This is a genomic window from Phascolarctobacterium sp. Marseille-Q4147, from assembly GCF_017968825.1.
In the GTDB taxonomy this organism is placed as follows: Bacteria; Bacillota; Negativicutes; order Acidaminococcales; family Acidaminococcaceae; genus Phascolarctobacterium_A.
This window is the reverse complement of the sequence record NZ_CP072874.1, coordinates 1,268,774-1,322,500: the sequence shown is the minus strand read 5'-3', so window position 1 is coordinate 1,322,500 and position 53,727 is coordinate 1,268,774. Positions and strand designations below refer to the sequence as shown.

Genomic DNA, 53,727 nt, shown 5'->3' with positions numbered 1-53,727 from the left:
ATATAAGCCTCGAAACGATCGGTGATTTCGGGGTTTTCGGGGTTGCTCTTTGCCAGCGGGGAAATTTCTTTCGGGTGACCGGTAATAAAGGTAGGCTGAATCAGCTTATCTTCAACATATTCTTCGAAGCAGGCGTTGATAATTTTGCCAATGCCAAAGGAAGGCTCAATAGCCACATTCAGCTCTTTAGCGATAGCGCGTGCTTCTTCCAGATCGGTTACATCGGTGAAATCCTTGCCGGAATATTCTTTTACGGCCTCAATCATGCTCATACGCTTCCAGGGAGAAGCCAGCTCGATAGTAGTGCCTTCATAGTTGATAGTGGTAGTGCCCAGAACCTTCTCAGCAGTCTTAACAACAACCTCTTCGGTCAGGTCCATCATATCGCGGTAATCGGCAAAAGCCTGATAAATCTCAACGCTGGTGAATTCCGGGTTATGACGGTTATCGATACCCTCGTTACGGAATACGCGGCCCATTTCATATACGCGGTCCATACCGCCTACGATAAGGCGTTTAAGGTACAGTTCAGGCGCAATACGCATATAAACCTGCATATCCAGAGCGTTATGATAGCTGATAAACGGACGTGCGGCAGCACCACCTGCGATGGTGTTGAGAATAGGAGTTTCTACCTCCAGGAAATCATGGCTGTCGAGAACCTCGCGTACACTTCTGATAATCTGGCTGCGTTTTACAAAGGTATCACGCACTTCCGGATTAACAATCAGGTCAACATAGCGTTGACGGTAACGGGTTTCAACGTCCTTCAGACCGTGCCATTTTTCCGGCAGCGGACGCAGGGATTTGGACAGCATTTCTACGGAATGAGCTTTAATAGACAGCTCGCCCATATGGGTACGGAAAGCAGTACCGGTAATGCCTACGGTATCGCCGATATCCATCAGCTTAATCAGCGCATAATTTTCTTCGCCGATAACGTCTTTACGTACATATACCTGGATACGGCCGGTCTTGTCCTGCATATCCATGAAGCAGGTTTTGCCGTGGCCGCGGATAGCCATAATACGGCCTGCCATTTTAACTTCGGTTTCTTTTTCGGACAGCTCATCGAACTGCGCAGCGATATCTGCTGCACGATGAGTGTACAGGAAGCGATAGCCGAAAGGCTTCCAGCCATGCTCCTCAATTTTATGCATCTTGTCAATGCGGACCTGCATTTGCTCGTTGATTTCGTTTTCGGTAAGCACTGCAGCTTCTTCTGTATTAGGTTTGTTTTTTACCTCTGCCATTATCGCCCTTGCTCCTTTTTATTTAATTTCTACGATTTCGTAGGACAATTCACCTACAGGGGTTTTAGTAATAACAATGTCATGAACCTTACGGCCCAGAATTGCTGCACCTACAGGGGATTCGTTGGAAATACGGTTTTCGAACGGATCTGCTTCGGTAGTACCAACAATGGTATAGGTTTCTTCATCGCCGGTTTCTACGTCCTTCAGCAGTACGGTAGAACCAAGAGATACAATGCCTGCTGCTTTGCTGGCACTGTCATCGATGATAGTAGCAGTTTTAATCATCTGCTCCAGCTCCAGAATACGGCCTTCGTTTTTACCTTGGTCTTCCTTGGCCTGATCGTACTCGGAGTTCTCGCTCAAGTCGCCCTGTGCTCTCGCTTCTTTCAGGCGTTCAACGATTTCTTCGCGGATTTCGCCCTTACGTTGAGCTAATTCTTCTTGTAATTTTTTTAAGCCTTCAGCTGTTAAAATAGTTTCCTTGCTTGCCATTTTCCTGCTCCTTTATCATTATTTATATAAAAATTTACTTACACACATATATTGATTATATATGTTGCCGGATTTACTTGTCAATATCAGCAGCCATGCACTGCCAGGGCATGCTGAGCGTTATGCTTGACTTCCTCAATATGCTGGGTAGAAACAGCACGTTCAAAATTGCGGAAGCCCGCCATCTTGAAGTTATGCTTATCTGCCAGCTGTGAAATAAGATTGATCTTATTGATATCCAGGGATCTGCCTAAGGAGAAGTTTTCATAACGTCCATCCAGTGCCAGAATCATGGTTTCTGCCATGCACGCATAGGACGTGTGCGGCGGGAAGCCGAAGTTGAAATGAAAATCTACGTCACCTGGCACGTTAATAACGCCGCCTTCGATTACCAGCACATCGTTACGCTTCAGTGATACATCACGCGATACGTTACGCGGACGCGCAACATCGCATACTACGGCACCGGGTTTCAAATCGCCGGGTTCAATCAAAAAGTCGAGCGCACTGGTTACGGTAATAACAATGTCAGCCTCCTGCAGGGATGTGCGGATATCCTGGCTTACGGCAACCTCGCAATGATTTTGCTCAATAAGCTCCTGCGCCAGCTCCTCCAGCGGTCCCATATGACGGGCAACAAGCGTAATATGCTTAACCTCTTTTGCCAAAAGACGTACGGAAGCAGCACCGATAGAGCCGGTGGCACCGACTACGACAGCACGGCATTCCTTCAGGTCCTTGCCCATCATTCTGGCAGCCTGCTTGGTGCCCTGAATAGCGGTAGCAACGGTATAGCTGTTGCCGCTGGTAACTGCTATATCCAGATTTTTTGCTACGGTAATGCCTGCATCACCGACGATGGAAGTGAAAGCTCCCAGGCCGACAATCTTGGCTCCCAGCTCCTGAGCAACCTTGCCGGACTCGATGATTCTGTCCATAACAAATTCCTCAGGCAGCTCCACCATCTGCTTAGCAGTCAGCGGACAGCCGATAAACCAGCCTTCGGCTTCGGCATAAGGACTCTTGATGCCGGTAATATGAGAAACCTTGAAAGGCTTCTTCATTTTCAGACAGGCTTCGATTATCGGGTCGGGAATATACCTCATCAATGGTGATAAGTGTTCCATATCCTGCAGGGATAATGGATGTAGAATAAAAGCAAATTTTTCCATAAAAACAAACTACTCCTTCGTACCAAAGTACTCAACAGAAGATTCTATATGATAATGCTCTAAAAGCTTCAGATATTCATCCGCCGTGAGCGGTTCTTTACCGCCGTGCAATGCAACCAGCATGGCCTCCATAACATTGGTGCCGAAGCTGCGTCCTTGAATACAGGGAGTTGTCGTAATCAGCATTTTGATTCCCGCCTCCTGCAGCATCACTCTATCAGCAGCAGTAACTGTATTAGTAATAATCGTTTTTCCCGGCAGCTTATCCGGCATAAACTTTTTTATATAATGAAAATCACCGGCAATGATATCATTCTCCAGAAAATATTCCGGATGACGCACTACCCGCACTTCCTGATCCTTGCCCATGGGGTAAAACCAGCTTACCGGCAGCTTGGTAACAAGCGGTGCCAACAGCGCTGCCCACCATGCAAGCGCCTTCAGCGAATATAACGGCTTATTGACATTCAGGCCGAAAATAAGGTCACCGAAGGTAACCTCAGCACCTGCCTCCAGCAATGCCTCCGCCATACCAAAGCGGTCCACGCCGCAGACCATCAGCACCTTGCTGCCCTTTATCGGCACCTTGCCGCCGGCCGCAAGTGATTTAATCAGCTTACGCTCCAGCGAATTTTTCAGGCCGCTGCCATCCAAAACCGGTGTTTTTTTTACATTAGCAATCAGATGAGCCGATTCACGGAAAGTATAACGCTTTTTGCCTGCATAAACATATAAATCCGTACCGCCCAGACCGATGGCATCAGCTTTGCCGTCCCAGCGTTCCAGGAGCTGACGTGCTCTGTCAAAATCGCCGTCGGTTCCCCGGCGTTCGATGCTGATTTTGCGTCCTCCCAGTTCCAATATGGCGCCGGCATCACGTTTAGATGACCCCAGACTGATACTTACTACATGTTTTGCGTTGTTAGCTGCTTCCATGTTTTTAACTCCCTAAATGCTTCTTTTACAAATTATTATTTTAACATATTTGCGCGTCTTAGACAATGCCAGATGCAAAATGTTTTTCTGTTTCATAATAGCGATGCGCGCATTCGCTGTATTCTGCCAGCAGCTCCGTAAACTGCTCCTGCGTATCAACCTTATGGAAGCGTCCTCTGAATTCCGCTGCATGCGGCATGCCTTTAAGATAAGCAGAAATATGACGGCGCATCTCTTTTACCGCTACCACTTCGTTCTTGTAAGCAATGAGCATTTCCAGATGCTCCGCCGCCTGCGCCAGACGCTCCTTCAAAGAAGGCGGCTGCGGCAGCGGCTCGCCGCGCAATGCTGCCGCCAGTGCGGTAAACAGCCACGGGTTGCCGTCAGCACCGCGTCCGATCATCAGTCCGTCGCAGCCTGTCTGCTCCAGCATCCGCAATCCGTCCGCTACCGTAAAGATATCACCGTTGCCGAATACAGGCACCTTTACGGCCTGCTTTACGTCGGCAATAATGCTCCAGTCGGCCTTGCCCTCGTAAAACTGCTGGCGTGTACGTCCGTGTACGGCAACAGCGCTCACGCCTGCTGCCTCCACGGCACGCGCAATCTCCACCGCGTTGCGGTTGGCATCATCCCAACCCGCGCGGAACTTTACCGTCACCGGAATCTTTACGGCCTTCACCATCGCCGCCAGAATATCATGCGCCAGCTGCGGATTCTTCATCAGCGCCGAGCCTTCACCGTTATTGACAATCTTCGGCACCGGGCAGCCCATATTGAAATCAATCATATCAGCACCGCTGGCCTCTACCATGCGTGCAGCCTCCGCCAGCTCCGCAGGCACGCTGCCGAAAAGCTGGATGGCCGTCGGACGCTCGCCGTCATCAATGCGCAGCATTTCGGTAGTCTTGACGTTTTTGTACAGCAGGCCCTTGGCACTAACCATCTCCGACACGGTCATGCCGCAGCCCAGACGGCGGCAAATCAGGCGGAACGGCAAATCCGTAATGCCTGCCATCGGCGCCAACGCCAACGGTGCAGACAGCTCTATATTACCAATATTCATAAATATAACTCCTATCGAAAAAAGCTGCCGCGCAGCAAAACGCTACTCACGACAGCTTCAAACTTTTTTCTCACGAGCGACGGAATAAATCCCGGCTCTTATTTAGCGTTTTTTTCGTACAGAATGCGTAAACCATCCAAAGTCAGGAAAGGCTCTACAACATCAATACAATCAGATTCCGCAGCCATAGTATTGGCAAAGCCACCGGTAGCAATAACATAAGCATCGCCGCCGAGCTCCTTCTTCATATGGTTGACAATGCCCTCCATCTGACCTACGAAGCCGTAAATAGCACCTGCCTGCATAGAACTTACAGTATTACGGCAGATAACGGATTTAGGCTTAACGAGTTCGATACGCGGCAGCTTCGCTGCACGTTGGAAAAGCGCTTCTGTAGAAATGCCGATGCCGGGCGCAATAGCACCGCCCAGGTATTCACCTGTCGGCAACAGAGCACAGAAGGTGTTGGCAGTACCGAAATCAATGATAATCATCGGCTTGCCCAAATGACTGAATTTATGGAAGGCTGCCACAGCGTTAACAATACGGTCTGCACCAACCTCCTTGGGATTATCATATTTAATGAAAATGCCGTTTTTAACGCCAGGTCCTACAACCATCGGTTTAATGCCGAAATAGCGCTCACACATGTGGCACAAGGGAATCAGCACCGGAGGCACAACACTGGAAATAATGACGGAAGAAATTTTATCCATTTCCACATCACTATAAGCAAACATGCTGCGCAGCATAATACCAAATTCATCTGCAGTTTTAGAACGGTCTGTAGAAAAGCGCCAGTGTACCTTTAAAGTCTTATCCTCGAAAACACCGGCTACGATGTTTGTATTTCCTACATCCACAACAAGTAACATTCTAAGATCCTCCTCGGAAATCTGCGTTCCATTCGCAAAATACGGCATAAAAGCCTTTTTTATTTTACCACAAAGCGGAAATATTGCAAGAAGAAATTGTAGCTATTTAACGCTCAACTTTTTACGCGTACTCATTCCCCTTAGCCTTCGCCGGACGGATAGAAACATCACCGGCTACAACCTTTTCCTTGCTGCCGTCCTCGCGGCGTACAATCAGCAAGCCTTCTTCATCAATATCCTCGGCCGTACCGAAATAAGTCATATCCGGAGCAATGACCTTTACTTCCTGACCTAAGGTGCAGGAATAACGGCGCCATTCGTCAAATATGGGGCCAAAGCCTTCCTGTACCGCAGTTTCATACAGGTCCTCCATATTTTTGAGGATATCGCACAAAAGCTCTACTCTGGTAAAGGGCTCCGTTGCGGCATCAGCCACGGAAACAGCAAGGTCGCGTACTTCTTCCGGATAATCTTCGGGAGAAGCGTTGGTGTTGATACCGGTGCCGATAACAACATAATTGATATGACCGAATTCGGCATTCATCTCCGTCAGGATGCCTACAAGCTTGCGTCCCAGCAGAAGAACGTCGTTAGGCCATTTGATAGCGGCATGAACACCGGCAATCTTGTTGATAGCCTTTACTACGGCAACTGCTGCCAAAAGCGTACATTTGGAGGCCTCCTGCGGAAGGAACGGCGGCTTCAGCACCACGGAAAACCAGATGCCCTTCGCATAGGGGGAAATCCAACCGCGGGATAAACGGCCTTTGCCTGCGCCCTGCTCCTCTGCTACTACCAGCAGACCGTTTTCACAGCCTTCATTGGCCAATGCTTTAGCAAGATTGTTGCTGGAATCAACACTGTCGCGATAGCAGATATTGCGTCCCAGCCATTTTGTCTGCAGGCGGGACAAAATTTCCTGCGGGAACAGACGGTCAGGAACCTCGCGCAGAATATAACCGCGCTTAGGCACAGACTCAATCTCGTAGCCCTCGTTCTTCAATGCCTGGATATGCTTCCAGATAGCAGTGCGCGAAACCTCCAGCTCCTTGGAAATCTCTTCACCGGAAACCGGTGTCCCCTTACTGTTTCGCAACAGCTCCAAAATACGTTTACGCATATATATCATCCTCTCCGATTCTCTTAATACTCTTTGTTTTACGTCTAAAGCCTGTCTGTGCAGACATTCCGATATGCAAAGAGTAACACCAGGTTAACCAAAAGTCAAGTCTAAAGTGAACGATGCCTTCGATAAAAGTAAAAAACCGCCACACCTAAGTGCAGCGGCTCATAAATCAACCTTTATTTGATATACTGGTCCTCTAGCTTATCAAGCGTACCATCCATATCCTTTTCTTCCATAAAGAAGTTTACGTAGTTCAGCCAATCCTGGTCACCTTTAGCCATCAAGATACCAAAGTGATTTTTCGTGAACGGATCATCTAACAGCGGTGCTGCCAGACGGGCATCATCACGCACATAGCGACGTGCTTCCATAGTTTCGGTAATCATAACATCAGCCTTGCCTTCGGCAATCAGCGCAGGAATTTCTGCATTTTGCTGGTGTACCAAAAGTGTGCAATTAGGCAGATTGCTCAGAGCAAATTTTTCATTAGTGCCGCCGGGATTAACCATAACGCGAACGCTCTTCTTATTCAAATCCGCTTCGGATGTAAATTTCTTTGCATCAGCCTTGCGACAAAGAATCGTCTTACCGAATGTCAGATACCCATGAGACATATTCATTTTTTGCTCACGGGCAAAGGTTCTTGTAACACCGCACATAGCAATGTCAAACTTTCCAGCCATAGTGTCAGCCTGCAGTGTTTTCCATGTAGTCGGTACATATTGCACCTTAACTCCCAAGGACTGTGCCAACAGCTCCGCTACCTCAACGTCAAAGCCTTCATACTTGCCGGTTTCTTTATTAAGATAGCTCATAGGCTTATAATCACCGGTACTGCCGACCAGCAAAACTCCACGAGCCTGAACATCTTCAATTTTTCCTGCCTCTGCGCTCGGAGTCAAAGCACCAATACCACAAATTGTCGTTGCCAACAGCGCACCTACACATAATTTCTTCAAATTTACCATACTACCATCCTTCTTTCTTATCTGCTATGCAGCAGATATTTTGGATGTATTATACAATATTTATCGCCGGTTAGCTAGAATTTTATCACTTTTCCACAGAAACAAATTCAATTAAAGGAAAAGTGTTAAGATATTTACACAAGCAAGCCTCTAATACCATTTGCTCTGCACACGCACCCAGGCACCTGCTCCGCCCTTGCTGCGCACCTGCAGCCACGTGCCTTCATCAACCGGCTGCAGCAAGGTCTTGTCAACCTCCAGCTTAGCAGTTGCTCCCTTTACCGTCTGCACCTCAATAACGCAGGGAGTATTGGCCTTATCCATGCGTGCTTCCGCCAGCTTATAAACATCGCCCTCACGCAGCTGATATTTAGTGCGGTTTTTATCCTCTACTATCTTAGTCTGCACTGCTTTAACCGCAGTAGGCACCGCAAGCTCCAGCTTATCCGTCACATCCAGCTCCTCGCCCTTGGCGAAGCCGCCCGCCAACTGCGCAGTCACAGAAGGCTGACTGTAAAAGCTGTCGCCCTCCTTCACGCTGTAGCTTCTGTCCTTCAGACCAAAAATATTCATACCGATTGCAAAGCCTGCCAGCAGGCAGAGCAATGCCGCAATCCTCATTACCAGCTTATTACTCATCATGCCCACCTCACATCAGCTTCGCATCCGAAAGCGCATTGTATTTCACAAAGCCCGGCTTGCCGTTGAACTCAACCTTTTTCCACTGGCCTACATAAGGAAAGCGCAGCAGATTGGTAGAAAAATCAAGGTCATATTCCTTGTCATCAACTAAAACACGTCCCTTGGTTTCACCGCTGCCTCTGTCCGCCTGCAGCACAAGTACCTGCGTACCGGCAGGAATAATATGCCGCCTTCCGAAAAACTTGCGGAACTGCAGTTGCTGCTCCGTAACAGCATAGCGTTCATCCTTATCCTGACTGGAAACTGTATCAATATAATCCAGCTTAACACCGACAGACAGATAATCAATAACCTTGCCATGCAGCCCTGACGGGTCGCTGTACATAGCAGCCTTATCCTGCAGCACAACGCACTGCAGCCTGCCTGTTTCCACCTTGGCATAATGCAGCTCACTCGTAAGCTTCGCCGCATTGTAATGCGGTGAGGTTTTATTGCTGCTCCAGGCATAGCCTGCTCCGGCGATAAAGCCTATCAGCAACGCCGCCACACACACAGCAGCAGTTTTTCTGTTTATACTCTGCAATTTATCAAATGCCATCAGCACACACTCCCTTAGATAATAATTTCAGAAGCTTATACTATGCTTACATTTTCTCATACTTGCAGAGCTTTCGCAAGCAAAACAAAAAAAGCCCAAGAGCCATGCTCTTAGACCTGAGATTTAAATGGTGCGGTAGAGAGGATTTGAACCTCCACGGGGTCTCCCCCACTAGCTCCTGAGGCTAGCGCGTCTGCCGTTCCGCCACTACCGCATGCTTTATGCTTTTCGTTGCCGTCATAAGCAACATAGATATAATAACACAAACGGCAAGTCATGTCAACACTATTTTTAAATTTTTTCTGCAAAAATTTAAATTAAATCTGGAGGCAGCATTCGAATGCAAGACGCATGCCTTTGAACCATACCCTTTAGCGCCAGAAGCAGATTTTCCCGCCGAATAACTGCTTGATACTTAAGCAAACCTAAAAAAGCTGACTTCTGCATATTGCAGCTGCATTCTTATAATATAGCAAAACAGAAAAACAAAAAAGGACTCATGCGTTAACATAAGTCCTCATTAATTCAATGTTGGTGCGGTCGGTGGGATTTGAACCCACACGGGATTTCTCCCACCACCCCCTCAAAGTGGCGTGTCTGCCGTTCCACCACGACCGCGTCTTTGGGATAAAGTTCATAAATAAAAATGGTGCGGTAGAGAGGATTTGAACCTCCACGGGGTCTCCCCCACTAGCTCCTGAGGCTAGCGCGTCTGCCGTTCCGCCACTACCGCATGCTTTATTCACTTCGTTGCTGTCATAAGCAACATAGATATAATAGCATATTCTGACGCACTCGTCAAGTAATCTTGCGAAAAAAATTTTATAAAATCTTCCTTCGCTATTACTTTATCTTATCCTTATAAAGCAGATAATACTTATCCCTGTCCTGCAGTACCTTGGCAACATATTCGCGGGTATCGGGATAAGGGATAGATTTTATATCATTGAAATTGTAATCCCAGCCGTTTTCCTGCATCCATTCATGCGTCTGTCCGCGCCCTGCATTGTAGGCCACCATCAGCAGTACCAGGTTATGCTGAAATTCGTGCTCCAGCTCGCCTACGTACCAACAGCCCATGCGGATATTTTTTCTCGTCTGGTACAAATCACTGTCCTGATAGTTCTCCAGGCCCATCTGCTCAGCAATCCAACGTCCTGTTTCCGGCATAATCTGCATCAGGCCTACAGCTCCGACTTTGGAAACAGCATCATGCTTAAAGTTGCTTTCATTTTTGATAATGGCAGCGACCAGAAAAGGATCTACATTATTTTTCTTACTGTAGGTCACAATATCCTGCTGATAATCCCACATATAAACGAAGCGCATCTGCACAGTATCGCTGCTCCAGACCTTCCAACCGCCGAAGCCTATGACAAACAGCACGCCAAGAAGCAGCAGCCATCTGTACAGCCTTCCGTGTGTCTTAGTCCGTCTGCTGCGGGCTTTGCGCTTACTCTTCACCGACGCCACCCAAAAGCAGCTTCAGCTGCGAACGCACAGCCTGCATGGTTTCCGCCTGACTGCCGCTGTTGTCCAATACTACATCGGCATATTTTTTCTTTTCTGCCAAGGACATCTGCGCTTCAATGCGCGCATTCACCTCGTCCGCAGTCATGCCGCTGCGCAGCATTGCTCTTTCAACCTGCTGCTGACGGCTGACGGATACCAGCCACACGCTGTCCACATTCTTGTGCCAGCCACATTCAATCAGCAGAGGCACATCCAGCACTGCTGCCTTATGTCCCTGTTTACTGCTTGCAGCCAGAAAGCTTTCTGCCTGCTGCCAGACTATTTTATGGATAATAGCCTCTACTGCCTTCAGCGCTTCTTTGTCATGAAAAATGCGCTCGGCAACCTTGGCTCTGTCAAGCGTTCCTTCCTCGCTCAGATATTCCTTGCCCAATACGGCAATCACCTGCGCCAGGCCTTCGCTGCCTGCAGCTACTGCCAGACGTGCTTCGGCATCCGCATCAAAAACAGGCAGTCCCAAACTGCGCAGCTCTGCCGAAACTGTACTTTTACCGGAAGCAATGCCTCCCGTCAAACCTATTGTTATCATTATTCTCCACTCCTACCTTTGGCAATGCTCACAATAAACCGTGCCTCTGCCGCCTACCTTGGTTGTCTGCAGCAGCGCACCGCATTTTTTACAGGGCTTGCCGCCTCGGCCGTATACCAGCAAATGATTCTGGTTATCGCCCTTATTTCCTTCGCCGTCCTTATAATCACGGAAGGTTGTGCCACGATTTTTGATGCCCTGCGCGATTACCGCATTGACTGCCTCACACAAGCTGCCTACCTCAGCAGCGCTCAGGCTGCAGGCTTTGCGCATGGGCAGAATGCCGGACAGAGCCAGACATTCATCGGCATAGATATTGCCAAGACCGGCAATAATCTGCTGGTCCAGAATAAAGCTTTTGATAGCCTTCTTGCTTTTTTGCGCCAACGGCAGCAGATATTCGGCAGTAAAGCCTTCACTCAGCGGCTCCGGTCCCAGAGTTTCGTAGCCTTCAATATATGTATCGTTATCGGTTACCAGATACAGTGTACCGAAGGTACGGATATCCGTAAACCACATTGTTACGTCATCAGAAAGCGTAAACTTTATTTTAGCGTACGCCGGTGCAGGTGCGGCTGACGGCTGCGCCAACAGTGCGCCTGTCATGCGCAGATGCACTATCAGCTGCTGATTAGGTGCAGTCTGCAGCACCAGATATTTGCCGCGTCGGCCCACGCTGCTGATGGTTTTGCCCACCAGTCCTTTGATAAAGGCATCAGGCTGAGGATATTTTATCAATCGCTCCAGATATACTTCTACTGCTAAAATTTTCTTTCCTTCTATATGAGGCGCAAGTGTTTTGCGCACCTGCTCCACCTCAGGCATTTCCGGCATAGGTCTTCCCCTCTTTCCGTAAAGTATCCGTTATTTTGTTTCCGCCCAGTCGCGACCGCAATTAACGTCGGCCAGCAGCGGAATATCCAGTGACGCAGCACCTTCCATGGCTGTGCGCACAAGCTGTGCTACCTGCTCCTTCTCATCCTCAGTAACTTCCAGCACCAGCTCATCGTGTACCTGCAGCAAAATTCTGCTCTTGCACTGCGCCTTATCCAGCTCGCGCTGCACGGCAATCATAGCCTTCTTCATGATATCTGCGGCAGTTCCCTGAATCGGGGTGTTGATAGCTGTACGCTCCGCAAAGCTGCGAAGATTGAAATTACTGCTGCGGATTTCCGGCAGATAACGTCTGCGTCCCATCAGTGTGCTGACATAGCCTTGCTCACGTGCCTTGGCTACAATATCTTCCATATATTTTTTTACGCCTGTATAGCGTTCAAAATAGCTGTCAATATAACCTGCTGCCTCTTTGCGGCCGACATCCAGCTGTTTGGCCAGGCCAAAATCGCTGATGCCGTAAACAATGCCGAAGTTAACAGCCTTCGCACGGCTGCGCATTTCGGGCGTTACTTCTTCAAGCGGCACACCGAAAACCTCGGCAGCGGTGCGCGCATGGATATCCTGACCATGACGGAAGGCCTCCAAAAGCAGCTCATCCTGAGCAATGCAGGCCAGAATACGCAGTTCAACCTGCGAATAGTCACAGCTCATCAGCAAATCATATCCTGCTCCCGGAACAAAAATACGGCGAATCTGTCTGCCCTCCTCCGTGCGTGCAGGAATATTCTGCAGGTTGGGATCAGTGCTGGACAAACGGCCTGTTACCGTTACCGTCTGCTGAAAGTGCGTATGAATGCGTCCCGTTTTAGGATTAATCAACGGCTGCAGACCTTCCAGATAGGTGGACTGCAGCTTCGCCAGCTTGCGGTGCTCCAGAATGGTGGCAATCAGAGGATGCTTGCCCTCCAGTGCTTCCAGTACCTTGGCATCGGTAGAATAGCCTGTTTTCGTCTTTTTGATTACCGGCAGCTGCAAGCGTTCAAATAAAATCACGCCCAACTGCTTGGGAGATTTCAGGTTAAATTCTTCGCCCGCCTGTTCCTGTGCCAAAGCCTCCAGCTTGGCAATACGGTGCCCCATATCCTCGTTCAGCTGCAGCAAAAGCTCCTTATCCGGTGTAATACCGGCAAACTCCATCTGCGCCAGCACCGGTGCCAAAGGCAGCTCAAATTCTTCATACAGCTTGAGCTGCTGCTGTTCAGCCAACAGGCCACGCAGCTTAGATGCAAGCTGTTGCAGATTTTCGCAAGGCGTTGCCAGCACTCCCGGCAGATTGCGGCGGCTCAAATCCTCCAGACTGTAGGAGCTGTGGCCGGGGTCGGCAACATAGCCTGCCAAAGCAACATCATCCGCTATTCCATGCACCTTCACCTTGCGGCACAGGCAGCATTTATAAAGCTCCTTGCTGTCTATTGTTATCTTTTTGCTGTCCGCGTCTGCCAGCCAGCTGTCGAATTTATCCCAACAACCGCTTTGCGCGTCCAGCACATAAATTTTATCATCAACCAAAATTTCGGCACTGCTGAAATACAGCTCCGGCAGCTGTCCTGCTACCTGCGCATGCACAGCAACAGGCTGCTTTGCTTTGGCCAAGGCTGCAAACAGCTCCTCTGCCAGCTGCGGCGTATTTACCGCAAGCTGCGGCAGGCCTTCCTGTTCGACAGCTTCACCGAAAAGGTCAAAGCTGTCCTGCGCACCGCCAAGTACCGCGGCAAAGCGCTCGTACATATTGCGAAACTCCAAATCCTGCATCAGGGTGCGTGCTTCCTCCTTCATCGGCTGCAGCTCGTAGGTCTGCACAGCGGTATCAACCGGTGCTTCCGTGCAGATTGTTGCCAGCTGCTTCGACAGTAATGCAGATTCCTTATTGTCCGTCAGCTTCGTCTTTAACGATTTGCCGGAAACCTTCTCGATATTCTCCAGCACCGTTTCAACATTACCGTATTCCTTAATCAGCTTCATTGCTGTTTTAGGACCTACGCCCGGCACGCCGGGAATATTATCCGAGGTATCACCCATCAGGCCCTTCAGCTCAATCAGTTGCTTAGGCTGCAGGCCCTCGTAATTGGCAGCAAATTCCGCCTCATCAAAAATCTGGATATCACTGATACCGCGCTTGGTATAAAAAACCTTGGTGCGCTTATCAATAAGCTGCAGCTCGTCGCGGTCACCGGTAACAATGATAACCTCAACCTCCGGCGGTGCCTGCACAGCAAAGGTACCGATAATATCATCGGCCTCATAATCATCCAGCTCTAGCGTGCGTATTCCCATGCATTCCAAAACCTTCATCGCCAAAGGAAACTGCTCGCTCAGCTCGCTCGGAGTAGGCTTACGCTGCGCCTTATACTCCGCATACAGCTTACTGCGAAAGGTTTTGCGCGATTTATCAAAGGCAACCGCCATATAACGCGGCTTCACCTCATCCAAAAGCTTCAGCAGCATATTGCACAGTCCGTACACTGCTCCCGTATGGATACCCTGACGCGTAGTCAGCGGCGGCAAAGCAAAAAACGCTCTATGTATTAAGCTGCTGCCATCTATTACTAAAAATTTATCTGCCATAACTGCTCCTCCTCTATGCCGCTCACATAGAATAAACATTAATGTAATTATTATATCATAGCAAGGCAAGAAAATATGTAACTAAAATGTAAGAAAGGGCAAAGTTTATACCGGCCTTCAGCATATGGCGTTGCATTATAAAAAAGCCCGACAGTATCACTGTATCACTTGGCGATACTATCGGGTTCTGTTGAGTTATCGTGAAATACTAAAAGGAGCGAAGAAAAGCAGAAAGAGATGCTGTTAAGCTATATTTAGCAAATTTTATACTTAGCATATCTGCCACTTTGAGAAAGCTCAATTTCCCCATTAGCTGTCATTCGTTTAATTAAGTTATATGCTAACGTATCAGATAATCCTAATAATTCCATTACATCTCGTTTGGTGAAAATACCATTCTGCGTTCTAGCTAATTTTATAACAAGTTCTTCGTGTCTAACATCATCTATGCCTGACTGTCTAACATACTGCATATTAGAATTATTGTTATAATAATATCTTTTACACAACATAAAGCTACGCGTTTTACCTTTACCAACTGCTTCAATAGTTCCTCTTTCTACCAATTGTTCTAAAGATACAGTCAGCTTATTCTTCGGCAATTTAGTTAATTCCGCAATTTGATCTAAACTGCTCCGTCTATATTCTCGCAAACAAGATAAAATCATTAAAGCATAAATTGATAAACCTTTTTTATCACGTTTTTTTCTGATGTAATCAATTTAGCAAACGCAATGTCAGCTTTAGCCCTTCTTAAATATAACCTTACATTTCGGCTTGTTGATTCAGAATAATCAGGCAAAGGTCTGCCATAAACTATCGAACCTTCAAAAATTCTATCAATACCTCTGCCTGTTTTCTCTGCAAGACCTATACGTTTCAATGCGTCAGTTAAAGCAGGATTCCTACCATGTGGTTCAACTATAAGCAAATTGTTTATATTTACACCTTCAATAAAGCCTCCCGGATTTGTAATAGACATTCCTTCGTCATCAATTAGAACTCTTACATTTCCCAACATAGAATAATCTCTATGACAAAAAGCATTTATTAAGCCCTCACGAATAGCAGCATAACTAAACTCTGGTACAGGAATTCTAAACAAATCATATTCAAACTCATTCTCCGAATTCCAAGGCTTAATATAACTTTGAAAAAGTTCCAAAACTTCTAATATAGGTTTTGATGTTTCTTCATTAACTTTAACATTAGTTCCCTCTAAAACCTGAAAAGTTGCTTTAGCAGTCGGCACTAACCTACCCAAAGAATCTGATTTACCCAACAACAATAAACCTGTCATTGTTGGTATCAACTTATCACCATCTTTAGAAATCAACCTTAAAGCAAATTCTAATTCTTCATCAGTTAACTCTAATAATGTCTTTTCTCCACCTGGATTGGACCTTATGATTTCTTTTAGCCTGTTCAATTGTAAAGGATCAAAATCATCTAATGTTGCCCCAGCTATTGGCTGTGCTGATACGTCTAACAAGCTTAACTCTGATAACCTGCTTGTTATTTCATATGCGTACATAGGTACTGCTTCTGGGCTACCATCAAGCTTTAATCTTCGCTTCAATATTTTTCCTGAAGATGTAGAAACGACTGCCCTACTCATAGGAATAGCTATTTTCATTACGTTATGTTGATTTTCAATAACTATTTCTGCCCTAACAGAAACTGATGGAATAGTATTATTAGCTATTAAAGCAACCAAACCAATAGCATCCATATGACTTTTATGTAATCCCGTAACAATACCATTATCTTCAACACCTAAATACAAGATGCCTCCATTAGTATTCGCCATAGCAGAAACAGCTTCAATTATATCTTTATCAGGATAACGTTTAACGTCACTTTTAAATTCAATTTCCAAAGTCTCCTTTTTCGGTAACATAATTGCACCTTCTTTCTAACTCGTTTTTAACGCATTAAAATTGTTCTCTATCTAATTTTAACTCGTTTAACTCGTTTTGTCCAGTTCACATCACGCAAGACAATCAAATAGATATATTTTTATAGCTAAATATTTGATAATTATTGCAATCACATAAAAAAGTCAATCAATACCATTAGACAACGATATCAGATGAATTCGTTTCAACTCGTTTCTAACTCATTTTAACTCGTTTTATTGAGTTAAATTTGGCAATCATAAACGAGAACCGTAAAAGCAGACTTATCCTAAGCAAAAACAGCACGACAGTATCACTTGGTGATACTATCGGGTTCTGTTGAGTTTTTGTGAAAACCGAGAAAAGCAAAGAGAAACAGGTAATACCGTATTGCGGCGCTAGTGTGCCTGGTGAAATCTTAGTACTGCTCAATCTAATTCAGTTCTAACTCGATTTTAATTCAATTTTAACTCGTTTTATCGAGTTAAAATTACTTTTAATTCGTTTAATTAATTTTTGCCGAATTAGAATTTTAGTAACGTCCCCCTCCTTTCACAATATAGCAGTATTATTCTGCTTTCTTGTTCCCATTATGGCAAAAAAGCAATAGACAGTGAATAAAAAGCGCAGAACTGTCCGCATGCCGTGTTCTGCGCTGAGCTGCTGCTTAAAAATATATTTTTTCTGCCGGATAATAGTCGTGCAATATTCTCCTTAAAAGCGAAAAATCATCCGACTTAAACTTCACCAGAGAATACTTAGTTTGAATATAATCTATAAAATCCTGTAAATTATTACATTTAATATAATGCTCTTGGGAATCATCCCTGATATATTTGCCGATTACATCATTTATAAGCTTAATCGTTTCCGGAGCAACGTCTGCCTCCGGCACGAGATATAATTGCGAAATAATATTATTGAAGCTGTAGGCCATAGGTTTATGCCAACGGCTTTGCGACAGCATAAACAGACGGGCAAAGGCGATAAGATTACGCAAGCTTTGGTTGGCACGATGTACATTGCCTTCCTGTTTACCTTCCTGCTCAAACGCAGTCAGCTTCGGCGGAACTGCCATATCCCAGCATTGGAGCAGCTTGAGTCCTCTTTTTTCCGGAAAAACCGGATAATAGACAACTCTCTTTTCCAAATCGCACACTTTGAGCATAATAATATCATCCTTCAAAAAGCGATCGCTGCCATCAGCATTATAAACAAAACTCCATGGCGGCAGTTCCTCATAAGCCTCTACCAGAACGCGGTGTTTATTATTCATTCCTATAGCTGATGACAAGTTCTCGCAAAACTCCTTTTGAAAAGCAATGATTTCCTTAGTGCTTGCTTCTCTGCACTTATACATTGCATCATCCCTTCCTTAATCAAATTAATTGTTTACCTGACTTCTCTCATGCCCTTCAAGGCTGTTCTCCTTTCCCAGATTATAGAAACACTATATTTTGCTTACATGTCTACTATAATTTTAATATTCTCTATATTTAGATTCTTTTCTTTATTCGCAAAATTTGTCGCTATTTTTTACGGCTATTTGGTGAGCTTCACGAATCACAAATAGCCGTAGTAAAGATTCCGTTCCCAGAGCTGTTTTATTAACTAATCTTTATATGCGTAATTATACTATACCGCATTATTTTTGTCTAGTATTTTTTGAAAGTTAATCCGATTTTTATTTTACTTTTAATTATCTTTTATATTACTCTCTGATTTCTTCTTATTGGTACTGTTTATCAATTCTTTGCTTTTTTATTCATTATCGGAGCGCTCATTTATTCCGGCACAAAGCAAAGTCAAACCACCCAAGGTCCAAAACAATAATCCCATCTGAGTATTAAAATAAACATGGTCCGTCAGCCCGCCAATAATAATACCTACTGTTGCCAGCACATAACCGCGTCCCATAGCCTTCAGCCACAAGCTGCGTCCATGATATGCCAATCTCCAGCCTGCAGGCAGAAAAATTCCGAACCAGATAACAAGGAAGGCCAGCAGACCATGCGCACCCAGCTCTGCCCAGATATTCAAGAAGATATTATGGCAGTGGTACATGATAACGTTCTTGTCTGCCAGATAGAAATTATAGGTAGGATAAACAAAGCGATAGCCGTACCAGCCTACGCCCAAAGGAAATTCCTCAATAATCCACTTGGTACTCTTCAAATAAGCCATGCGCAGAGCAATAGAGGTGTCACCGCCGTAACCGCCGCGGATAGATTCCAGCCGCTGCAGCACCGCCTGACCGCCAAGCGCCAGAGCCGCCGCACCGCCGCCAAGGACAGGAATAAAAGCCTTACGGCAGAACAGCACGCAGAATGCCAGCAGCATCACAGCGCAGGCTACCCAGTTACCGCGTGAATATGTATAAAGCAGGCAGACTGCTGCCAAAAGTCCCGTAACAAGAAACGCCAGACGCCATTTTTTATACGCCTTCGTCTGATTGAAAAAGGCTGTACTGTACGCAACAACCAGCACAAGATAGCCTGCCAGAATATTGGGGTTAACCAGCGTAGAAAAAACGCGCACCTTCAAATCAGGGAACTGCGCCGGGTCCACCCAGATGCCCTCAGCCGTAACGCCGAAAATCTTCTGCGCAATACCGATGGCGCTCACCAGCAGCGACACGCCTAAAAAAGCACCGATGAGCTGCAAAGGACGCGGCAAAATGCCGAAGCGCTGCCACACAAGCGCAAGCCTCTGCTTAGCGTCAGCATTTTTCCAGGCCTCGCTTTGCGTCAGCGGCTCAGCCTCGCAGGCAGTCAAAGTTGCCTTGTCTTGACTGCTGCGGCCGTAACGCAATAGCACAAAAAACAGCGCCGCATACTGGCCTACAACATACACCAAATTCCAGAAGGACAAAAATCTGTCCAAAGAAAAATATACCGAAACAACCGCAATCAGCAAAAGAAGATAAAACGCTCCCTGCTGCCACGGCTTCAGCACGTTTTCCTGCTGCGGGCGCCCCTTAACATGCGCTACAATCACAGCGCCGATAAAGGTCATCGCCACGCAAAAGGAGGTGAATTCCTGCTCCAGCGGAATAACTGCCACAGTAAACAGCAGCATATACCATATTTTATTTTCAAGATAATTTGCCAGTTTTGTCATGATACACCCTAACAAAAGATTCTATTTCTTAACCGAGCCATTAACATATCGCAACGCAATATTTAATTGCGACGCAGATACGCCCCCTTCCGCCTCGCTACGCTCGGCACCTTCCCCGAGGGGCAGGCAAGAAGGTTAGCAAACAGCCTTAACAAGCAATTAATATATCGTGTAAGGAATAGCAATTTTAGCAAATGAGTGTCCGGAACCATAGAAGCAAGGGTACGTAACTTTCTCTTACCGTCTGACAAATTTTACCGAAGCTTCGTCCTGGTTCCACACGAAATTTGCGTTGTGCCCTAAGGCACGGAAAAATTGCTTCTGACTGGAACGATATTTAATTGCGACGCAGATACTCGTTACCGAAGTCAATAAACCTCAATATCGCTTTCAGTTCATCGCACGCTTATCCGCCAGCAGCATCTTCTTAAACTCGCCTACCAGATACAGGCTGCCGCAAACGCACACAACACCGTCAGTGCCTGCTCCGCAGATAGCAGCATCATACGCCGTAGCAAGATCAGCCTCCGCCACAGCATTGCTGCCCACCAGCTTCGCCAAATCCGCAGCCTCCGCAGCACGCGCACCCTCATCGGCACGCACGGTGTAAACAACATCATCCTGCTTAATCAGCGTTTTGATAACACCGCTCATATCCTTGTCACCCATCATGCCAAAGACAAACTGCACCTGCTTGCCGGGATAGTATTTATCCAAAGCATTACGCAGAGCCTTGGCACCGTCAGGATTGTGCGCACCGTCCAGAATAATATCCGGATTCTTATGAATACGCTCCAAACGTCCCGGCCAAACGGTATTCGCTACACCCACATGCAGCGCCAGCTCGTTAATGCGGTCATCCTGCTTGCTGACAAGCTTGGCAGCAACAATCGCTACGCTGGTATTCTTAATCTGATGCTCGCCCGGCAGCTTGATTTCATAATCGGAATGATAAAAATCACCTGCATGCAGCGTAAAGGTCTGCCCCTCCATCGAGCTTTTTACCTCCGTGCCGTGAAAAGCCTTGCCGTAAAGATAAACAGGCGCTTCCTTAAACATAGCCAGACTTACAATAGGACCAAGAGCTTCATTGCCCTCGGCAGCGGTAACCAGAGGCACCTTCTCCTTGATAATACCGGCCTTCTGCATAGCAATGCGCTCCAGCGTTTTGCCGCAGCGGTCGGTATGGTCCAGCGCAACATTGGTAATAACGCTGACTACCGGCGTAATTACGTTGGTGGAATCCCACAGGCCTCCCATGCCTACCTCAATAACAGCATAATCAACCTTCTGCAGATAAAAATATAAAAACGCTGCAGCCGTCAAAATCTCAAACTGCGTCGGCTGCTCGCATACGCCCTTTTTGACAACACTGTCCGCAGCAACCTTTACCGCAGTAATCGCTGTAGCAAAATCCTCGTCGCTGATATCCTTGCCGTTGAGGTTAATGCGTTCGTTGTACTTCACCAGATGCGGGGAAGTAAACTTGCCCACCTTTAAGTTTGCTGCCAGCAGAATATTCGTAATCATGCTGGTAACAGAGCCTTTGCCGTTAGTGCCGGTTACATGCACTGTTTTAATCTTTTGCTCCGGGTTTCCCAGCTCACGCAAAAGTCCTTCAATACGCTCCATACCGAGCTTAATGCCAAATTTGCCCAGGCTGTCCAAATATGCCAGGCTTTCTGTATAATTCATTGTGCTTACGCCTCCATTAATAATTAGCTAACAGTTTATTATAACATAGTTTTACGTGCCGCGTCTTGCTAAAAGCGCAAAAATAGCCGCTGCGTAACAAGAACGAGCGACTATTTTCATAAGCGTAATATCACCATATTTTATATGCTTAGAGCCTGCCTACTGCTGCAAAGGATCGTCCCCGTATTCGTTCGGCCCCTCCGTTCCCTTGAAGAACAGCAGATAAAGGCAGAAGAAAAGGTTAACCAGCGGCACAATCAAAAGCAGCATCCACCAGCCGCATTTATCCAAATCATGCAAGCGGCGTACGCCCATCATAATATTAGCTGCAAGCTGGAATATGCCGAGCACAAAGGCGGCAATTGAAAAGAGAAGATCAAGAGCGCCAAAAGTTTCGGTTGCAAAGGACAAAATTCCCTGCACTACAAAAAGCACAATTGACAGGAAAATACTTCTGTAAATATAAGACTTGCGGTTCAAGCGTCCCTCAGACGTAAAGAACAGTTCCTTGAAAACAGCTTCCTTATCCGCACTGCTGTCCTTAAACAGCAAATCCAGGCCTTCGCCAAGGTTCAAAAACTTCTTGCCTGCTCTCGGCGGTGTATTATAATTGGCAGAACCGTTATCATCCTTGCTGCCAAAACGTTCATCCGCAAACTTTTGCTGATTATCGGCAGCAAAATTATTATAGGAATTTGCCTGACTATCGGTATTATGATTTACCTGCGCAGCATCAGCCTTAGCTCCCGACGCAAAATTATCATGGCTGTCGCCAATGCTTTTTTTATAGCTTGTATCGGCACTTGAAGCAGCGCCGGCTGCACCGGCAGCTCCGGCAGCCGCGGCAATTCCGCCTGCTCCCTCCTGCGGCTTTTGCTCCTGCTCCAGCTTTTGTCCGCAATTCTCGCAAAATTTGGCACCGGGTTTAATTTCACTTCCGCAATTAGTACAGAATTTAGCCATTTTCATCGCCCCCTTTTTCTTTTATTGTAACCCAAGAAGCACTGCAATTCAAGAGAGTAAAAAGCGTACAGCGCCAAACTTCCACAGCTTGTTCGTTGTACACTTTCCTTTATATATGTTAAAATATTTTTATGGTGCTTCCATAACGGTAGGCGGTTGCCCTCTGACGCGATAAATTCAGTTTCACTGAAAATCCCGCAAGAGGGAGGTGTTACTGATGGATATACTCGAAGTTATTGCTTTGCTGAGCTTATGCATTGCTTGCATTAAATTAGGTATGGAAATCAACAAGAACGCAAAAAAATAACCGCCCAGCCTCGCAAACTGACGGTTATTTTTCATAACTAAAAGTTTTAAGGGCAACCGTCTATCGGAAGCACCATTTCTATATTTATGATAGCACAGATACAAGCTTTTGGCAAGTTTAGGCAGCCCTGCCAAAGCTGCGTAAATACTCCTTCAACAAAAAAATGAGCCTATTTTGGGGTGTTAGTTACAATTTCATGAGGATATTTTAGGGTGCTGACAACAATTTCATGAGCCTATTTTGAGGTGTTCACTACAATTTCATGAGGATATTTTAAAATCCGCCAACTCTATACCATACACAAACAAAAAATCGTACAGCCCCAAAGCCTTGTGTGGCAAGGGGTTGTACGGTTTCATCTTTTAAAACAGCTCCGGATACATTCCATGAGCAAATTTTTTAATGCCTTCGCCTGTTTTGATGGCACTGTTATACGTATAATTCAAGGATATACCATATACCTTGCCTTCACGGACAACCTTAAGTGATTGCAGTCCCGGATGCTGACGGAAAAAATCCGCAGCCTGCTCAGGATCACCGCCACTCTTTACAACAAAAAGCACGTCAGGATTTTCTTCGATAATAGTTTCCAAGCCTATCGTTCCCGAAGAAAAGCTTGGGACATCTGCACCTAATTTAACGCAAATATCGCCTGCCAGCTTGGTCGAATCATAAGCTACTATATTCTTGCCCAGCATTTCGATAATCATTACCTTAGGCTTTGGCATATTCTGCGTTTTTTCTTTGACCACAGCGATATCCTGCTGCATATCGGCAACAATTTTCTTTGCTTCCTTCTCCTTGTCAAAAATTGTGCCCAAGCCCAAAATAAAATCACATTCCTGCTCTAAGGTCTCCTTTTTATTATGCGAGGTAGGAGAATTGGCATTGGTGGAAACATAGGTATGAATACCACGCTTATTCCAGAAATCCGTGCTTTTGAGCGCCTTATCCGCATAAAGCACCTGTCCGGAAATAATCAGGTCAGGCTGCATAGATAAAACGTTCTCCATATTCAGGACAACATTGCGCAGAAACTTGATTTTGTTATATCCTTCAGCATACTGCGGTTCAGGTGTATAAAAGGGATTACCGTAACGCACCGGGCAGATAACGTTCTGCTCCACGCCCAAGGCTACCAGGGTTTCATTAATCTGCTCGCCGACAGCGATGACTCTTTGCGGTACCTTGTCATAGTAAGAAACATTTTCCCCCAAGGCATTATAATTCTGCACTCTGACATTTTTTACAGCTCTTACGCCATAGGCTGATTGAGCATGCGCAACAGGACGGTTAGCGTTAAACGCCTGTGTCTGCGTAAAATATATGAATGCACAAATACCAAGTACTATAGCCAAAGAAACCAAGGTAAAGCGTTTATTCATAAGTAAACTTCCTCGGGTGCCTGGTAGCATCGGAATGTGTTCCCCAAACGATTTCTATACCATGGTTATGGAAAATATCAACCAGCCTCAAGGCTTCCGGACAATACTCGTTATCATCGGTACGCGTCTTGCAGCAAATACCAACATGAATAACATCAGGCTTGATGCTTAAAATTCTTTCAATCTTTTCCTCTAAGCCGCTGCTATCGCCCAAGGTGATTTTACGGCAGCCATTGCAGGTCATAAACGCCACCAGTTGGATTTCCTCATCACCATAACGTGCGAACTGGCAAGAGCGCTCATTAAACGCCTGGAAGCAGGCCGCTCCGGTACAATTTTCTTCTGAACGCAGGCAATGTAATATAACAATTTTTTTCACTTTATTCCCTCCAATGCTTCGGCAGATAAACAATATTCATGCGTCCTGATTCTGCATCGTAAGCTACTTTACTATGTACATTATACATATCATAAATGAATTCTTCTGTCAATAATTCCTGCGGTGTTCCCACGCCTACTACCAGACCATTTCTGATGGCTATCAGTCTGTCGCAATACATGGCAGCGATATTCAAATCATGAATGGCTGCCACTACGGTAGCATTTAAACTTTTTACGATATCCATTATTTCCAGCTGATATTTAATATCCAGATGATTCGTCGGCTCATCCAAAACCAGGCATTCCGTCTGCTGCGCCAAAGCTCTTGCCAGAATAACACGCTGCTGCTCACCGCCGCTCAGCGTAGAGAACATGCGCTTTTCAAAGCTTTCCATTCCCACTCTTGCCAAAGCGCTTCTGGCAATTTTAAAATCCTCCAGATTATCACGCTCCAGCATTTTTTTATGCGGTGAACGCCCCATAAGCACAACATCCAGAACGGAAAAATCAAAGCTGTAAAAATTATGCTGGGCAACAACAGCCAGCTTTAAGGCAGATTCGCGATAAGAAAGCTCGTCCAAATGCTGCCCGTCAAAATAAATATCACCGCTGGTAGGCTTCTGCACACGATAAACGCACTTCAGGAAAGTACTCTTGCCACTGCCGTTCGGCCCTATAATACCAAGAAATTCTTTGTTATGTAAAGAAAAATCAATTCCCTTCAGAATCTCCTTGTTTCCTACAAACATTTTGACTGCTTCAGCTAATATTTCCACAATCAGTTACCTCCAAAGCCATAGGTGCGCTTCACCATCAGATAAACAAAGCAGGGAGCGCCAATCATCGCTACAAGAATGCCAATCGGCAGTTCTGCTCCGGGAATCAGGATACGGCAAAGCGTGTCAGCTACAACTAAAAAAATCGCGCCGGCTAAAGCAGTCACCAGGATAAGCTTTTTATGATCTGTACCCACCAGCATTCTGATAACATGAGGAACTATCAAACCAACAAAGCCGACAGTGCCGGCAGCATAGACAACGAAGCCGACAATAATCGAACTGATCAAAAGATAAAACTGCCTGTAGACATGTAAATCAGTACCCAAGGTCAGCGCCGATTCATCACCCAACAGCATCAGATTTAAAATGCGGCTTTGGCTCCAGAAGAACAGTACAGCAACAACTACTATCGGCACAATAACTATCAGGTTATCCCACTTGGCTCCGGAAAAACTGCCCATCATCCAATAGGCGATGGTCTGCATGCCCTCCTTGTTGTTGGCAAAGTAAACAATGAAGCTGGAAAAAGCACTGCACACAGCGCTGAGCGCCATACCTGCCAGCAAAAGCTTTACTGAATTACTGCGTCCGCCCAGGTTCGAAATAAATAAAACCAGCAGCGAAATAGCAAACGCCCCGGCAAAAGCTGCCAGGCCAATAAAGTTTTCCCCCATAAATGCTCCTATCCCCAAAAGGATGGCTGCCGTCGCGCCCAAGGAAGCACCGGAGGAAATACCTAAAATATAAGGGTCCGCCAAAGGGTTCTTAACAATGGCCTGCATAATGACACCGCTGCTTGCCAGTCCTGCACCAACTGCTGCAGCCAAGACGATTCGCGGCAGGCGCAGCTGCCAGACAATATCATGCACAGAGCCTTTGAGCGCACCATCAAGCGAAGTACCGCTCTGCAGCTGATTGACTATTGCTGCATAAATCTGTTCCATAGGTATTTTTACCGTACCGACAGCAAGTGCCAAAAACATAACCGCTATTAATACCAGCAGCAAAAAAACACTTACGTATATGCCTTCTATTTGTTTGAAAAAGTTAAGCATCTTATAATTCCTTAATCTTATGAAGAGATACCAAAGTACGCTCATTAAAATTAATGAGCGTACCTGGTAATTTTTTTTGATGATGTATGAGATGTTTGAGTATATGAACTGAATTTAATTAGATATCAAATTCAGCGGAGAGCATAAAGGTTCTCGGACCACCAGAGTGCAGTGTATTGCCGCTAGGTGCCCAATACTTTTTATTAGTAACATTATAGCACATTGCTCGTAAGGTTACAGGAGTGCTGTTAAGAGAAGTTTTATAATTTACACCTGCATCCAGGGTGAAGTAGCTGGGAACGCTGTATTTTTCATCGCGTACATAGGAGGAACCAACATAGTTACCACGCATTAATACGGAGAAATCATCGTTAGCCTTATATTCTACGCCCAGGTTTGCGCTCCATTCAGGCACGCCGTTCGGACGCTTGCCATTAGTAGCTGCGCTGGTAGTTTTTTGTTTAGCATTCAAGTGCATAAAGCCGCCAATCAGGTTCCATTTTTCTGCCAAAGTGCCGGTTGCTGTGTATTCAAAACCTTTGTGTCTACGTTCACCATCAGCAAGCTTATATTTAAGACCGCCTTTGTAAACATCTACAGCATTAGCTTGCTTGATATCAAAATAACTGATTTTATGGAAGAAATCACCGGTTTTAAACTTCACACCAATTTCGTTTTGCTTTGTTTTATAAGGATCTAAAGTAGTTCCTTGATTTGCATAGCCTTTACCAGTAGGAACCATACCGCCTTCAACAAACTCTTCGGTATGATTTGCATAAACAGCTACACGCGGATCAAAGGTGTAGTTGATACCAAAGCTTGGGGATACGTCATAGTAATCGCCGCTTTTTGCTTTATGCGAGCCATCTTTTTTGTAGCTATCCTTAGCGATAGATTTACCGTTCAGGCCAACCAGGATATTCAGTTTCTCATTACCCATGGTAATAGAATCCATCACAGACCAGCCGCTGATGCGTGCATGTGTTCCATAGTAGGCATCAACTTGCGCAAAGGTCGGCGGAGCAAAGCTGCCGGTATTAGGATGATAAATATTACCTGTCCAGCCGGTTTCTGTTGTATAGTCAGGACCGCCATAATAGTGCCACATTCTGTCTACAGCTGCTACCCATTCATGCTTCAAATCACCGGTTTTAAAATCACCCTTCAAGCCGATTTGTGCATAATCACGTTTTTCCAGCAGAGAGTAGTTGTCAGAGGTTGCGCTAAAATCGCCTGCTTCATTCAACAAAGTCTTGCTAAAGCCAACGTAATAATACCAATCCTGTTTAAAATGACCTGCGTTCAGGAAAGCCTTTAAATGGTCATTGATTTTCTGTTCATGGTTCAAGGTCATAACAAGGTTAGTGTTTTTATCACGACGCCAGGTTGGATTTGTATTGATTTTTCCGTCAGGAGCGCTCGGTAAAGCATTGCCAATAAAATTACTGCTAACAGATAAACCATAAGGTCTGCCTTCACTGTCAGTATCGGTATAGCCAAACATAAAGTTAGTCTTGCTGTTTTCTGTTTCCTGATCCAGGTTGATATAAATATTTTTCTGCTTCAGGTTCCAGTTTTCAATAGAACGCTCGCCATTGGTATTGCTGGCATTAATACGCACGCCATAGCTTTTATCCTCGCCTAAGCGAGTGCCAAAATCTACATATTCCTCATGCGCACCTTTAGAATGATATTTAATGCCAACCTTACGAGTATCTTCATCCATTAAAGCCTTTTTGCTGTTAATGCTGATGGTACCGCCGGAACGGTTAGCCATACCGGAGCCGTTAATACCGGTTGCAGGTCCTTCGATAACATCAACAGATTCAATGTAATTGCTGGATTGACGAGTCATAGCCTGCATACCGGGAATGCCATTGATAACAAAGCCGCGGCCATCATCAGCAAATCCTCTGATAGAAACGCAGTCTACCGCTGCATCATAAGTTTTTACAACAGAAGGAACAAGGCTCAGAGTTTTGCTCAAGCCTTCGGTAGAGGACAAGAAAGAGCCAACAGCCTTTTCAGAAATGGTGGTTGTGCTGATAGGACTCTTCATAGCGTCCTGCTCACCCAAAATACCAACATTAGAGGTTGCACGGACAAATTCACCGGCAATGTAACGTTGACCGTGTACAACAATCTCGGCAAGATTGAATGACATTAAATCATCATCGTTTTTTTCTGCAGCAAAAGCATTACCGACAAAGCCTACACTTGTCAATGCCGTGCAGATGGCAGCAGCCAAAGCAACCTGTCTTTTCTTCATAAAATATACTCACTCCTAATATAAAATGTATATTTCACATAAGGTGTCCATGTTTCCCTTACGCAACATATCAGCTTCACATATGGCAAACTTCAGTGCTCTTGGTATTAATTGCAAACACATTATGCGTGTGATATAATTAATTCGTTAAGTGATTTTTTTAGCATATTAGTACCAAGTACTGTTACATTATATCTTGATGCTACGTATTTAGCAAATACAGATATTCTATACGCATATTGATGATTTTAATATACACTACAGGAGGCCGGCTATGCTTTTGCGTCAAATGAAATATTTTCTGGCAGCAGTATATTGTAAAAGCTTCAATGAGGCAGCAAAGCAATGCTTTATCTCACAGCCTTCCTTCTCTCTACAGATTAAACAGCTTGAAAAAGAGCTTGGTGTAAAGCTTATTAACCGCAATAATTGTAATTTCAGTCTTACACCGGCAGGCGAAAAGTTTTACGAGCCTTGTAAACGCATAGTCGGAGATGTGCAAAATTTAATGCAAAACATGCAGCATTTTGCGGAAACCGACCAGGTACCGAGCTATATCATCGGCTGTAAAACAGGTTATAATGTCTGTCGCCTGCTCAACGTTATCAATATGCTCAACAAGAACAGTCAAACATATCATCTGGAATTATTGTACGGTGACCATGAACAGCTCCTGACAATGCTTGCAAACAAAGAAATAGATATGCTTATCACGGAAGATCGTGAAGCTGATAATAACTTTCTTGCGGGAGAGCTTTTAGAAATCGCAGATTTATGCATTTGCGTACCGAAACATTCTTTCCCACCTGAAATCAAAGCCCTTCATATCAGTGATTTATCAGAGCAGACATGTGTCATTATCGCCAACAGAGATTATGTTATGCAGGAGCAGGAATATTATGCAAAATGCTTAGGCTTCCATGGCACCTTTTTCACCGCCAGAGATATTCCCACTGCACTTACCAAAGTAATTGACGACAAGGTAAAATCCTTTCTGCCGGTAACGAGTAATAATGACGCCCCATTCTATTTCAGTAATTTCACCAGAACCTTGCCATTATTAGCAGATAATGAGCCAGTAGAAATTTACTATAACATTTTTTGGCAAAAGAATAATCCCAACCGTAAGATAGCTGCTATCGCTCAGCATATAACAAGCCTCATGCAAGACCATTAAAAAGCTTACAACGCACTATTCGTCGTAAGCTTTTTTATTTTCATAATATTTGATTCGCCAGTTCAATACCGTACACATGCAAAAAACCGTACAGTCCCAAAGCCTTATGTGGCAAGGAGTTGTACGGGTTTTCAGGGAGTGCTGCCTGCAGACAAAAAGCTTACAGCGCCAAACCTTCACAGCTTGTTCGTTGTAAGCTTTCTTTATATGTGTTAAAATATTCTTATGGTGCTTCCATAACGGTAGGCGGTTGACCCTCTGACGCGATAAATTCAGTTTCACTGAAAATCCCGCAAGAGGGAGGTGTTACTGATGGATATACTCGAAGTTATTGCTTTGCTAAGCTTATGCATTGCTTGCATTAAATTAGGTATGGAAATCAACAAGAACGCAAAAAAATAACCGCCCTGTCCTGAGAAAACAAGCGGTTACTTTTTGTAGCTAAAACTTTTCAATGGTTAACCGTCTATCGGAAGCACCTTTTCTATACTTATAATAACACAAATAAGCGCTTTTGACAAGCTAACCTAGCTTATTTCACAAATTCCGCACGGCTTTCGCCGTGCTTTTTTATTGTTCGCTTACCGCTTTTTACCAAAGTCTTTAAGTTCTCTCCGGATGATAACCGGGCAATGCCGATGTTTTCAGCCCTAAACCATACTTGCGCAACGGTTCAATGTTGCTTGCCACAGCACGCTTATAGGTTTCATTTCTCTCACTGTCACTGGCCATATCCAGCCAGCCCGCTTCAACATTATGGCCATAACGCTCCAGAGCAGTTATGCGGTGCTGAATTTCATCACCCAGCTCCTCATAACGGCACATATCAGGCTCTACCCAGCCAATGCCAGTCTCCTTGGCATGAGTACGCCATTTATCCATATTTTCATATTCCGCTACGAGGCGCGCGTTCGTCATCACATAAATGTTGGTACGGTTATCAAACCAATCCGGGCGCTCTTCAAACGCATCAGGAGGCAGCGGGTCCAGCTCGCCATAAAAAGCAGTCGGCACGGAACCATCAACCTTAGTTCGGGTAATTTTAACGCCCTGCTTTGCCGCAGCTGCATCTGCACGCTCTTCTTTAGTCATGCCTTGTTCGTTCTTCTTTTTAGCAGCACTGCTATCCGTCTTTTTGCTACCGGAATGCATTGCACTGTCCACAGCCTTATTGGCAATCTTGTTGGCAATATTACCCAAGTTAAAACCAGCCTCTGCCTGCAGCGTAAAGCTCAGCAGCATTGCTACACTCGCACCTAAAGCTAATACCTTTTTCATGTCCACGCCTCCCTATATTTATTAACTTTATTATAACACACCCTTTCTGCAAAAAAAGAGAGCTGCCGCAAATTTTACGGTAGCTCTCCCAAACTGTCTAAAATGTAACAAAAATCACTTCAGTCAGTCTTATAAGGTCTTCAAGTATTCCAGACGCTCGTTAATCGCAGCCTTTTTACCATTCAGCTCTTCAGCCTTAGCCTTCTCTTTTTCGATAACAGCCTCAGGTGCTTTTGCCAGGAAGCCGGCGTTGCCCAGCTTGCCTTCTACGCGGCTCAGCTCCTTGTCGATAGCAGCCAGCTCCTTGTTCAGGCGGGCATTTTCCTTCTCGACATCAATCAGGCCTGCCAGCGGCAGATAAACCTCGATACCAGCTACAACTGCAGCCATAGCATTCTCCGGTTTAGCAGCATTGTCAGCCAGCACAGTCAGCTCGCTGATTGCGCCCATCAGGTGGATGTAGTCAGCGTTAGCCTCGATGCCGTCCTTCAGGTCGGCAGCAGCCAGCATGGTTGCCGGAACCTTCTTTCCGGGCGGTACGTTAACCTCTGCACGCATATTACGGATAGCCTTGATGCTTTCCATGATTGCGCCCATCAGACGTTCAGCCTCGTCGTCCATCAAAGCTTCGTCAGCCTCAGGCCACTTGGAAATCATAATGCTTTCTGTTTCATGCGGCAGGCATTGGTAAATTTCCTCGGTGATGAACGGCATGTACGGATGCAGCAGCTGCATAGCGCTGGTCAGTACGGTTGCCAGAACATGCTGTGCGGTTGCACGCTCTTCAGCGTTTTCTTTATTATACAGACGCGGTTTAGCCAGCTCGATATACCAGTCGCAGACCTCGCCCCAGATGAAGTCGTAAATCATGCGGCCAGCTTCGCCCAGCTCGAACTTCTCCAGCATTTCGGTAACGCTCTTAGCGGTGTGCTGCAGACGGGACAGAATCCATTTATCTGCCAAGGTATACGGAGCCAGCTTAGCGTTGGCATCGTAGCCTTCCATGTTCATCAGAGCGAAACGGGAAGCGTTCCAGATCTTGTTGGCAAAGTTACGGGTTGCCTCTACACGCTCCCAGTAGAAACGCATATCGTTACCCGGAGTGTTGCCAGTAATCAGCATAAAGCGCAATGTATCGGCGCCGTATTGGTCAATAACCTCCAGCGGGTCGATGCCGTTGCCCAGGGATTTGGACATCTTGCGGCCCTGGCTGTCGCGAACCAGACCATGGATGAATACCTTGTCGAACGGAATCTCATGCATGAATTCCATACCCATAATCAGCATACGTGCAACCCAGAAGAAGATGATATCGTAACCGGTTACGAGTACGCTTGTCGGATAAAATTGCTTTAAGAGCGGAGTTTTATCCGGCCAGCCCATAGTAGAGAACGGCCACAGAGCGGAGCTGAACCAGGTGTCCAGTGCGTCCTCGTCCTGGTGGATATGTGCGCTGCCGCATTTCGGGCAAACAGTCAAATCAGTACGGCTGGCGCTCATTTCGCCGCAGTCATCGCAGTACCATACAGGAATGCGGTGGCCCCACCAAATCTGACGGGAAATACACCAGTCACGGATGTTATCCATCCAGCCGGTATAGGTTTTGGTGAAGCGTTCCGGTACGAACTGAGTACGACCGTCTTCAACGCAATCAACAGCAGCCTTAACCAAGGGCTCCATCTTAACGAACCATTGGGTGGAAACCTGAGATTCAACAGCATGGCCGCAGCGTTGGCAGTGACCAACAGCATGGGAATGCTCTTCAACCTTAACCAGATAACCGTCAGCCTTCAAATCGGCAACAATCGCCTTACGGCATTCCTCACGAGTCATGCCTTCGTACTTGCCTGCTTCTTTAGTCATAATGCCGTCCATGCCGATAACAACGATGCTCGGCAGGTTGTGGCGGATACCCATCTCATAGTCGTTAGGATCATGGGACGGAGTAATTTTTACAGCGCCGGTACCGAATTTGGTATCAACATAGCTGTCGGCGATAATAGGAATAATTCTGTCGGTAGTCGGCAGACGCAGGGTTTTGCCAACCAAATCGCCATAACGCGGATCTTCCGGGTTAACTGCTACAGCAGTATCGCCGGGCAGAGTTTCCGGACGGGTGGTAGCAATCATCAGGCTGCGGCCTTCTTCTTCAACTACCGGGTAGTTGATGTACCAGAGATGGCCCGGGTCATCCTTATGCTCAACCTCAATATCGCTCAGTGCGGTGTTGCAGTTTACGCACCAGTTGGTGATACGGGTGCCTTTGTAAATCAGGCCCTTTTCAAACAGAGTGCAGAAAACCTCGCGAACAGCCTTGGAGCAGCCCTCATCCATAGTGAAGCGCTTACGCTCCCAGTCGCAGGAAACGCCCAGATGCTTCAGCTGGTTGATGATGCGGTCACCATATTGCTCCTTCCATTCCCAAACGCGTTTCAGGAACTCTTCGCGGCCCAGGTCATAACGAGTCTTACCTTCCTCTTTTTTGATAACCTCTTCAACCTTAATTTGGGTTGCCAGGCCTGCATGGTCATAGCCGGGCATCCACAGTGTGTTGTGGCCCATCATGCGGTGCCAGCGGATCAGGATATCCTGCAGGGTATTATCCAGTGCATGGCCCATATGCAGCTGACCGGTGATATTCGGTGGGGGGATAACAATACTGAAGGCTTCCTTGCCCTCTTCTACTTCGGCATGAAAATAACGATGCTCTTCCCAGAATTTATACCATTTCTTCTCTACGGAAGCAGGATCATAAACCTTAGGGATATTATGCTCTTCACACATAAAAAAATTCCTCCTTAAAATAAACAAGCCCTGTCCTTTACGGACAGGGCGAATAATCGTGGTACCACCTATCTTCCTTATGCTTTTTGCACAAGGCACTCAATGCACGTAACGTGTGCGCACGTTTTTGCCTACTGCAATGTTCAGCAAAACAGCTCCCGAGCTACACTCACCTCACCGCCACACAGCTTGCACCAACCGCCGCTTCTCTTTAGTGGCTTTACGGAGATAAACCTCTCGTTCCTCGCCTGTAGATATTTTGTTATACTCTATATCTTAGCAAGGAAGAGGTGGGATTGTCAAGAGGAGAAATAAAGCAATTATTCTCACTCCCATGTTTTTTCAGCAAGTATATTGGCTATTTCTTCTGTTGAAGGCAATTCATCAATTCCCAGCAATTTGTTTAAATCAAACACTTTAACAAATCGTGCTCCACCATACGAAGTCTTTTTATATTCCGTCTGGAAAAATTGCTCAACAAAAAAGTATTTATGCGGACATCTAAGCAAATTGTAACCATACTTTTTACCATCCTCTATAGCTTCAAGTATCGTCTGCTTACGTTCATCTGTTATTTCACCCTGTTCAGCACGATACAGTAATACATTATCTGCAAATTCAGTTACAATAACAGCATTCACCTCACCTATAGCTCTTACTGCCTTATCCGTATATAAACCTATATATGGATAGTTTTGCGGACTGTGTGCTAACGTATCATAATAAACATTGGCTTTTTTGTTAAATTGGAATGTAGTCCCAGCACCATACATCTTCATATAAGTACTTCTAGCCGAATCTTCTTTTTCAATTACATTTTTCGTAGCAGGAAGTTCGACATTTTCGCTTTCAATTATATCTTTATCAGCAGAAAGGTTCTTATTTTCACTTTCAATTGCATTTTCTATAACGGAAAGAGTTTCACTATTACTTACCACATTACCTGCAAGAGCTTTTTGCAGCATCTGAAGATATTTTTCATCGCTAATACTCCAACAGCTAGGGTGATACAATGAAATAACCTTGATTTGCTTATCTAATCGAATATAATTTTCTAACAGCCAACGTACTCCATCTCCACAACACACTATTAATTCAGGAGAAATTAATTCTATCTCTTGGCTGATAAATTCAGCATACCGTTTTACATATTCCTCTAAAGTTTTCCATACGCAACCAACAAACCCTCCACGCTTATTCAAATTTATAACTGCGACAGAACGCAAAGCGGCATGGTCTTTATTTATCGTCTTAAAATCATCATTAAAAATAGCATTAGCCAGCATAGAAAGACGCTTAGAGAATATCGTTTCCGGCACTTCACCATAAGCTACCCTGCGATGCCAAAACATAACAGTTTCAGCATTTTTAACAGCTGCTTTATCATCATCATGTTCACCATACCAATAAGCTTCTTTAGCAATAAACAAAACTCTTGGCGAACTTTTAGCAAAACTTTCTTCGTTAATTATCCCATCAGGCAAAAAAGCATAAGCAGGTACATTACCAGCAATATAATCAGTATTAACTTCACACTCATGTGCTAATTTCCACAGAGGCAATAATTCTCCAACACTAGAGCAAGCATTAATATGCTTCTTTTGAAATGGAAATTCAAAATTATTAGTGTTACTTGTGTTAGACATACACTTAACCTCCAAAACTTACATTATGTCAATAATTCTCATTATCGCTGTCAGTGTCCTGTTTAAAATCTTCAGCATAATTATCAAAATGATAGCCATCTTCAAAAGCAGCTAAATCCGCACGATTATTAGTAATTTCTTTAGCTGCATTATAATCTGTCATCATTGATTCCACTTCGTTATAAGCTTTATAATACGCATCATTAACTAAGCTATAATCTTTTTGTTTTTTAGCTACACGCTTACTCTCATTATTATTTTCACTTAATATTCTATTAAATTCTAAAGTACGAGTTTCTTTATTATTAGGATTATAGCGATCTTTCTTCCAAGCAGACACAGCATAAGCATCTGTTTTGGCAATAGGACTAGAGCTAGGAAGCTCAGTTGCTCTAGTATTATCACAAACAGAAGAATTATCTTGCTCAGGCTTCCCTTTCTTAGCGGAATCGAATGCAATCAACGCAACAAATATAATTGGCGCTAAAAAAAGAAAAATTAAACATGGGCCTATTCCTGACATGAGCTACACCTCCAACAAGAATATTTTTAATTCATCTTAATTTGCATTATACTACACACGTTATGGCAAAAACGGCACAGCTACCACAAGCTCTTTCTCTCTAGCCATCTCCCAAATCAAAGGCATATTATTACTTTCCCCTATAATATCCATTATCACTCCATGCTGACCACAAGTCATACATTTCTACATAATGTTCTTTGATAAATCCTTGTATTTTACGTACATCCAAATCATTTAACGTACCTTGCTTCATCAGTTCTGTATCGCCGTTACCTTTTACAAAAAACTTTGCTGAACCCGCTTCTGAAAGTCTTTTATCACTAGCATGTACATGCATACATTCAATAATGCACTTACTTGTAAAATAAAGATAATATCCGCAAACTTTAAAATCAAAGTACTTTGGCATAATCCTTCTCCATATACTTCACATTAGCCTGATAAAGCTTGTTGACTTTATACGCTTCGATATCATCCATATTAGTTTCTACAAGCTCATTATTATAGAAATAAGCAGCATGATCAGGCTTATGCAAATTTATAACAGTTACACCCTCGCCCCTATCAATAAACGCATATCCTTGAACGATAACCTCAGCAGCATCTGCTAATTTTTGAACATCAGCCATAACGCACCTCCACTTTTTTTATCGGCGCTAAAAATTTCTTAGCATTAAAATATAAGTTATCCAGCATGGGAAGCAAATCAATATAGTCTTCAACCACACCTAACTTTTCGTGCAAACAATCAACAACAATGTATCCATATGGAGCATCCCATTCTTTAACTTTTAAATATTTCACTAACCTATCTGATGTTTTAAAACGAAAATCATAACCACCATAAGAAAAAGTCGTAAATCCATCTTTGTTGCTCAAATAAGCTGTATCTTTGTTCTCCATATTTTCACCACCTCATAAATTGCTGATCAGCTCTACTCAAATTATATCACACGAATAACTTTTTGATAACTATTTACCACTTCAAAAAGCCGCCACGCTCACGCGCAGCGGCTCACAGCAGTTCACTTACAACACTGCCACATATACTGCTTTTCATCTGCAGCTTGTGAAGATAAGCATTTCATTCTTAGCAAAGACCATAACACCATTTCAAAGTGCAGCTCAATCAAAGGATTTTCTCACAACATATGTAGTTTTGCCATCAGGAATATCAGGATTCTGCTCGAAAATAGAGCATAGTACAGACGTTAATTTATCGGTAGCAGCCTCTGACTGCATATTGATGGTGTAAACCTGATGCTGATAAACTTCCTTACCTTTGGAATTTTTAAATTTTACCTTATTGTTATGCTTGGGTCCAAGGGCATACAGATAAATAGCATGATATTTTTCATTAGGATTATTTATCTTGGAATCATTGACGAATTTACCATTGTAAGACGGGTGGAATTCAAGCGTCGATGCAAAATCATCAATGTACTTAAGCATTTCCGGCGTAATTTTAGGTGTTTTCGTCACATCCTTAATGTAACTGGGATATCTGTAATATTTTCCGTCCTGAGGTTTTACTACAACATTCTCCACCTTCTTATCGGGCTCAGGCGCAGGCTTTTTATCCTTGGCATCATCACCGCAGCCTGCCGCCAAAAGCAGCGCTACCAGCAGACCTGCTGTAGCCAGATACTTCAATTGCTTTTTCATAAACTTCGCCTCCTTTTTTACATCTGCTTAAGCTTTTTGCTTTTCTCTACGCTTATTATATGATTGGGAGCGAAAAAGCGCCCTACCCCAAAAGCCGTTTTAGGGTAGGACGCTCAAAATTTTTATTAATTTATGCTAAAGCAGGTCAATCAAATCTTTTTTTCACAACATATGTAGTTTTGCCATCAGGAATATCCGGATTCTGTTCGAAAATAGAGCATCTTACAGACTTTAATTTATCGGTAGCGGCATCTATCGTCATATTGATGCTGTAAACCTCCTGCTGATAAACTTCATTACCTTTGGAATTTTTAAACTTGATCTTATTGTTATGATTTGGACCAAGAGCAGACATATTGATATAGTGAATTTTTTCTTCCGGATTCTTTATCAGGGAGTTATTGGTGAATTTGCCCTTGGAATCCGGGTGGAATTTAAGCGTCGAGGCAAAATCATCAATGTACTTAACTATTTCCGGTGTCATCTTCGGTGTTTTTGTCACATCCTTAATGTAATCGGGATATCTGTAATATTTTCCGTCCTGAGGTTTTACTACAACATTCTCCACCTTTTTCTCTGGCTCAGGCGCAGGCTTCTTGTCCTTGGCATCATCCCCGCAGCCTGTTGCCAAAAGCAGCGCTGCAATCAAGCCTGCCGTTGCCAAATACTTAAAATGCTTTTTCATAATGTACGCCTCCTTTATCCAGCAGAATATTTTTTTCTCTACGCTCATTATATGCCTGAGAGCGAAAAAGCGCCCCACCCCAAATGCTATTTTAGGGTAGGACGCTTAAAATTTTTATCGATTTATGCTAAAGCAACTTATTTAAAAACCTTCTTCATAATTGTTCTGCTCTTGCCGTCCGGAATGGCCTCATTCTGCTCATAAACAGAATACTCAACATATACAACTTTATTGGTATCTGCCTTTACAGACATACGGATATGATAAACCTCCTGCTGATATACTTCCTTCCCCTTAGAATTTTTAAATTTGTTATTGCGATTATGATTGCTGCCATTGGCATGCAGCCAGATACGATGATATTCTTCATTTGGTCTGTTAATGCGTGAATCATTAAGGAATTTACCTTTTTCAGACGGCGCCAATTTTACGGTCGAAGCAAAATCATCTACATATTTAATCATCTCAGGCGTCATTTCCGGCGTTTTGGTTACATCATCAAGATAGGACGGATATCTGTAATATTTTCCCTCTGGCGGTTTAACTACCGGTGCTTGGGCTTTTTTATCTACCTTCTGCTCTGTCTTGATGTCCGGCTTATCAACTTTCTTCTTGTCCTTGGCATCATCGCCGCAGCCTGCCGCCAACAGCAGCGCTGCAATCAAGCCTGCCGTTGCCAAATACTTAAAATGCTTTTTCATAATCTACTCCCCCTTTTTTACATCTGCTTAAGCTTTTTGCTTTTCTCTACGCTTATTATATGCCAGGGAGCGAAAAAGCGCCCCACCCCAAAAGCCGTTTTAGGGTAGGACGCTCAAAATTTTTCGTTTTTTTTAGCTAAAAAAGTTATTTTTCAGTGGAAATTGCTTCTTCCGGCAAAAGCTCAGGCAGTTTTGCCCTTCAGCTTGAGCACTGCTGCCAACAGCAGGCTTACTACAAAGCAGGCGCTGAAGAAGTACAGGGTAAAGCTGTAGCTGTGCGTGCGCTCGTAAATTACGGATAAAAGCAGCGGTCCTGCAATGCCTGCCAAGCCCCACGCCGTCAGAATACGTCCGTGAATCGCACTCAGCTGCTTCGTGCCGAACAAATCGCTCAAATACGCCGGCATGCAGGAGAAGCCGCCGCCGTAGCAGGTGATGATAATGAACACCAGCAGTTGGAACATAAAGCTTTCATTTACGCCACCCAAAAGGTAGAAGGCCACAATCTCAATCACGAAAAATGCCAGATAGGTATTCGCACGGCCAATATAGTCGGAAATAGTGGACCACACAATACGGCCGCCGCCGTTCAGCAGGCCGATGATACCAACCATAGACGCCGCCGCAATCGGAGACATACCGATAACCTCCTGTGCCATAGGCGAAGCTACAGCCAAAAGACCGATACCGCAGGTGATGTTCGTAAAGAAAATCCACCACAAAGCATAGAACTGCCAGGTGTGCATAGCCTCCTTCACAGTGTACTGCACATGCTCAGGCATCTGCGCTTTAAACTGGCCCTTGCCTGCTGCAGTTTCCTGCTTTGGCGGCTCCAGATAAAGTGCGGAAGCAGTCATAACTACTGCGTAAATGCAGGCCAGAATCACAAAGTTTTCTACCAGGCCGTATTTAGCAATCAAAATCTGCATCAAAGGACCTGCAACGAGGCTGGCAAAGCCAAAGCCCATAATCGCCAGGCCGGTTGCGAGACCGCGATTATTGGGGAACCACTTTACCAGTGTAGACACCGGCGTAATATAGCCTGTTCCCAGACCGATACCGCCGATAACGCCGTAAAAAAGATATAACAGCAGCAGGCTGTGCTGCGTCAATGCATAGGCCGTACCCAGCAGACCGCTTACGAAAAAGCACATGGATATCAGACCGCTGCGGCGCGGACCGTATTTTTCTACATACGTTCCCAAAAAGCCGGCGGAAGTACCCAGGAACAAAATCGCCAGTGAGAAGGTCCAGGTAACCTCCTTCAGCGAAAAACCCATAGCCTGCATAATAGGCTTAGTCAGTACGCTCCATGCGTATACGCTGCCAATGCTGATGTGAATGCCGATGGCTGCCAGCACGATCAGCCATCTGTTTTTTGTCTGTTGCATCATGAATACCTCTCTTTATAAGTATTACCTAGTCACCCGGGTTTTCCTTTTGCTCCTTATAAAGAAAAAACGTCTGGGCGATTTTGCCCAGACGGTCGGCGCATACATTCATCTGCCTCCACGTGGTCAATTCCACTCATCCGTCAGGAAGCAGACTGCATTAGGTTATGACTCTATTATACACAAATTTCTGCAATTGTCAACATATAGTGTTTTGTTAATATTTTAATACTATATAGTGTAGGAAATTCTCCTTTCCGCCTCACTTCGCTCGGCACCTTCCCCTATGGGGCACAACCCTCAGTCATCGCCTACGGCGATGCCAGCTCCCTTGCAGGGAGCATATAGAAAGTTAGAGTTTCAATATATCATTATATCTTCCCTGAAAGGGAAGGTGGCTGCGAGCTTTGCGAGCAGACGGAAGGGTTGCGATTGCACTAGTCAACAAATTTTAGACACAAATCACAAAAAAATATATAACAAAAATCTCTCTGTTATTCAGCTACACTTCTATAATGCAACTCGCGATATTGAATAGGCGTCAGATAGTTTAAAGAATAAGCAGGACGCTGTTCATTAAAGAAATGAATGTATTCTGTTACTTCATCTACAACAGACTTTTCTCCTGTTACATGAAAATCAGTAAACATTTCTGTTTTTATCCAACCATTAATCGCTTCCATTGCTGCATTATCGGTAGGTGTTCCTGCACGAGACATAGAATGGGTAATGCTATACATTGGCAACAAGTCATTAAATGCCTTAGACGCGTAAACGGAACCTTGGTCTGAATGTAGGATCATTTCATATTCTGGATATTGTTTCTTTAAAGCAATTAAATCCTCCAAACCGCTAATATATGTCATGCGGTCACCTCGTTTAGAAGAAAGAGAATGACTTACAATTTCATTATTCCAAAGGTCCATATACAATGTCAGCTCATAATAAATCCCTTTAACATGAAAAGCAGTCATATCGCTTACAATACATTGTAGCGGTCCATCAATCTGCATTTCTTTCATGAGCAGATTCGGAAAAATCCGGTATGAATCCCCTGGTTTCTTGTATTTGTAATGCTTAGCCTGACTTTTAATACCAGTAATTTTGCAACACTTATGTGCATATGCATCCGAAAGGATAAGACCGGTATCCAGACGAATCTTAGCGTTAAGCCAGCGATATCCGTGAGAAGGATATTTAGCATGGTATTCATTAAAAAGCAAAATATTACTAAGCAGATTCCGCATTTTTGTAGAAGGATGTGAGAGCTTCTTCTTCCATGCATAGAAGCTGCTACGCTGTACATTCATTGTTTCGCATATAAGTTTTACCGGAAATTCGCCAGAGAGTTCTAATATTACTTGGTATTCTTGTTGCCGTATAGAATTACTGTACCATCCCCTTTCACCGCATAGCCTTTTTTTAATCTAGCTTCTGCAATTCTTGCTTTAAGCAACTCACGAATTAATTCTTCCTTGGTCATAGATTGATAATCATCCGTGTTCGCAGAAAGTGCAGGTGCATTGGGACGTATTATATTACATTTTTGTTGTTTACAATTTTTTGCAGGCAGGTTATTCGCATCTCTGTACATACGCATATAGGTACGTGCTGTACCTTCGCAAATATTGTATAACTCTGCTGCTTGATAGCGAGTAATCTCGCTATCATATATTCGGCGACCAATGTCTAATTTTTCTTGTTTAGTGTATTTCATGGTAAACCTCCTGTTTAGACCGAAGTATTGCTTGTCTATTGATATATATATTGGTGTATTCCATTATATATCATCTGTACAAGAAATACCCCCTCTGTGTCTAAAATAAGTTTACCACTTCAAACTTTCGCAAGCTCACCGAACTTTTTTATGCTCCCTGAAAGGGAGCTGGCAAAATCACGCAGTGATTTTGACTGAGGGTTGCCCCCACACACATCAAAAAACGACCGCCCATCCGGGCGGCCGTCTTCTTATACGCGCGTGTTAAATGTTAAGTTGTTGTACGTGGTTGGAATTAGAAAGTGAATACAACTTGAGACCACAGGGTTTGTGCGTCTTTGTTGCCTTCTTTTTGTTCCAGATCATACCATTCAACCTGGCCAACGATGTTCTTAGCGAAGGTGTAGTTAGCAGCTACGCTATAGCCTTTGAAGCCTTCAGCTTTATTGCTGGTGAACAGTTTATTATCAGCAAGGCCATTCATGGTGTGGTCAATATAGGTGGAAGCGCCTTGGTCATAGTATTTAGCAACTAAGCCCCAAGAACCAGCTTTAGCAGCTTTAGCACCTTTGTAGGAAGCAGTTACTACGAAGCCATCATCATCGCCATCATATTTATCTTTGTCGCCATTCAGATACATAGCGCCCAGTTTGAAGTTCTTGTCGAATGCATAGTTAGCAGCAACAGTCCAAATGGTATCGTCAACATCTTTAGCTTCTTTTACATTTTCAAAGTTGTAATAACCAGCAACCAAGGACAGTTTGTCAACTTTGCCGGACAGCTCAGCATAGTAAGTATCTTCTGCATTAGCTTTTGCAGTAGCAGCATCGTTAACGCCATTCATTTGAGCAGCTTTACCATAGCCAGCTACCAATTTAACGTCTTTACCGTAAGCAACTTGAACGCCGTCAAAACGGTTATCATAAACATTACCTTCGGACCATTTTGCATGATAACGACCAGCTTGAACAGCCAGACCGCCGAGCTTACCATTTACATAAGCACGTTGGAATTTGGTATCTTCATTACCAGCGTTGTCTTTCAAATTTTGGATGTTTTCAATCATGCCGGTATATTTCCAGTCATCATTGATTTGGCCATTTACCCAAATACGAGAACGCAGTTCAGTTTTATAGCCTTCTACATCACCATCATTATCAACATAATGATAACGCAGTTCGCCAGTTACTTTTACATTGTCAGCTTTTTTCTCCAGGTTAGCAACGCGAACGCCCAGGTTATCCAGCTCGTCAGCGAATTCAGCAGCCAGTTTGTCAACGTTAGCGCCTTTAGCCATTGCTTTAGCAACGATTTGAGCCATTTCATAACGGGTCATCAGTTTGTCGCCACCGAAGGTGGAGTCGCCGTAGCCTTCGATTACGCCGGCAGCAGCCAGTTTGTTGATGCTGTCATAAGCCCAGTGGCCGGCAGGAACGTCAGAGAACGGGTTAGCAGCGTAAGCGGATGCGGTTACACCAAGAGCCATTGCCATTGCGAGTACTAAGGATTTTTTCATTGTAAATTTCTCCTCTTATCTTAAGAGATTTTTATTTATTACAAAATCCTTCGCAAGTCCCCGCCTGCAAGTCCGGTAAGAGTTGCCTTGTTTCCTCTACCATGCACGAGCTTCGCCTGTTTCAAGGATTTCATAATCAAGGGGTGAAATTATAGATTGGAGTATTTCGTTTTTTGACTTACTCTAATCTAAATCATACTTATATTATAATGGCGGGTGACTACCTAGTCAAGAGATTTTTTCAGAAAATTTTTAACAGAATAATATTTATTCCTATTAAGAATAATAGCAAAAACCACAAACCCGCTCTCTGCATAAAAAAAGCAGCAGTGCCATGCGTTCGGCACTGCTGCTTTCAGAGGGTTGATGTTGTGAAAGGATGTATAAAAAGAAAAGGGGTATTATGTATCAGTCAGTGGGATTTCTAACTGATGAGCTTATTATAAGGCGAACTGACTGATTAGTCAATGGATAATCTGTGAACTTTGCATCGTTTTGATGAACTCTAAAAAAATCATTTTATCGCTGCCATCAGCGCGTAAAAAATTGGTGGCACGATAAGCGCCGGCAACATATTCAGCGTTTTGCAGTCACGCAGCTGCAAAATCCCTAGGCCGCTGCTCATCAGAAAAATGCCGCCCAAAACAGAAATTTCTCCCATCAGCGCCGGCGTCATATAAGGCGCAATCACTCCGGCGAAAAGAAAAATGCTCCCCTGCCACAAAAGCAGCACCAAAGCCGCCGCTGCAATGCCAATGCCATAGGCAGAGCCAAGAATAATCGACGAAACAAAATCAAGCGTCGCGTTGGTATATAAATAGGTATTATTGCCGTTGAGCCTGCTTTCAATCGGCCCTAAAATAGAAAGCGTGCCGATGCAGAACAGCAAAATAGCGGTTGAAAGTCCTTCCGCCAGCTTGCTGCCACCCTTGGCACTCGCCAAAAGCTTGTGAAAGCGGCCGTCGATATCCAGCCAGGTGCCTATAACCGTACCGATGGCGATGCTGGCGATAAATAATACCGGATATGTTGTTTTCGGCATATTGCTGACAAAGGCGTTCACTCCCAGGCCCACGGTCGCCAGGCCAAGGCCGTCGAAAAGCGCTGTTTTGTAGCGTTCGTTAACACCTCTGCTAAGAAAGCTGCCGATTACAGAGCCGGTTAAAATTGCACTTACATTAACGATTGTTCCTAACATTTTTAAGTCCCCTCAAGTTTACAAATACTTCCTGCGCAGGCTACAAAGATTTTACACTTGCCCCGCTCAGGCATCTTTACAGATACCATTTTATTTTATACTATATTAGTACCAAATACAATTCCTACAAAGGGGGTAAACACGAATGAAAAAAACACTTCTCAGCTTATTTTTGGCAATGGCGGTAGCAGCGGGTGCGTCGGCCACACAACAAACCGCAGTCGACAAGGGCGACCGCTTTGACTATAAATATCCTGTTTTCACGCAGGAAAATCCTCAGGCAGCACAGCGCATGAACCGCGATATCCAGAAAATGCTCAGCAAATCACGCAAGGATTTGCGCCAGCCGGATATGCGTGCCGTGGGCAGCAATTATGAGGTGATTTACGAAAATGACCAGTTTGTCTGCCTCACCTTCAACACCTGGTACTATTATGATAAGGCTGCTCATGGTATGTACTATACACACGGCATCGTTTATGACAAGGATACCGGCAAGCGTGTTCCCTACACCCGATTCATGGAAAAGCTGAACGCCGAGCAGCTGAAGCAGGATATTAAGGCTAAAAAGCTGCCTGTATACGGTGCAGATTTGAAAACTGTCAGCGAAGCGCCGTTTATTGACGACATCGACAACTTCAAAGTAAGCAAGGATTATATCATCACCGAGGACGGTCATCTTTATCTGATGTACCAGCCCTACGAGCTTGACTGCTACGCCGCAGGCGTCACCTATGTCAAAGTAAAATAATAAACATAAAAAGCAAAGCACTGCTCTGCATCTCCTGTAAGGAAATGTGAGCAGTGCTTTTTTACAGCATATTTACTTCTTATCCAGCACGCAGATTTCAATTCCCGATGCAGCCATCATATCCTCCGCCAGCTTATCCGGATAAGGATTAGCATAAACAATGCGCTTAATGCCTGCGTTAATCAAAATCTTGGTGCAGACCACACAGGGCTGATGCGTACAATAAATTGTACCGCCGTTGACAGACACACCATGATAGGCAGCCTGCACTACAGCATTCTGCTCTGCGTGAATACCGCGGCACAGCTCATGCATCTGCCCCGAAGGCACATGCAGCTGCTCGCGCAGGCAGCCCGTAACCTCACAGTGAGGCAAATCCTTAGGCGTACCGTTATAGCCTGTCGCTACAATCTGTTTATTTTTGACGATTACCGCGCCAACACTGCGGCGCATACAGGTTGAACGGCTGCTGACTACTCTGGCAATCTCCATAAAGTAATCATCCCAGCCGGGTCTTGTTTTGCGTTCCATAATTTTTTATACCGTACCAAAAATTCTGTCGCCTGCATCGCCCAAGCCCGGAACGATGTAGCCATGCTCATTGAGATGGTCATCGAGCACGACAGTGTAGATAGGCACATCAGGATGTGCTGCATTCAGTTTTTCTACACCTTCGGGAGCAGCAACGAGGCACATGAAGCGCAGGTTTTTCATACCACGCTTTTTGATCTGGTCAATAGCAGCAATAGCACTGCCACCGGTTGCCAGCATCGGGTCAACAACAATAGTATAAGCGTCCATATCCGCAGGCAGCTTGCAGTAATACTCCATCGGCAGCAGAGTCTCTTCGTTACGGCTCATGCCGATATGACCAACATTGGCTTCGGGAATAACACTGAGTACGCCCTCCATAAAGCCCAGGCCTGCACGCAGGATAGGCACAACAGTGACACTGCCTTTAATACGGCAGCCGGTGGTTTCGCACAGCGGAGTGGTAACCTTTACTTCTTCCACAGGTAAATCTCTGGTAGTTTCAAAGGTCAGCAGCGCTGCAACCTCACTGATGATGTGGCGGAAGGTTACGCTCTTGGTATCCTTGTCACGCAGGATAGTCATTTTTGCTTGCAGCAAAGGATGGTTTACTACATTGATTTGCATTGGATATATCGCTCCTTTTCTTATTAAGACGAAGCGGATAAAGCTTTATCGGTCGTCTTAATTATAAATTAGTATATAACGGATACTTAGCGCACAGTGCAGCAACGCGTTTTGCAGCCTCTGCATGCTTATCAGTATCTTCAGGGTTATTGAGCACCAGGCCCATGATAGCCGCAACCTCTTTGAAGTCCTCTTCTTTGAAGCCACGGGTAGTAGCAGCCGGAGTACCCAGACGGATACCGCTGGTTACAAACGGGCTGGCAGGATCAAACGGAATAGTGTTTTTATTGCAGGTAATGCCAATATTATCCAGCAGCTTTTCTGCTTCCTTACCGGTCAGGTTTTTGTTGCGTACATCAACCAGAATCAGATGGTTGTCGGTACCGCCGGAAACAAGACGGAAGCCTTCAGCCTTCAGGCCTTCGGCAAAAGCCTTGGCATTCTTGACAATGTTTTCTGCGTACTCTCTGAATTCAGGCTTCAGAGCTTCGCCAAAAGCAACAGCCTTAGCAGCAATAACGTGCATCAGCGGGCCACCCTGAATGCCGGGGAAAATAGCCTTGTTGATTTTCTTGGCATATTCCTCGTTATTGGTCAAAATCAGACCGCCGCGAGGACCACGCAGAGTTTTGTGAGTAGTAGTGGTAACGATATCAGCATACGGAACCGGAGACGGATGCAGACCTGCTGCAACCAAGCCGGCGATGTGTGCCATATCAACCAGCAGCAAAGCACCGTTAGCATGCGCAATATCAGCGATGCGTTTGAAATCGATAATGCGCGGATAAGCGCTGGCACCGGCAACAATCAGCTTCGGATGATGCTCTTTAGCCAGCTTGTCCATAGCATCGTAATCAATCAGCTCGGTTTCCGGATTAACGCCATAATGAACAACGTTAAAATAGGTACCGGAAATATTTACCGGGGATCCATGGCTCAGATGACCACCTTGGGACAGGTCCATACCCATGATAGTATCGCCGGGTTTCAGGAAAGCAAAGTACACGGTCATATTGGTGCTGGCACCGCAGTGAGCCTGTACGTTAGCATATTCGGCATGGAATAATTTTTTGGCACGTTCAATAGCCAAAGTTTCAACCTTATCAACATATTCACAGCCGCCATAATAACGATGACCGGGGTAGCCTTCAGCATACTTGTTGGTCAGTACGCTGCCCATAGCCTCCATTACCGCGGGAGTAACGATGTTTTCGGATGCAATCAGTTCGATTTTGTCACGTTGGCGGTTCAGCTCCGCATCAATGTAACCTTTCAGCTCAGGATCAACTACGCTAAGTTTTTCCAGATTCATTTTAAGTCCCTCCTAAAAATAAAACATTAAATATCAACCAGTTTTATCCACAGGCTGTGGATAAGCGCTCAGAAATTCTGCTCTACTAAAAGACGCAGATGGTGCCTTATACCATAGGATATTTGTAAATCGTTCACAAGATGCCAAATTCCAACAACGCAGATGATGCTATGGACGATTGTAAATCGCTCAGAAGATGCCAGATGCTAGGCGTCACTGCCGACGGCGTATTTCTATACGTCGAAGCAGGAACAACAACGCAGACGGTGCCTTATGGACGATTTTCCAGGTATTGGGCACGCGGTCCCCCAACTAATGGCGGACGAGTTTTAGCGGCAGTCAGCACTGCTTCGCCAATTTTTTTATATTGCAGGCGTACAGGAACAGCAACTCGTTTGAGATGCATGCCGATGAGCGTCTGACCAATATCAATGCCAAGATGGGCAGAAATTTTTTCTACCACTACAGGTTCAGCAAAATTTTCGTAGGCAGCAGTTGCCATAGCGCCGCCGGCATGAGCCACCGGACGCACGGTAACCTCCTCAAGATTGTAGCGTTCAGCTGTAGCTGCCTCCACTACTAAGGAACGGTTGAGATGCTCGCAGCATTGTACGGCAAGATAAAGCTCGTGTGCATCGCACACTGCCTTCAGCGCCTTGAACATAGCAACAGCTGTTTCACTGCTGCCGCCGGTGCCGATTTTGTTGCCGAGCACTTCACTGGTACTGCAGCCAAGCACGAAAATCTGTCCCTTTTTAGGCTTTGCTATGCTAATGAGCTCTTCAGCAGCTGCTGCAAGCTCCTTAGCTATTTGCATATTTGTTTCCATTGTTGCTTTACTTCTTTTCTGTTTATTTTTCAGAAACGCAAAAATCGTTTAGGCTGCGACGCAAAGACGATTATTTTGCTTCCAAATCCATGATTTTATTTACACGGCGTTCATGACGACCACCGGCAAATTCGGTTTCCAGCCAAGTATCGGTAATCATTTCTGCCAGACCTACGCCCAGAACACGCTCGCCCATGCAGAGCACGTTGGCATTGTTATGCTCACGGCACATTTTAGCGGAGAAAACATCACCGCACAAAGCAGCGCGAATGCCTTTGCATTTATTAGCAGCGATAGAAATACCGATACCGGTACCGCAAATCAGGATGCCCTTTTGCGCACCGCTGGCACCGCTGGTAATATCCTCGCACAGCTTAGCTGCATAGTCGGGATAATCTACGGAATCTTCGCTGTAGGTACCATGGTCAACAACCTCGATGCCTTTATCCTCTAAATATTTTTTGATATGCTCCTTCAGATGGAAGCCGCCATGATCACAAGCCATTGCAATTTTCATAAATAATCTTCTCCTCTCCTGCTTTTTAATGCCGGGATTATCTTTAACCTTTATTGTAACATAAATGACGGTAAATTTACATTATTTTTTAAATGCAGGCTGCCGTTTTCCAGCGTTATGATCTGATAGCCCGCAGCCTTACGCAGGCGGTTCATGATTGCCAGTCCCAAGCCGTCCTCCTCTACGCCTTCGGCGAGGATGACGTCCGGACAGGTACGGTCAAAATCGCGCAGCAGGTAGAACAAATCCGCTGCCAGCTGCTCGCGGCTGTCGCCCCAGCAGGAAAGCTGCAGCTGTTGCTTTTCGACAAGCTCTGCCAGCTCGCTCTCCAGCTCACGTCCGCACAGCACGCCGACGGTTTTACCTTCAGCCAGAGCCTTGGCAATAACCTGCGGCAAACATTTGCAGGCTTCGCCTTCAAACAGGTACACCGGTGCTTTCGGAGCATAATGACGGTACTTCATCCCCGGTGCCTTTGGCTTAAAGTTTTTATCTCCCTGCAGCGCCGGGTCGATTTCTACCGCACCCATAACCTCCGTCAGCATTTCATAGGTAATGCCGCCCGGTCGCAGGATAGTGGGGACAGCACTCGTTGTATCCACCACAGTGGATTCCAGACCGATGCCGCAGTTGCCGCCATCAAGCATACCGGCGATTTTACCCTGCATATCCTCCAGTACATCCTGAGCATTCGTCGGGCTCGGACGTCCGGAAATATTGGCCGACGGCGCCGCAATAGGGCAACCGCAGGCGCGGATAAAATCCTGGGCAAATTTATTGGACGGGAAGCGTACAGCGACAGTTTCCAAACCTGCGCTTACAGCGTCAGGCACAATAGCAGATTTATTGACAATCAGTGTCAGCGGTCCCGGCCAAAAATGCTCCATGAGCTTTTTGGCATTAGCATTCAAGCCGGTAGTCAGCTGCGCAATATCTTCCTTTTTAGCAATATGCAGAATCAACGGATTATCATTAGGTCTGCCCTTAGCAGCAAAAATCTTGGCTACAGCCTCAGGATTCAATCCATCCGCACCCAAACCGTAAACTGTTTCCGTCGGAAACGATACGACCTCACCCGCACGGATCAGTGCCGCTGCCTCCTGCATAATCTCTTGATTATCAGAGTTCTTTTGTAATTTCCAGTAGGATGTTTTCATATTTATCCTCACCCTCTTTTTCTTTTAACGCAAAAACCATGCGCGGTATGCCTGCATAGTCCGGGCGCACGGCAGTTTTGGCAAAGCCATGCTCCAAGCACAGCTTTTGCACAGCCTCGCTTTGGCCGATGCCGATTTCAAACGCCAGCAAGCCATCTTCGGCCAGATGCTCCGCAGCTTCGGCACAGATGCGGCGGTAAAAATCAAGACCGTCCGCACCGCCGTCAAGTGCAGTACGCGGTTCCTGCTGTACATCCTGCGCCAGCGTCGCAATATCGGCAGCAGGAATATACGGCGGATTGGAAACGATGATATCAAATTTTTTCTCTACAGGTACATTGCTGAACAAATCGCTTTGGCGGAAGGCAACACGCTTATCCACGCCAATCGCTGCAGCATTTTCCTTGGCCACTGCCAAAGCCTCGTTGCTGATATCCACGCCCACGCCAACGGCAGCAGGCAGATAATCAAGCAGCGAAACGATAATAGCACCGCTGCCCGTACCGATATCCAGAGCCTTGACGACACCGTCGGCGCGCAGCATCGGAGCAGCCTTCACCAGGCTTTCCACCAGCAGCTCCGTTTCCGGGCGCGGCACCAGGGTAGCAGGCGTAACCTTAAAGTTATTGCGCATAAAAGCACGCTCACCGATAATGTAGGCTAGCGGCTCATGCTTAGCGCGGCGCTCTACATAAGAGCGCATCTTGTCACGCTCCTCCTCGCTTAAAGGCTTGTCAAACTCGGTATACAGCTTGATGCGTTCACATTTCAAGACAGCACAAAGCAGCACTTCGGCATCAAGGCGCGGATTTTCCACGCCTTTTGCTTCAAAGTGCTGCTTAGTCCAGTTTAAGATTTCCATAATTGTCCAAACCGGCTTAACCATTTTATTTCACCTGCCGTAATTGTTCGCTTTGCTTAGCAGTAATCAGCGCACTCAGCAGCTCGTCCAGATCACCGTTGACAATGCTGTCCAGCTTATGCAGTGTCAGACCGATGCGGTGGTCGGTAACGCGTCCCTGCGGATAATTGTAGGTACGGATACGCTCGCTGCGGTCGCCGGTGCCTACCTGACTTTTGCGGTCCTCGGCAGTAGCGGCACGCTGCTCCTCCTGCGCCTGCTCTAAAATACGCGCACGCAATACGCGCATACATTTTTCACGGTTCTTCAGCTGAGATTTTTCATCCTGGCACTGTGCCACGATGCCTGTCGGAATATGTGTAATACGTACAGCGGATTCGGTTTTGTTTACGTACTGGCCGCCGGCACCGCCTGCACGGTAGGTATCGACACGCAGATCTGCAGGATTGATTTCTACATCAACCTCTTCAGCCTCCGGCAGTACAGCCACGGTAACGGTAGAGGTGTGTACGCGTCCCTGGGATTCGGTTTCCGGCACACGCTGTACACGGTGTACGCCGCTTTCGAATTTCATACGGCTGTAAACACTGTCGCCACTGATTTGGAAAACGACCTCCTTGAAGCCTCCCAGTTCTGTCGGACTAGAATCCATAACTTCAACACGCCAACCGCGGGTTTCTGCATAACGCAGATACATACGGAAGAGAACACCGGCAAAAAGCGCAGCCTCATCACCGCCGGCACCGCCGCGGATTTCCACGATAACGTTTTTATCATCGTTCGGGTCGGAAGGCAGCAAAAGAATGGTGAGCTTCTCCTCATATTCTTCAATCTGCGGTTTGAGCTCCTTCAGTTCCTCTTTAGCCATTTCAACCAGCTCTTCGTCATCGCCTGCTGCGAGCAGCTCCTCTGCCTCGTCGCGAGCCTTAATCATATCGCGGTATTCACGATAAGCGGTAACAATCGGTTCCAGCTTGGCATGCGCTTTGGTAGCCTTCAGCCAGTTGGTCTGGTCAGCAATAACTTCGGGGTCACTGATTTTTGCCTCTAAGTCTAAATATCTGTCTTCTAGTGCCTGCAATTTGTCGAGCATTAGAAATTCTCCTCTCAAGTGTTATGTTAGTCTTATAAATTTAATTCAAAGTGATTCTTTAAGAAAACATTCTCTCCTACAAGCGAAGTGTTCAATATAACGTTATTTTAAAGGCAGAATAGTGCAGTCCCCTCTCAGTCGCCCTACGGGCGCCAGCTCTCCCCAAGGAGAGCCTCATAGATCAGCCTGCAAACCTATAAAATCACTTTTACTCTATAATTTCTTCAGGCGGCAGCACTGCCTTCAGCGAAGCAATTGCCACCTCAATCTGGCTGTCGTCAGGCTGACGTGTAGTCAGCTTCTGCAGCAAAAGTCCCGGCATAATTGCCATATGCACCAGCTTATTATCGTTATGCGCACCGGCAAAACGAATAATCTCATAGCTGACGCCCGCAATTACCGGCATCAGCACTACACGGGAGGCAATACGCTCCAGCAGGCTGGGCCAGCCTAGGAAGGTAAAAATAAACATGCTTATCAGCATGACAATCATCAGAAAGTTGGTGCCGCAGCGCGGGTGCAGCGTACTGAACGGACGCACATTTTCTACACGCAGGGGTAGGCCTGCCTCATAGGTATAAATAGTTTTATGCTCCGCACCGTGATACTGAAAGACGCGCTGAATGTCCTCCATAGAGGAAATCGCTGCAATATAGGCCAGAAAAATAACCATGCGCAGCACGCCCTCAGCCAGGTTGAGCATCATCGGATCCTCAGTCAGCTCATGCAGAAAACGCATAGACCAGGTCGGAATAACAATAAACAGACCTACAGCCAGCAATACGGAAGTAGCAATAGTCATCGCCATCTCCTTGCCTGTCAGCTGCTCGTCCTCTTCGCCGGAAACCTGCGCCGAATAGGCCAAAGCCTTGATACCGTCATATAATGATTCAAATAAAGCAATAACGCCGCGAAGCAGCGGTTTTTTCAAAATAGGATATTTATCACGGATACTGTTGACAGGATTTACATCCACGGCAATTTCTCCGTCAGGTTGACGTACGGCAACGGCCACCTTGTGCGGTCCGCGCATCATAACGCCCTCAATTACGGCTTGTCCGCCTACAGATAATTTTTTCGTGCTCATAGATATACTCCGTAAAACTAAATAAAGCAGAACCCGCATGTGCAAGCTCTGCCTTATTGTATAGATTATTGTTCTTTGTTGTAACGTTTGTTGAACTTCTCGATACGACCACGAGCAGCTACGTTACGTTGTTGACCAGTGAAGAATGGATGGCATTTAGAGCAAACATC

52 protein-coding genes, 3 tRNA genes, 1 pseudogene and 1 other annotated feature (2 of these 57 only partly in view) are annotated in these 53,727 nt (G+C 45.4%); of the genes and pseudogenes, 2 read left to right on the top strand and 54 right to left on the bottom strand.

Going from position 1 to position 53,727, the window contains the following annotated elements:
- The 29 genes and pseudogenes from lysS to KAH19_RS06145 all read right to left on the bottom strand — a co-directional run.
- Positions 1-1,253 carry the 5' portion of a lysine--tRNA ligase gene (lysS, locus tag KAH19_RS06280; RefSeq protein ID WP_210683869.1) on the bottom strand. It extends 721 nt beyond the left edge of the window, so the window shows 1,253 of its 1,974 coding nt (coding positions 1-1,253); the start codon lies at positions 1,251-1,253; its stop codon lies off the left edge, out of view.
- Between the two features lie 18 nt (positions 1,254-1,271).
- Entirely contained in the window at positions 1,272-1,748 is a 477-nt protein-coding gene (greA, locus tag KAH19_RS06275; RefSeq protein ID WP_210683868.1) for a transcription elongation factor GreA, read from the bottom strand.
- An 86-nt stretch (positions 1,749-1,834) separates the two neighbouring features.
- Positions 1,835-2,920 carry an NAD(P)-dependent oxidoreductase gene (locus KAH19_RS06270; RefSeq protein WP_210683867.1) on the bottom strand — a complete coding sequence of 362 codons (1,086 nt, stop codon included), beginning with the start codon at positions 2,918-2,920 and terminating at the stop codon, positions 1,835-1,837.
- Positions 2,921-2,929: 9 nt separating this feature from the next.
- A complete protein-coding gene (locus tag KAH19_RS06265; protein WP_210683866.1) occupies positions 2,930-3,856 on the bottom strand; it encodes a quinate 5-dehydrogenase in 927 nt (308 codons plus the stop codon).
- A 58-nt stretch (positions 3,857-3,914) separates the two neighbouring features.
- Positions 3,915-4,922 carry a tRNA dihydrouridine synthase DusB gene (gene dusB / locus KAH19_RS06260; protein WP_210683865.1) on the bottom strand — a complete coding sequence of 336 codons (1,008 nt, stop codon included), beginning with the start codon at positions 4,920-4,922 and terminating at the stop codon, positions 3,915-3,917.
- A gap of 98 nt (positions 4,923-5,020) precedes the next feature.
- Positions 5,021-5,797: a type III pantothenate kinase gene (locus KAH19_RS06255; protein ID WP_021719714.1), complete on the bottom strand. Its 777-nt coding sequence runs from the start codon at positions 5,795-5,797 to the stop codon at positions 5,021-5,023.
- 121 nt (positions 5,798-5,918) lie between these two features.
- Positions 5,919-6,917, bottom strand: a complete 999-nt coding sequence (locus tag KAH19_RS06250) for a biotin--[acetyl-CoA-carboxylase] ligase (RefSeq protein WP_246869311.1) — start codon at positions 6,915-6,917, stop codon at positions 5,919-5,921.
- A 182-nt stretch (positions 6,918-7,099) separates the two neighbouring features.
- Positions 7,100-7,891, bottom strand: a complete 792-nt coding sequence (locus KAH19_RS06245) for a transporter substrate-binding domain-containing protein (protein ID WP_210683863.1) — start codon at positions 7,889-7,891, stop codon at positions 7,100-7,102.
- Between the two features lie 150 nt (positions 7,892-8,041).
- Positions 8,042-8,533: a hypothetical protein gene (locus KAH19_RS06240; protein WP_210683862.1), complete on the bottom strand. Its 492-nt coding sequence runs from the start codon at positions 8,531-8,533 to the stop codon at positions 8,042-8,044.
- 7 nt (positions 8,534-8,540) lie between these two features.
- Positions 8,541-9,131 (bottom strand): hypothetical protein, encoded by a 591-nt coding sequence (locus KAH19_RS06235; RefSeq protein ID WP_210683861.1) that lies wholly within the window; start codon positions 9,129-9,131, stop codon positions 8,541-8,543.
- 128 nt (positions 9,132-9,259) lie between these two features.
- Positions 9,260-9,345 (bottom strand) — tRNA-Leu (locus tag KAH19_RS06230).
- Between the two features lie 318 nt (positions 9,346-9,663).
- Positions 9,664-9,749, bottom strand: a tRNA-Leu gene (locus KAH19_RS06225).
- Between the two features lie 29 nt (positions 9,750-9,778).
- Positions 9,779-9,864: transfer RNA gene (locus KAH19_RS06220), tRNA-Leu, on the bottom strand.
- A gap of 110 nt (positions 9,865-9,974) precedes the next feature.
- Positions 9,975-10,595: a lytic transglycosylase domain-containing protein gene (locus KAH19_RS06215; RefSeq protein WP_210683860.1), complete on the bottom strand. Its 621-nt coding sequence runs from the start codon at positions 10,593-10,595 to the stop codon at positions 9,975-9,977.
- Positions 10,585-11,193: a dephospho-CoA kinase gene (coaE, locus tag KAH19_RS06210; protein ID WP_210683859.1), complete on the bottom strand. Its 609-nt coding sequence runs from the start codon at positions 11,191-11,193 to the stop codon at positions 10,585-10,587. Before coaE ends, KAH19_RS06215 begins: the two co-directional genes overlap by 11 nt.
- 12 nt (positions 11,194-11,205) lie before the next feature.
- On the bottom strand, positions 11,206-12,027 hold the full coding sequence (mutM, locus tag KAH19_RS06205) for a bifunctional DNA-formamidopyrimidine glycosylase/DNA-(apurinic or apyrimidinic site) lyase (protein WP_210683858.1): 822 nt from the start codon (positions 12,025-12,027) through the stop codon (positions 11,206-11,208).
- Between the two features lie 30 nt (positions 12,028-12,057).
- Positions 12,058-14,655 (bottom strand): DNA polymerase I, encoded by a 2,598-nt coding sequence (gene polA, locus KAH19_RS06200; protein WP_246869310.1) that lies wholly within the window; start codon positions 14,653-14,655, stop codon positions 12,058-12,060.
- Positions 14,656-14,909: 254 nt separating this feature from the next.
- The gene (locus KAH19_RS06195) at positions 14,910-15,257 is read right to left on the bottom strand and encodes a type IV toxin-antitoxin system AbiEi family antitoxin domain-containing protein (protein WP_246869309.1); all 348 of its coding nucleotides are present in this window, start codon (positions 15,255-15,257) and stop codon (positions 14,910-14,912) included.
- Positions 15,258-15,323: pseudogene (locus KAH19_RS11065) on the bottom strand (hypothetical protein); the annotation flags it as partial.
- A complete protein-coding gene (locus KAH19_RS06190) occupies positions 15,323-16,555 on the bottom strand; it encodes an RNA-binding domain-containing protein (protein WP_210683855.1) in 1,233 nt (410 codons plus the stop codon). The pseudogene KAH19_RS11065 and the gene KAH19_RS06190, both read right to left, overlap by 1 nt.
- A gap of 665 nt (positions 16,556-17,220) precedes the next feature.
- Entirely contained in the window at positions 17,221-17,829 is a 609-nt protein-coding gene (locus tag KAH19_RS06185) for a hypothetical protein (protein ID WP_210683854.1), read from the bottom strand.
- Positions 17,830-18,314: 485 nt separating this feature from the next.
- Positions 18,315-19,673 carry an O-antigen ligase gene (locus tag KAH19_RS06180; RefSeq protein ID WP_210683853.1) on the bottom strand — a complete coding sequence of 453 codons (1,359 nt, stop codon included), beginning with the start codon at positions 19,671-19,673 and terminating at the stop codon, positions 18,315-18,317.
- Between the two features lie 390 nt (positions 19,674-20,063).
- Positions 20,064-21,368, bottom strand: a complete 1,305-nt coding sequence (locus KAH19_RS06175) for a folylpolyglutamate synthase/dihydrofolate synthase family protein (protein WP_210683852.1) — start codon at positions 21,366-21,368, stop codon at positions 20,064-20,066.
- Positions 21,369-21,527: 159 nt separating this feature from the next.
- Positions 21,528-22,331, bottom strand: coding sequence for a DUF805 domain-containing protein (locus KAH19_RS06170; protein ID WP_210683851.1), 804 nt, complete (start codon positions 22,329-22,331; stop codon positions 21,528-21,530).
- A 669-nt stretch (positions 22,332-23,000) separates the two neighbouring features.
- Positions 23,001-24,023: an ABC transporter substrate-binding protein gene (locus KAH19_RS06165; RefSeq protein WP_210683850.1), complete on the bottom strand. Its 1,023-nt coding sequence runs from the start codon at positions 24,021-24,023 to the stop codon at positions 23,001-23,003.
- Complete coding sequence (locus KAH19_RS06160; protein WP_210683849.1) at positions 24,016-24,402, bottom strand: CGGC domain-containing protein; 387 nt, start codon at positions 24,400-24,402, stop codon at positions 24,016-24,018. The genes KAH19_RS06165 and KAH19_RS06160 overlap by 8 nt, the downstream gene beginning before the upstream one ends.
- 1 nt (position 24,403) lies before the next feature.
- Positions 24,404-25,180 (bottom strand): ABC transporter ATP-binding protein, encoded by a 777-nt coding sequence (locus KAH19_RS06155; protein WP_210683848.1) that lies wholly within the window; start codon positions 25,178-25,180, stop codon positions 24,404-24,406.
- A gap of 2 nt (positions 25,181-25,182) precedes the next feature.
- Positions 25,183-26,238: an iron ABC transporter permease gene (locus KAH19_RS06150; RefSeq protein WP_210683847.1), complete on the bottom strand. Its 1,056-nt coding sequence runs from the start codon at positions 26,236-26,238 to the stop codon at positions 25,183-25,185.
- Positions 26,239-26,356: 118 nt separating this feature from the next.
- Complete coding sequence (locus KAH19_RS06145) at positions 26,357-28,507, bottom strand: TonB-dependent siderophore receptor (protein ID WP_210683846.1); 2,151 nt, start codon at positions 28,505-28,507, stop codon at positions 26,357-26,359.
- A gap of 289 nt (positions 28,508-28,796) precedes the next feature.
- Here KAH19_RS06145 and KAH19_RS06140 point away from each other — a divergent pair, with 289 nt between their 5' ends.
- Positions 28,797-29,684, top strand: a complete 888-nt coding sequence (locus KAH19_RS06140; protein WP_210683845.1) for a LysR family transcriptional regulator — start codon at positions 28,797-28,799, stop codon at positions 29,682-29,684.
- A 603-nt stretch (positions 29,685-30,287) separates the two neighbouring features.
- Here the strand turns inward: KAH19_RS06140 and KAH19_RS06135 are convergent.
- The 15 genes from KAH19_RS06135 to KAH19_RS06065 form a co-directional block, all read right to left on the bottom strand.
- On the bottom strand, positions 30,288-30,962 hold the full coding sequence (locus KAH19_RS06135; protein WP_210683844.1) for a hypothetical protein: 675 nt from the start codon (positions 30,960-30,962) through the stop codon (positions 30,288-30,290).
- A gap of 129 nt (positions 30,963-31,091) precedes the next feature.
- The gene (locus tag KAH19_RS06130) at positions 31,092-33,746 is read right to left on the bottom strand and encodes a valine--tRNA ligase (protein ID WP_210683843.1); all 2,655 of its coding nucleotides are present in this window, start codon (positions 33,744-33,746) and stop codon (positions 31,092-31,094) included.
- Positions 33,747-33,787: 41 nt separating this feature from the next.
- Positions 33,788-34,000: a binding site (T-box leader), on the bottom strand.
- A gap of 72 nt (positions 34,001-34,072) precedes the next feature.
- Complete coding sequence (locus KAH19_RS06125; RefSeq protein WP_210683842.1) at positions 34,073-35,392, bottom strand: hypothetical protein; 1,320 nt, start codon at positions 35,390-35,392, stop codon at positions 34,073-34,075.
- A gap of 28 nt (positions 35,393-35,420) precedes the next feature.
- On the bottom strand, positions 35,421-35,915 hold the full coding sequence (locus KAH19_RS06120) for a hypothetical protein (protein WP_210683841.1): 495 nt from the start codon (positions 35,913-35,915) through the stop codon (positions 35,421-35,423).
- A 130-nt stretch (positions 35,916-36,045) separates the two neighbouring features.
- Positions 36,046-36,327, bottom strand: a complete 282-nt coding sequence (locus tag KAH19_RS06115; RefSeq protein ID WP_210683840.1) for a DUF4160 domain-containing protein — start codon at positions 36,325-36,327, stop codon at positions 36,046-36,048.
- Positions 36,311-36,547, bottom strand: coding sequence for a hypothetical protein (locus KAH19_RS06110; protein ID WP_210683839.1), 237 nt, complete (start codon positions 36,545-36,547; stop codon positions 36,311-36,313). Before KAH19_RS06110 ends, KAH19_RS06115 begins: the two co-directional genes overlap by 17 nt.
- Positions 36,540-36,821, bottom strand: a complete 282-nt coding sequence (locus KAH19_RS06105; RefSeq protein ID WP_009144797.1) for a hypothetical protein — start codon at positions 36,819-36,821, stop codon at positions 36,540-36,542. Before KAH19_RS06105 ends, KAH19_RS06110 begins: the two co-directional genes overlap by 8 nt.
- Before the next feature lie 222 nt (positions 36,822-37,043).
- Positions 37,044-37,583 carry a hypothetical protein gene (locus tag KAH19_RS06100; protein WP_210683838.1) on the bottom strand — a complete coding sequence of 180 codons (540 nt, stop codon included), beginning with the start codon at positions 37,581-37,583 and terminating at the stop codon, positions 37,044-37,046.
- Positions 37,584-37,728: 145 nt separating this feature from the next.
- Positions 37,729-38,268 (bottom strand): hypothetical protein, encoded by a 540-nt coding sequence (locus KAH19_RS06095; RefSeq protein WP_210683837.1) that lies wholly within the window; start codon positions 38,266-38,268, stop codon positions 37,729-37,731.
- Between the two features lie 137 nt (positions 38,269-38,405).
- A complete protein-coding gene (locus tag KAH19_RS06090) occupies positions 38,406-38,969 on the bottom strand; it encodes a hypothetical protein (RefSeq protein WP_210683836.1) in 564 nt (187 codons plus the stop codon).
- A gap of 182 nt (positions 38,970-39,151) precedes the next feature.
- Entirely contained in the window at positions 39,152-40,363 is a 1,212-nt protein-coding gene (locus tag KAH19_RS06085) for an OFA family MFS transporter (protein WP_210683835.1), read from the bottom strand.
- A gap of 491 nt (positions 40,364-40,854) precedes the next feature.
- Complete coding sequence (locus KAH19_RS06080) at positions 40,855-41,718, bottom strand: IS3 family transposase (RefSeq protein WP_246869461.1); 864 nt, start codon at positions 41,716-41,718, stop codon at positions 40,855-40,857.
- On the bottom strand, positions 41,718-42,077 hold the full coding sequence (locus KAH19_RS06075; RefSeq protein WP_210683834.1) for a hypothetical protein: 360 nt from the start codon (positions 42,075-42,077) through the stop codon (positions 41,718-41,720). The genes KAH19_RS06080 and KAH19_RS06075 overlap by 1 nt, the downstream gene beginning before the upstream one ends.
- 295 nt (positions 42,078-42,372) lie before the next feature.
- Positions 42,373-43,593: an S-layer homology domain-containing protein gene (locus KAH19_RS06070; protein ID WP_210683833.1), complete on the bottom strand. Its 1,221-nt coding sequence runs from the start codon at positions 43,591-43,593 to the stop codon at positions 42,373-42,375.
- A gap of 514 nt (positions 43,594-44,107) precedes the next feature.
- Positions 44,108-44,791: a DUF554 domain-containing protein gene (locus tag KAH19_RS06065; RefSeq protein WP_210683832.1), complete on the bottom strand. Its 684-nt coding sequence runs from the start codon at positions 44,789-44,791 to the stop codon at positions 44,108-44,110.
- Positions 44,792-44,936: 145 nt separating this feature from the next.
- Here KAH19_RS06065 and KAH19_RS06060 point away from each other — a divergent pair, with 145 nt between their 5' ends.
- Positions 44,937-45,542 carry a DUF3298 and DUF4163 domain-containing protein gene (locus KAH19_RS06060; RefSeq protein WP_210683831.1) on the top strand — a complete coding sequence of 202 codons (606 nt, stop codon included), beginning with the start codon at positions 44,937-44,939 and terminating at the stop codon, positions 45,540-45,542.
- A gap of 72 nt (positions 45,543-45,614) precedes the next feature.
- On the opposite strand, the gene KAH19_RS06055 is transcribed toward KAH19_RS06060, so the two are convergent.
- From KAH19_RS06055 to rpmE, 10 genes are all read right to left on the bottom strand, one after another.
- The gene (locus tag KAH19_RS06055; RefSeq protein WP_021720267.1) at positions 45,615-46,073 is read right to left on the bottom strand and encodes a cytidine/deoxycytidylate deaminase family protein; all 459 of its coding nucleotides are present in this window, start codon (positions 46,071-46,073) and stop codon (positions 45,615-45,617) included.
- Between the two features lie 6 nt (positions 46,074-46,079).
- Positions 46,080-46,700, bottom strand: a complete 621-nt coding sequence (gene upp / locus KAH19_RS06050; RefSeq protein WP_210683830.1) for a uracil phosphoribosyltransferase — start codon at positions 46,698-46,700, stop codon at positions 46,080-46,082.
- A gap of 61 nt (positions 46,701-46,761) precedes the next feature.
- A complete protein-coding gene (gene glyA, locus KAH19_RS06045) occupies positions 46,762-48,012 on the bottom strand; it encodes a serine hydroxymethyltransferase (RefSeq protein ID WP_246869307.1) in 1,251 nt (416 codons plus the stop codon).
- Positions 48,013-48,283: 271 nt separating this feature from the next.
- Positions 48,284-48,841 (bottom strand): TIGR01440 family protein, encoded by a 558-nt coding sequence (locus tag KAH19_RS06040; RefSeq protein WP_009146083.1) that lies wholly within the window; start codon positions 48,839-48,841, stop codon positions 48,284-48,286.
- Between the two features lie 70 nt (positions 48,842-48,911).
- Positions 48,912-49,358 (bottom strand): ribose 5-phosphate isomerase B, encoded by a 447-nt coding sequence (gene rpiB, locus KAH19_RS06035; protein WP_210683829.1) that lies wholly within the window; start codon positions 49,356-49,358, stop codon positions 48,912-48,914.
- A gap of 50 nt (positions 49,359-49,408) precedes the next feature.
- On the bottom strand, positions 49,409-50,515 hold the full coding sequence (locus KAH19_RS06030) for an L-threonylcarbamoyladenylate synthase (protein ID WP_210683828.1): 1,107 nt from the start codon (positions 50,513-50,515) through the stop codon (positions 49,409-49,411).
- On the bottom strand, positions 50,478-51,401 hold the full coding sequence (prmC, locus tag KAH19_RS06025) for a peptide chain release factor N(5)-glutamine methyltransferase (protein WP_210683827.1): 924 nt from the start codon (positions 51,399-51,401) through the stop codon (positions 50,478-50,480). The genes KAH19_RS06030 and prmC overlap by 38 nt, the downstream gene beginning before the upstream one ends.
- Position 51,402: 1 nt before the next feature.
- The gene (gene prfA, locus KAH19_RS06020; protein WP_210683826.1) at positions 51,403-52,470 is read right to left on the bottom strand and encodes a peptide chain release factor 1; all 1,068 of its coding nucleotides are present in this window, start codon (positions 52,468-52,470) and stop codon (positions 51,403-51,405) included.
- Between the two features lie 208 nt (positions 52,471-52,678).
- Positions 52,679-53,557 (bottom strand): DUF1385 domain-containing protein, encoded by an 879-nt coding sequence (locus tag KAH19_RS06015; protein WP_210683825.1) that lies wholly within the window; start codon positions 53,555-53,557, stop codon positions 52,679-52,681.
- A gap of 65 nt (positions 53,558-53,622) precedes the next feature.
- Positions 53,623-53,727 carry the 3' portion of a 50S ribosomal protein L31 gene (gene rpmE, locus KAH19_RS06010; RefSeq protein WP_021720275.1) on the bottom strand. It continues 99 nt past the right edge of the window, so the window shows 105 of its 204 coding nt (coding positions 100-204); its start codon lies off the right edge, out of view; it ends in the stop codon at positions 53,623-53,625.

Excerpts from the sequence above, each read along its gene's own strand:
- greA (WP_210683868.1), bottom strand. The coding sequence starts at position 1,748 with ATGGCAAGCAAGGAAACTATTTTAACAGCTGAAGGCTTAAAAAAATTA.
- KAH19_RS06270 (WP_210683867.1), bottom strand. The coding sequence starts at position 2,920 with ATGGAAAAATTTGCTTTTATTCTACATCCATTATCCCTGCAGGATATG.
- KAH19_RS06265 (WP_210683866.1), bottom strand. The coding sequence starts at position 3,856 with ATGGAAGCAGCTAACAACGCAAAACATGTAGTAAGTATCAGTCTGGGG.
- dusB (WP_210683865.1), bottom strand. The coding sequence starts at position 4,922 with ATGAATATTGGTAATATAGAGCTGTCTGCACCGTTGGCGTTGGCGCCG.
- KAH19_RS06255 (WP_021719714.1), bottom strand. The coding sequence starts at position 5,797 with ATGTTACTTGTTGTGGATGTAGGAAATACAAACATCGTAGCCGGTGTT.
- KAH19_RS06250 (WP_246869311.1), bottom strand. The coding sequence starts at position 6,917 with ATGCGTAAACGTATTTTGGAGCTGTTGCGAAACAGTAAGGGGACACCG.
- KAH19_RS06245 (WP_210683863.1), bottom strand. The coding sequence starts at position 7,891 with ATGGTAAATTTGAAGAAATTATGTGTAGGTGCGCTGTTGGCAACGACA.
- KAH19_RS06240 (WP_210683862.1), bottom strand. The coding sequence starts at position 8,533 with ATGATGAGTAATAAGCTGGTAATGAGGATTGCGGCATTGCTCTGCCTG.
- KAH19_RS06235 (WP_210683861.1), bottom strand. The coding sequence starts at position 9,131 with ATGGCATTTGATAAATTGCAGAGTATAAACAGAAAAACTGCTGCTGTG.
- coaE (WP_210683859.1), bottom strand. The coding sequence starts at position 11,193 with ATGATAACAATAGGTTTGACGGGAGGCATTGCTTCCGGTAAAAGTACA.
- mutM (WP_210683858.1), bottom strand. The coding sequence starts at position 12,027 with ATGCCGGAAATGCCTGAGGTGGAGCAGGTGCGCAAAACACTTGCGCCT.
- polA (WP_246869310.1), bottom strand. The coding sequence starts at position 14,655 with ATGGCAGATAAATTTTTAGTAATAGATGGCAGCAGCTTAATACATAGA.
- KAH19_RS06190 (WP_210683855.1), bottom strand. The coding sequence starts at position 16,555 with ATGTTACCGAAAAAGGAGACTTTGGAAATTGAATTTAAAAGTGACGTT.
- KAH19_RS06185 (WP_210683854.1), bottom strand. The coding sequence starts at position 17,829 with ATGAATAATAAACACCGCGTTCTGGTAGAGGCTTATGAGGAACTGCCG.
- KAH19_RS06180 (WP_210683853.1), bottom strand. The coding sequence starts at position 19,673 with ATGACAAAACTGGCAAATTATCTTGAAAATAAAATATGGTATATGCTG.
- KAH19_RS06175 (WP_210683852.1), bottom strand. The coding sequence starts at position 21,368 with ATGAATTATACAGAAAGCCTGGCATATTTGGACAGCCTGGGCAAATTT.
- KAH19_RS06170 (WP_210683851.1), bottom strand. The coding sequence starts at position 22,331 with ATGGCTAAATTCTGTACTAATTGCGGAAGTGAAATTAAACCCGGTGCC.
- KAH19_RS06165 (WP_210683850.1), bottom strand. The coding sequence starts at position 24,023 with ATGAATAAACGCTTTACCTTGGTTTCTTTGGCTATAGTACTTGGTATT.
- KAH19_RS06150 (WP_210683847.1), bottom strand. The coding sequence starts at position 26,238 with ATGCTTAACTTTTTCAAACAAATAGAAGGCATATACGTAAGTGTTTTT.
- KAH19_RS06145 (WP_210683846.1), bottom strand. The coding sequence starts at position 28,507 with ATGAAGAAAAGACAGGTTGCTTTGGCTGCTGCCATCTGCACGGCATTG.
- KAH19_RS06140 (WP_210683845.1), top strand. The coding sequence starts at position 28,797 with ATGAAATATTTTCTGGCAGCAGTATATTGTAAAAGCTTCAATGAGGCA.
- KAH19_RS06135 (WP_210683844.1), bottom strand. The coding sequence starts at position 30,962 with ATGAAAAAGGTATTAGCTTTAGGTGCGAGTGTAGCAATGCTGCTGAGC.
- KAH19_RS06130 (WP_210683843.1), bottom strand. The coding sequence starts at position 33,746 with ATGTGTGAAGAGCATAATATCCCTAAGGTTTATGATCCTGCTTCCGTA.
- KAH19_RS06125 (WP_210683842.1), bottom strand. The coding sequence starts at position 35,392 with ATGTCTAACACAAGTAACACTAATAATTTTGAATTTCCATTTCAAAAG.
- KAH19_RS06120 (WP_210683841.1), bottom strand. The coding sequence starts at position 35,915 with ATGTCAGGAATAGGCCCATGTTTAATTTTTCTTTTTTTAGCGCCAATT.
- KAH19_RS06115 (WP_210683840.1), bottom strand. The coding sequence starts at position 36,327 with ATGCCAAAGTACTTTGATTTTAAAGTTTGCGGATATTATCTTTATTTT.
- KAH19_RS06110 (WP_210683839.1), bottom strand. The coding sequence starts at position 36,547 with ATGGCTGATGTTCAAAAATTAGCAGATGCTGCTGAGGTTATCGTTCAA.
- KAH19_RS06105 (WP_009144797.1), bottom strand. The coding sequence starts at position 36,821 with ATGGAGAACAAAGATACAGCTTATTTGAGCAACAAAGATGGATTTACG.
- KAH19_RS06100 (WP_210683838.1), bottom strand. The coding sequence starts at position 37,583 with ATGAAAAAGCAATTGAAGTATCTGGCTACAGCAGGTCTGCTGGTAGCG.
- KAH19_RS06095 (WP_210683837.1), bottom strand. The coding sequence starts at position 38,268 with ATGAAAAAGCATTTTAAGTATTTGGCAACGGCAGGCTTGATTGCAGCG.
- KAH19_RS06090 (WP_210683836.1), bottom strand. The coding sequence starts at position 38,969 with ATGAAAAAGCATTTTAAGTATTTGGCAACGGCAGGCTTGATTGCAGCG.
- KAH19_RS06085 (WP_210683835.1), bottom strand. The coding sequence starts at position 40,363 with ATGATGCAACAGACAAAAAACAGATGGCTGATCGTGCTGGCAGCCATC.
- KAH19_RS06075 (WP_210683834.1), bottom strand. The coding sequence starts at position 42,077 with ATGAAATACACTAAACAAGAAAAATTAGACATTGGTCGCCGAATATAT.
- KAH19_RS06070 (WP_210683833.1), bottom strand. The coding sequence starts at position 43,593 with ATGAAAAAATCCTTAGTACTCGCAATGGCAATGGCTCTTGGTGTAACC.
- KAH19_RS06065 (WP_210683832.1), bottom strand. The coding sequence starts at position 44,791 with ATGTTAGGAACAATCGTTAATGTAAGTGCAATTTTAACCGGCTCTGTA.
- KAH19_RS06060 (WP_210683831.1), top strand. The coding sequence starts at position 44,937 with ATGAAAAAAACACTTCTCAGCTTATTTTTGGCAATGGCGGTAGCAGCG.
- KAH19_RS06055 (WP_021720267.1), bottom strand. The coding sequence starts at position 46,073 with ATGGAACGCAAAACAAGACCCGGCTGGGATGATTACTTTATGGAGATT.
- upp (WP_210683830.1), bottom strand. The coding sequence starts at position 46,700 with ATGCAAATCAATGTAGTAAACCATCCTTTGCTGCAAGCAAAAATGACT.
- glyA (WP_246869307.1), bottom strand. The coding sequence starts at position 48,012 with ATGAATCTGGAAAAACTTAGCGTAGTTGATCCTGAGCTGAAAGGTTAC.
- KAH19_RS06040 (WP_009146083.1), bottom strand. The coding sequence starts at position 48,841 with ATGGAAACAAATATGCAAATAGCTAAGGAGCTTGCAGCAGCTGCTGAA.
- rpiB (WP_210683829.1), bottom strand. The coding sequence starts at position 49,358 with ATGAAAATTGCAATGGCTTGTGATCATGGCGGCTTCCATCTGAAGGAG.
- KAH19_RS06030 (WP_210683828.1), bottom strand. The coding sequence starts at position 50,515 with ATGAAAACATCCTACTGGAAATTACAAAAGAACTCTGATAATCAAGAG.
- prmC (WP_210683827.1), bottom strand. The coding sequence starts at position 51,401 with ATGGTTAAGCCGGTTTGGACAATTATGGAAATCTTAAACTGGACTAAG.
- prfA (WP_210683826.1), bottom strand. The coding sequence starts at position 52,470 with ATGCTCGACAAATTGCAGGCACTAGAAGACAGATATTTAGACTTAGAG.
- KAH19_RS06015 (WP_210683825.1), bottom strand. The coding sequence starts at position 53,557 with ATGAGCACGAAAAAATTATCTGTAGGCGGACAAGCCGTAATTGAGGGC.